The organism is Sphingomonas sp. PAMC 26621, assembly GCF_000251145.1.
Taxonomy (GTDB): Bacteria; Pseudomonadota; Alphaproteobacteria; order Sphingomonadales; family Sphingomonadaceae; genus Sphingomonas.
Map to the genome: position 1 here is coordinate 1 of NZ_AIDW01000011.1, position 57,019 is coordinate 57,019.

Sequence of the window (57,019 nt, forward strand, 5' to 3'; positions counted from 1 at the left end):
GTGCGGCCGCCCGCCGCGACCAGGCCGCCTTCGCGTATCGGAGGGCTGCCCTGACCGCGTTCCGGGAGGTCGAGGACGGCATGGCGTCGGTCGAACGGTCCGCCCAACAGGAGGACCTGTTGGCGCACCAGCAGGCCGCGCTCCTCCGGCTCCAGCGGCTTGCGTCGCGCCGCTATCGCGAGGGGTATTCTCCCTATCTCGAACAGCTCGACGCGGAGCGCAGCCTGTTATCGTCGCAGCTGTCGCTGGTCCAATCGCGGGGCGATCGTCTGCTCGCCTCGACCGCGCTTTTTCAGGCACTGGGCGGCGGTTGGCAGCCTTCGGAACAGCGGGAGAAATGATCCGTGGCCCGCATGATCCTGCTCGTCCTCTTTATCGGCCTCATCTTTTTCGGTTCGATCGCTGTGAAACGGTACAGCGAGGAGTCGTCGCCGAACCCCAGGGGGGTGGATGGCGATTCATCGGCCATCGTTGCACTCGCGGACGGCTCCACGATGGCCGTTCCCCGGGGCACGGTCGGTCGCGCGCTCGTCGACTGGCTTAGCGGACGCCAGCCGGGGCAGAAGACCTTCGAACTCGGAGGACAGGAGTTTGTCGGGGGAACTGCCGAACTCACCCCCGAATCGCGCGGCCGCATCACCCGCCTCGTCGCGATGCTCCGGGCCAACCCCGACGTGAAAGTCGTCATCGTCGGCCATGCCGCGCCCTCGGGCAACGAAGCGGCCGATCGCGCGATGTCGCAGGCGCGGGCCGACGTTGTGCTCGAGCAGCTCCGCGATGGCCGCATTGCGTCGCACCGGCTCAGCACCGAGGCCCGCGCCGCGTCGGACCCGATCGTACCGAATGACAGTCCGCGCAATCGTCAACGCAACCAACTCGTCAGCCTCATCCTGAGCCGGGCCAAGTGACGAACTTGGCCGAACGAGGTCCGATTCGGACGGCAAGGGTTCGGCTTGGCGGCAACGCCGTTGGCGGGAGCGCGCGCGATGCTGGCGCATCCGGTCACGGCACCGTCCCGCCGCCACGCCATGCCGACGGCGGCAGGGACACTAACGGTCGCTCACCTCCGGATCGTGATCAAATGGTCTCTAGACACCCTGCGCGGTGCGCGGCGCGGCGCGGCGCGGCGCGGCCGGGAGGGGCGATTCATGACGTGTACCGTCTCCACCCAGACCGACCGAGCGCGCCCGTCTGTTCGGGCGTGGCTGCGGCAAGACCGGAAGGTGCCCCCGGCGCGACATCCCGCACTGGTCAGCGGATCCGGTGCCATACAAGGAGGAGGTTCGAATGGAGTTGAGCAGTAAAGTCGCGATCGTCACCGGAGCCGCCAGCGGTATCGGCAAGGAGATTGCGCGGCAGTACATCCTGCAGGGCGCAAACGTCGCCATCGCCGATCTAAACGTCGACGCGGCGCGCGCCACGGCCGACGAACTCGATGCCAGCGGCTCGTCGGCGATGGCGGTCGAGATGGACGTCACGAACGAGGCCGAGGTCGATGCCGGCGTGCGCGCGGTCTGCGATCGGTTCGGGGGTGTCGACATCCTCGTCTCCAACGCAGGCATCCAGATCGTCTCGCCCGTCGATCGGTTCGACTTCGCCGACTGGAAAAAGATGCTCGCGATCCACCTGGATGGCGCGTTCCTCACCACGCGCGCGTGTCTCCAGCGGATGTACGCCCAGCAACGCGGCGGTGCGATCATCTACATCGGCTCGGCGCACTCCAAGGAGGCGTCAAGGCTCAAGGCGCCGTACGTCACGGCGAAACACGGGCTGATCGGTCTCGCGAAGGTCGTTGCGAAGGAAGGGGCCGACCATGGCGTCCGCGCCAACGTCATCTGCCCGGGTTTTGTCCGGACGCCGCTGGTCGAGAAGCAAATCCCGGAGCAGGCGAAGGCCCTTGGCATCACCGAAGACCAGGTCGTCAGGGACGTGATGCTCAAGGAAACGATCGACGGGCAGTTTACGACGCTCGACGACGTCGCACGGTGCGCGACGTTTCTCGCGGCATTTCCTTCAAACGCACTGACCGGCCAGTCGCTCGTGGTGAGCCACGGCTGGGCGATGCAATGATCGAGGGGGCGATGAAATGGACGGAGCATTGAATTGCGAAAACGTTGGGCGGGCCGGGCGGGTGCAGCAGACCGCGCCTTTCGATTGCATCGCGCTTGTGCTGCAGGGTGGCGGTGCCCTGGGCGCCTATCAGGCGGGTGTGTACGAAGCATTGGCGCAAGCGTCGCTTCACCCGAACTGGGTCGCGGGCATCTCGATCGGTGCCATCAACGCCGCGCTGATCGCCGGCAACGCGCCGGAGCAGCGCGTCGAGAAGTTGCGTGCGTTCTGGCAGACCGTGACGGCCGACCCATGGGCAGGCTGGTTCGCCACGCCGGGTCCCGTCGGCGGAGACCTTTTGCGCCACTGGGCAAACCATTGGCATGCCGCCGCCGCGGTGATGACCGGCGCTGCCGGTTTTTTCGCGCCGCGGCAGGTTCCCGCCTATTTCGCGCCTGCCGGCAGCGCCGATGCGATCAGCTTCTACGATACGACGGCGCTCAAGACCACGCTCGAGCGGCTTGTCGACTTCGACCGGATCAATGCCGGCGACATGCGCTTCAGCGTCGGCGCGGTGAACGTGGCGACGGCCAATCTGGTATGTTTCGACAATCGAACGCACAAGATCCGGCCCGAGCACGTCATTGCCAGCGGCGCGCTCCCGCCTGCCTTCGCGCCGGTCGAGATCGAAGGCGAGTATTACTGGGACGGCGGGGTGGTTTCGAACACGCCGCTCCAATGGGTCGTCGATAGCGCGGACCGTCAGGATACGCTCGCGTTCCAGGTCGATTTGTGGAGCGCGAGGGGTGCCATCCCCCGCACCCTGCCGGAGGTGATGATGCGCCAGAAGGAAATCCAATATTCGAGCCGGACGCGGGCGCGATCCGATCAGTTCCGAAAGGAGCAAAAGCTGCGGAGCGCCCTGACCGACCTCATTTCGAAGCTGCCCGAACATTTGCGCGACACGCCCGAATATGCGCTTCTGGCGCCGGAGTCCGATCGCAACGTCTACAACATCATCCAGCTCATCTATCAGTCGCGTCGCACGGAGGAAGGCTCGAAGGACTTCGAATTTTCGAAGCGCAGCATGGAAGATCATTGGGCCGCGGGATGGTCCGACACGATCCGGACGCTGCGGCATCCCGAAGTGCTCGAGCGACCAACCAGTGTCGACGGCATCTTCACGTTCGACATCGCCACCAACGGGAGGCTTTCATGAACAGGTCCGACGTGCGCAACCGCGCATTCGCGATGCCCCTTACGCAACCCGCGTACCCGCCAGGGCCGTACCGGTTCTACGACCGCGAGTTTCTCATCCTGACCTACCGGACCGATCCTGATAAACTGCGCGAGATCGTTCCAGAACCGCTCGAAATCGCGTCCGATCTGGTAAAATTCGAGTTCATCCGGATGCCCGACTCAACCGGCTTCGGCAACTATACCGAAGCGGGGCAAGTCATCCCCGTCCGCTTTCGGGGAGAAGCCGGGAACTACACGCTCAACATGTTCCTGAACGACCATCCGCCGATCGCGGGCGGGCGCGAGCTGTGGGGCTTTCCCAAGAAGCTTGCGGGCCCAAGCCTTCGAACCGAGACGGACACGCTCGTCGGTACGCTGGACTATGGGCCGGTTCGCGTCGCGACGGGGACCATGGGCTACAAGTACAAGGAAGGGGACGCGGACGCGACTGTACGCGCGCTCGCCGCGCCCAACTTCCTGCTCAAGATCATTCCGCACGTGGACGGCACCGCGCGCATCTGCGAGCTCGTCGAATACCATTTGGAGGACGTTGCGCTGAAGGGGGTCTGGACCGGGCCTGGGGCCTTGTCGTTGGTTCCCCATGCGCTCGCCCCGGTGGCAAACCTGCCGATACGCGAGCTCGTCTCGACGACCCATTTCGTCGCTGACCTTACGCTCGGGCTCGGCAAGGTCGTTTACGACTATCTCGACGACGCCTAGGTGCCGCCGAGGCGGGGTCTTCTGCGACGCGCGACGGCCTGGCAGAACCGGTCGTCCCGACATTCCCGTCCACGGGCGCGTGCTAAGATTCTCCCGTGGGCGGGGAGGGCGCCGACGCAGCATCGACGCTCGCCCTTTGCGTTCGGGACCATGTCTTTTCTATCAGACCATCGGGGGGGCGACGTGTCGCTGCCTCCTGATGGCATGATCTGGCCTCGCCGGCCCGCACGAATGCCTTTCGGGTTGGCGATCGCCGCTTGGGCGATACCGGCGTGCCGGGCGGTCATCGTCCAGCCCGCCGGGGCGCTGATCGATGACGGTCTTGGCGTCGGGCCTGGGCTCGCGCGGACGCTGGCTCGCTTGGGACCACGGCGTACGCACCGGGAATGCGGGTGGACTGCCGGCTACGTGCGTGGTGCCAGACAGCTGCTTGCGGCCCCCCCGCTGCGCCGGTTTCGGCGCTTGCGAAGGGGACTGCGTTGAGGGGCTGCGGTGCCGGGGTGGCTGAAAGTGCAGGCTTCTAGCCGGCGGGGCCGTCCAGCTCCGGGGCGTGCCACGGATAGGGCGCGATCGCGTTGGGCGGCTTGCCTCCCAGATCGGCTGCGAAGCCGTGGTTGACGTCGCGATGATGCGCTTCGTCGGCGCGAACCACCAGGATGACGTCGCGCAGCGTGGCATTGTCGGACAGGCCCCAATAGCGGCGTGCGATCGCCGGGGCGGGGACGTTGGCGCTCCGCCCCGCATCGATTTCCGCAAGATAATGGCTGTAGCTGATCACCGCTTCTTCCTCGAAATAGCCGACCAGCCGATGCGCGGTTTTCGGGGAAAGCAGGTAGAGGGCGAAGAAGCCGAGATAGAAGAGCCACTGCACGACCAGCACGACGAGCCGCTCGAACAGCGTCGGCTTGCACACCTCCAGGAAGGTCATCAGGTGCATGCGCTCGTTCTCGGCCTCTTCCATAAGGATGCGGATCCAGCCACGATCGGGCTTCATCTGCCGCAGGCAGCGCAAATGGGTCAGCGTGGCGCCGACCATGCCCGGCACCGCCGCCACCGTTTCCAGCACGATGGCGCGATGGCCATAGCGTTTGGCAAAGAAGGTGTCGGCGATGAACCGCAGCAGCCGCGTGGCGGCCAGCGCGAAGCGATCGGAACCGCCATGGGGCGGGTGATGGATGGAAAGATCAATTTCGGGGGCATAGTTCATGATGTCACTCCTGATGGCGCGTAAAGTCGGGCGCGGCACGCGGCCCAGCGAGTGGCCGGAAACCGCCGCGATAGGATCAACCGGCTGGGCAAGAGCGGGATGGCGGGGCACGCGACGCGCCTGACGTCGCATGGGTGGCACCCGGCACCGTGAATCTCATCGCCGAACGCGGCGGCTGTACCTGCGGCGAACGGTCCGGCGGCGTGAGGACAGGTGATGCGCGGAAGTGGCTTACTGTGAGCCGCAGGGTCTGCCGAACGTGCGACAGGGCGGCGCTACGCGGCCCCGCGCCGGACCTTCGGTCAAAGCGGCGATGCCACCGGGTCGGCCAGGCTCTCGTCGCGCCGGCACATTGACCCGTCGCCCGTCTCTAGCCGCCGTTGCTTGGACGACGATCGACGAGCCCGTTGAGCGCCATCACCGTAAGGCCCCCCGCCAAGGTTGCGACGACCCGGTCCAGGAGCAGGCTTGGGGCGACCGACCTGCCGATATCGAGCACCAGCAGGATCAGTGGCGTGCTGACGGTGGCATAAAGCAGGTAACTCCGTGCGCGTGCCAATGGCACGACCGTCGCGAGCAGGCACGCGACGATGCCGCGGGCAATCGGCGCCGAGAAGCAGACCAGGATCGTTCCCGTCAGCAGAACGCCGCCCAGGGTGCCCGCCAACCGCTGCATGATTTTCACCGGAACATGTTCGATGCGACGCTGGGTCAGCAGCGCGACCGTGAGGAGGATCCAGTAGAAATGATGGGTCGGCCATAGATGGCGCAAAACGCTGGCGATGCCGAGACCGAGCGCAAGCCGAAGCGGGTATTGCCATCCCTCGAGCGTGTGCAGCGTGCGGCGAAAGGCGGCGCGACGCTGCGCATCGGTGGGCCCTCGCCGCGTCTCAGGCACAGGGCCTTCCTGACGCCTGCGGCCACCGGCGAGGATGCCGCGCAGGGCGATGTTCCACAACGCGCCCGATCCGAAGATCAGGGCTGCAGCGCCACGATGCGCTGCTGCACCGTCGAGAAAACCGACGCTCAGCACGAGATAGATGGTGAACCGAATGGCACCCCCTGCGACCGGCCGACTATAGCCTGACAGCAAGCCCGCCGCCGCGGCGAGTGCGATTACCGCGAGGTCGGACCAGGGCCACCCTGCGACTGCGGTCGCAGCCGCAACGGCTGTCAGCGCGGGCGCGAGGGTGTGGCTCAGGCCGGGGGGTGACGTGGTCGCGCTGCCGCGGACACCCGTCGGTGCTCCGGCAAGCAGGATGGCACCGAGGCCGATCGTGAAGCCTGCCTCCGCGTGTCCGAGCATCAGACCGACGGCAACGGGGGTGCCCATGCCGAGCGCCGCGATCGCGAGGCTGCGGACGCTCACGGGTTCCCCCCGATCAATCGCCACGACATCGCGCCAGAGTCGGGAGACGTGGAGCCATGTCACGATCTGTTTCCCGCTGCACCAGCCGTGCCGATGCGGGGGAAAGCGCCGACGGCGTTGTCCAGCAGGCGACCGTCCTTGCCGGCCACTCAGTCGATTCCCCGTGCTCCTCGATCGATCGGGTTCCATCAGTCGCCGGGTCGATCAGGCGGCCGGGAACCAGCCAGTCGGGCGCCGTCCTGGCACGGTGCACTTCGGCGCCCGCTTGGTCGGTGAGCATGCAATATTCATCGAAGGCCTGATCGCGGGGGCGGCGGAAGCCGCGCCGGTTCCACCTTTGCTCTGCGGCCTTCAAGCCGGTGCACGGCAGGATGGCGATGGGTCTCGGAAGATCCGGCACGCACACGCTCCTTGTTGTCGACTAAATAATGATACGCTATGCGTACCATTATGTCGAGTGTGGACGATCGGGAGAGCGACGAGGCGCGGATCGTGCGGGCGGTGCTGCGTCTTGCGAGGAGCATGCGCGGATCGGCGCGCGCCGCCGAGCTGACGGGCGGCGCGCTTGCGCTTGTGGCGACGCTCTATCGCAAGGGACCGCTGAGTGCGGTGGCGCTCGCCCGAGCCGAGGGGCTGCAACCGCAATCGCTCAGTCGGCTCCTGGTGCGACTAGAGACCGACGGGCTGATCGAGCGGGCGATCGATCCTGAAGACCGAAGACGCTACGTCATCACGCTGACCATCCGGGGACGCAACGCGCTGCGTTCGGCGATGACCCAGCGCGGCGAATGGCTCGGCACCATGATGGCCGAGCGGCTGAACGAGGCCGAGCGCGCAAGCCTGTGCGCCGCCGCCGAAGTCATGCTCAAGATTGTCGGCCCCTTGGAGGACGATCCTCCCGAAGATGAATCAACCGACGCTTCTCATCGGACGAGCCAAAGCTGATACGCGTTTGCAGGCGCTACCTTTTGTTGGCGGAGCCCATTCCCCCATCTCCACGCCCAACGCCATCGCGCCGGATCCGGCGGAGGTTCTACGCACGCGTGCCTTTCGCGACGGCGAGCCTGCCGGCGCGGAAGCAATCCCATCCGCGCTCAAGACGGGGGGTGCCGAAGGCCAGGATCGTCAACGTTCGAAAGGACAGGATCGCGGTCGATCGGCCGTTACCCGAGCGCGTCAACATCGTGCGAAAAACGCGATACGCAAACTGAGGAGGCGAAGGGTTTCGCCGCTTGACGCAGGGCGGTGATCGAGGACGAGGTGCTGACAGAGGCGACTCTTGCCGCACCGAATGGGGGGGATGCTGCGGCTGTTGTCCGAGACGCGGTAGCCGGTTCATGCGGACCACATAACGCCCCGATATACCGCGAAGAGCCAATGCGATGATGGATGTTGGCTTTCCGGTCCTAGGCCGGAAGCTGGTGACCCCTACGAGAATCGAACTCGTGCTTACGCCGTGAGAGGGCGTCGTCCTAACCGCTAGACGAAGGGGCCGTTAGCGAAGCGGCGTCCTTACGCAGCCCGGGCCGCCGCGTCAACCCGTTGCGCCGTGCTGTCTGGTGCCCGGAACCCGAACCGTATTGCCACGTTTGTTTCGGTGTCGGACGAACTGTCGTCCGTTCCGGCGAGGGGCCGGGTTTTCAGAAGGGAAGTTTCATGCTCTGGACGATCGTAGTCATTCTGCTGGTGCTCTGGGCACTTGGTTTTGCTGTTCACATCGGCGGTGGTTTGATCCACCTCTTGCTCGTGATCGCCGCGATCGTCGTGGTTGTCCGCCTGCTGCAGGGCCGCTCGGCGGTATAGTTCGACGGGGGCGGGGGGCGGCTCAGGCCGCCGCCCGCCGCCGTTCCGCCATCTCGACGTTCAGCATTTCCGCCAGCAGGAACGCAAGCTCCAGACTTTGACCGGCGTTGAGTCGCGGATCGCAATGCGTGTGGTAGCGATCCGCCAGCGACTGTTCCGTCACGTCGACCGCACCGCCGGTGCACTCCGTGACGTTCTGCCCGGTCATCTCGGCGTGGATTCCGCCCGCGATCGACCCTTCGGCGCGATGCACCGCGAAGAACCCGCGTACTTCTGCCAGGATCCGATCGAACGGCCGGGTCTTGTACCCCGTCGCCGCCTTCACGGTATTGCCGTGCATCGGATCGCAGCTCCACACCACCGGATGCCCCTCGCGCAGAACCGCGCGCACCAGCTTGGGAAGGCCCGCCTCGATCTTGTCGTGGCCATAGCGCGTGATGAGCGTCATCCGCCCCGGGATTCGCGACGGGTTGAGCGTGTCGAGCAAGCGCAGCAGCGCGTCTGGCTCGAGGCTCGGGCCGCACTTCATCCCGATCGGATTGCCGATCCCGCGGAGATATTCGACATGCGCGCTACCCTCGAAGCGCGTGCGATCACCGATCCACAGGAAATGCGCGCTCGTGTCATACCAGTCGCCGGTCAGCGAATCCTGCCGGGTCAGCGCCTGTTCGTAGCGGAGCAGCAGCGCCTCATGGCTGGTGTAGAAGCTCGTTTGCGCGAGCTGCGGCACCGTCTCGGGGCTGATCCCGCACGCTTCCATGAAGTCGAGCGCCTCGCCGATCCGGTCGGCGACGTCGGCGAACTTCTTCGCCCACGGGCTGCGGCCCATGTAATCGTGCGTCCAGCGATGGACCTGGTGCAGGTTCGCATAGCCGCCGCCTGCGAACGCGCGCAGCAGGTTGAGCGTCGCCGCCGACTGGCTGTACGCGCGAATCATCCGCTGCGGATCGTTCGCGCGGGCGTCCGGGGTGAAGGCGATGTCGTTGACGATGTCGCCGCGGTAGGCGGGCAGGGTGACGTCGCCGATCGTTTCGGTGTCGGCCGAACGCGGCTTGGCGAACTGCCCCGCCATCCGGCCGAGCTTTACCGTCGGCAGCTTCGACGCGAAGGTGAGCACGACCGCCATCTGCAGGATCACGCGGAACGTGTCGCGGATGTTGTTCGCGCTATGCTCGGCGAAGCTCTCGGCGCAATCGCCGCCCTGGAGCAGGAACGCCTTGCCCTCGGCGACGCGCGCGAGATCGGCGGTCAGGTTGCGCGCCTCGCCCGCGAAGACGAGCGGCGGGAACGTGCTGAGCTGCGCGGTCGCGGCGTCGAGCGCGGCGGGATCCTCGTAGGTTGGCATTTGCCGCGCCTCGGCGCGGGTCCAGCTATCGGGGGCCCAGCTGCTCATGTCATTCTCCATGCGAATCTGTACATACCAGTCGGCGTGTGCCGCGATGGCGTTGGCGGCGATCTGGTTGACCACCGGGCCGCTGGCGCGCTTGCCATCCTCTTCCCAGCCCTGAACGGTCGAACCCGGCGCGTCATACCACGCCCCGAAAGCGGCGCGGGTGAGCCCACGTTCTTCACGAAAGCGTTTGATCTTGAGGCCGGCCATCGTCGTCATGCGCAGCGTATTACCCAGGCTGGGTAAAGGGTGCAACTCCGATTTTCCCTTGCTGGGTAATTGGCGGACACTTCCTTGGTCGGGGACTGGTCAGGCGGTGTTTGTGGTTGCCGACGATAATTTGATAGCATGTCTTGTCTGAGCCTCGTCGTGTGCACCCCAGGGCAGCGCGGACAAACAGCTTCGGGAAACCAATATGACCGAAGAGATCGCAACGGGACTGCTCGAAGCCAGCATCGAACGGGTCTGGAACGAGCATGACGGTGAAAAGCGGATCGCTGCGATAGCGGCGCTCTATCACCCCGAGGCGCGCATCTACGAACCCGAACGGTCGATCACGGGACATGCCGCCATTTCGGACACCGTCGCCTGTGTCCTTGCAGACATGCCGCCGGGTTTCCGGTTCGAGGTCACCGGCCCTACGCTCGGCCATCACGGTGTTGCCGTGACCCGCTGGAAAGGCGGACCTCCGGGACAGGTCATCGTGAGCGGCGCGGATACCGTGCACATCCTTGACGGCAAGATACACGAACACTGGTTCTTCTTTGATCCGCCACAGCCACGCTGAGCTTTCGATGCCGGACTGGGGACGACCGCGAGCGCCGAAAGGCGGGACATCGTCGTTTCGCCGATGAAGTGCCGTCCCTGCCATGCCATGTCGCGCGGTTTCGCATCGTTTTGCTGGCCGGCATTTGGGTGCAGATTCGTCTTGCCTGTGTCGGGTCCGCCGGAACCGTACGACCGGGCACCGCCCGTACCGTTCTGACACACGCCGTCAGACGCCGAATGTCTCTTCGCGGGAACCAGCGACGCAGTGCGTCGTTTCGATGCCCGACTGGTTAACATGCTCTTCAGGAAGCACAAAAGATGGTGCGTAAAACATTAGGCTCGGGTTCATTCCGGCGGACTTTCCAGGCTCCGAGACGCCTGAATGACGATCCGCGGGCGGGCCTTACCCCGATCGAACTCATGATGTTGGACAAGTCGCTCAAGGGCGCAAACTAAAGCGGGATCGCGGGAAGGCCGGGGCTGCGGCGGAGGTGTCGCCAATGCCGTATAGCCCCTGCCGTGCTGGATGGGCAGATACCCTTGCCTGCCAGTCCCTTCTGGCAGTTATCCGGGGCGGCGCCTTGTTCCTTTGCCTCAATATCCCGCGTCGAGATCGACGACATTCTCCATCGTCTCCCCTGCCTGGAATTTGGCGAGGTTGCGCAGGAACAGCTCCGCAGCACGAACGAACATCTTGGTCTGGCTGCGTCCCGCTAGGTGCATCGAATGGATAACGTTCGGGGTGGTCCACAAGGGATGCTCCGGCGGGAGCGGTTCGGGGTCGACCGTATCGAGGAACGCGCCTGCGATCGTCTTGCCGCCGAGCGCGGCAATCAGTGAATCCTGATCGACCATGTCGCCGCGCGCGATGTTGACGAGCCATGCGCTCGCCTTCATCGCCGCCAGTTCGGGAGCGCCGATCGCCGCCTTTGTGTCTCCGGTCGAGGGCGCGGCGAGGATCACCCAGTCATATGCGGCGAGTCGCGGTTTCCACGCATCCGGCGTCAGCGTTCCGTCGCGGCCAGAGCGCGTGACACCGGTCACCGCGACGCCGAATGCGGCGAGCCGGTCGCCGATCAGCCGCCCGATCGCGCCATAGCCGACGACGAGTGCGCGGGTTTCGAACAGTTCCTGCCGTCCGGGGGCCGAATCGGGCCATTCGCGCCGGTCGGCGATTCGCACCACGTCGTCGTACCGCTTGGCGGCGACCAGCACGCCCATCACCGCATATTCGGCGACGGCGATGGCGTTGATCCCGGCGCCGTTGGTGACGATCGTCCCCGCGTCGCGCAGCGCCACGAGATCGAGCGATTCGATTCCGGCGATCGCGGTGAACAGCCAGCGCAACCGTTTCGCGGCGGCAACCGCTTCCTGGGTCAGCCCGTGCGGGTACAGGTCGACCCAGCCGATGTCGGCGTCGACCATCGCCGCGGCCGCCTCCGCCCGTGTCGCGACCCAGCTGATGTCGAGTCCGGCGGGAAGCCGCGGTTCAAGTAACTGGCGGGCGAGCGCGGGCAGGACGACTTTCATTAACGACCTTTCGGAATGATCAAAACCAGGCGGTATGGCCCTCGACATATTTGCGCTCGAACGCCTCGTCGGGCGTGGCGAGATAGATGATGCATTCGATCAGCGCGATCACCGCGATGATCGCGGTCGGCACGCCGAACAGAATCGACCCGAATACCGCGACGCACAGCATGATGATCCCGGCCCTGACCTGCCCGAGATAGAATTTGTGGAGCCCGAGCGTGCCGAGGAAGAAGGCGAGCAGCGCGGCGACGAAGCGGTTCTTGTCGGCGGTCATCGCGCCGCCGCCCGTGACATAGATGCCGGTCGCGCGGCCATCCTGCGCCTCGAAATCGACGCGCTGGCCGCTCTGCGGGGGGCTGCGGTGGCGCCAGTCGGCGGGCGTGAAGGCGTAGCGGCGTCCGTCCTCGGCGCTGATCATGCCCTCGGCGCTATTGGTGTTGAACCCCAAGACCTTGCCCTGCATCGTCACGTCCCCCCGGTTGTGTCCGGGGGACAGCTTAGCGCGAGCGGGGCCGAAGGGAAGGGGGGTGTTCTCTCTTCGTTTCTGGTGGGGGAGGTTCCCGCCTTCGCAAGACGTCTGCAGAAAAGCCGCCGTCATGCTGAACTTGTTTCAGCATCCACCTTGCCGCAGGCATGGTCCGAATTCGCGGAGGGCTGGATCCTGAAACACGTTCAGGATGACGGACGTTTTTCAGCGGTCTCGCCGGCGCGGAAATGATGGAATGGGGGAGGGAGGCGCCATCCTACTGTGGCCTCACGATTCCCCGAGTTTCCAGTCCCAGCCCAGCGCATCGCCGTCCATCACCTCGACCCCCGCCGCGGCGAGCGAATCGCGGATCGCGTCCGATGCAGCGAAATCCTTGTCGATCCGCGCCTGCTTGCGTTCCGCGATCCGCGTCTCGATCGTCGCCGCGTCGATCGTCGCATCCACCGGTCGCAACCGCATCTCGGCCCGCGTCAGCGTCGCCAGTCGCAGCCCCAGCACCGCATCGAAATCCCCGATCGCGCCGATCCGCACCGTCGGAGACAGCTTCTTGTCCGCGATCAGCTCGTCGAGCACGGTCAGGGCGCGCGGCGTGTTGAGATCGTCCGCCACCGCTTCCTCGAGCCGCGCGAGATAGGGTTCGGCATCGCCCTTGAGCGTCCCGTCGTCGCGCGCGCGCAGGGCGTCGAGCGCGATCACCAGCCGCTTCAGCCGCGTGAAGGCGGCGGCGAGGTTCTCCCAGGTGAACTCGAGTTCGCTACGATAGTGCGCCTGCAGGCACATCAGCCGGTAGGCGAGCGGATGGAAGCCCGCGTCCACCAGCGTCTGCAGTCGCAGGAACGCGCCGGTCGACTTGGACATCTTGCCGCCGCGGTCGACCAGAAAGTTGTTGTGCATCCAGATCCGCGCGCCGGTATCCTCGCACGAACAAAATGCCTGGTTCTGCGCGATCTCGTTCGGATGGTGGATCTCGCGGTGGTCGATCCCGCCGGTGTGGATGTCGAACGGGTGTCCGAGATGCTGGAGGCTCATCACCGAGCATTCGAGATGCCAGCCCGGCGCGCCCTTGCCCCACGGCGAATCCCATTCCATCTGGCGTTGCTCGCCCGGTGGCGAGCGCCGCCAGATCGCGAAATCGGCGGCGTTGCGCTTGCCCGATACCGGGTCGATCCGGCTTTCGCCCCGGCTCTCGTCCAGATCCGTTGTCGCTCGCGCGAGCGCGCCATAATGCGGCACCTTGCTGGTGTCGAAATAGAGGCCGCCTTCGATAAGATAGCAGTCCTTTTCGATCGTCTTGGCGAAGTCGATCATCTGCGGGATGTGATCGGTCGCGACGGTCCACTCGGCGGGCGGCTCGATGTTGAGCCGTGCCACGTCGTCCTTGAACGCCGCCGTATAATGCGCGGCGATCTCCCAGATCGATTTGGCCTGCGCGGCGGCGGCCTTTTCCATCTTGTCGTCGCCCGCATCCGCGTCGCTGGTCAGGTGGCCGACGTCGGTGATGTTGATGACGTGTTTGGTCGGCCAGCCCTTCCACCGAATCACCCGCCCCAGCGTGTCCGCGAACAGGAACGCGCGCATGTTGCCGATGTGCTGATAGTTATAGACGGTCGGGCCGCAGGTGTAGATTCGCACCACGCGCGGGTCGATCGGCACGAACGGCTCTGGCGTTCGCGTCAGGCTGTTATATAGCGTAAGGGGTGTTCCGGTCATGGTGTTCGCTTAGCGAGCGCAGGGCCGGCAAGTCACGTAAAAGCTGCGCCACGGGTTGAAACTTACAACCCAGCCGTGTAGGGCGCACGCCTTGCGACGCGGACCTGATGTCCGCGGCGGCGCTTTTCTATCGATTCGGAGCTGTTCGGGTTTATGCAAATCATCGTTCGCGACAACAATGTCGACCAGGCGCTGCGCGCGCTCAAGAAGAAGCTGCAGCGCGAAGGCGTGTATCGCGAAATGAAGTTGCGCCGTCATTACGAGAAGCCGAGCGAGAAGCGCGCGCGCGAGCGTGCTGCGGCCGTTCGTCGTGCCCGCAAGCTCGAGCGCAAGCGCATGGAGCGTGACGGCGCACGGTAAGACCCGTGTCCCGGGCGGGCCGCTTCTGGCCCGCCAGTCTCTACCTTCCCTGACCCGACCGCCCATCTGGGAGCGCCCATGTCGATCACCGCTGTTCCGCTGAAGCCCGTCAAGCGGCGTGTCTTGGTGTATCTGTGGGCCGGCATCGCGGTGGCCGCGGTCGGTGCCGCCGCGCTTGCGGTGCAGACCCCGGTCGATCCGGCGGCGACCTTCCTTGCGCACAACGCGCGCAGCAAGGGCGTCAAGCAGACTCCGTCGGGCCTGCAATATCAGGTGCTCACGCCGGGCACCGGTGCCCCGCCGACCGACCAGGACGTCGCGCTCGTCAATTACGAGGGCAAGTTCGTCGACGGGACCGTGTTCGACAAGAGCCAGCGGCCGTTCCCGGTGCCGCTTGGCGAGCATGCCGTCGTTCCCGGGTTCGAGGAAGCGTTGTCGCTGATCCCCAAGGGCGGCAAGTACCGCGTTTGGATCAAGCCGAGCCTCGCGTACGGCGACACCGCGCGTCCGGGGATGCCCGCGCATTCGACGCTGGTGTTCGACATCGAGATGCTCGATTTCCTTTCCAAGGCCGCGGTCCAGCAGCTTCAACAGCAGCAGCAGATGCAGCAGCAAATGATGCAGCAGGGCGGTGGTGCTCCCGGCGGCATGCCGCCGGGCGCGATGCCGGGTGTGCCTGCGGGTGTTCCGGGCGGGGCCCCGGGTGGGGCGATTCCTCAGGGTAACTGAGCGCTTCGGCACATTGCTGGTGATACCAGAACCCCGGCCTCGGTCGGGGTTTTTGGCGTCTGGACGGGCTTCCCAACGTCGTCATTCCCGCGAAAGCGAGAGTCTTGCAAAACCGTCCGTCATCCTGAACGTGTTTCAGGATCCAGGTCTCCGCGCGTCCGGACTCTGCCTGCCGCGCAGTCGATGCTGAAACGCGTTCAGCATGACGGCAGTTTTCGGGGCGCGCGAACGATGGTCAGCATGGGAGCGGGCAACCCGACCCCGAAGCGTTAGCCGTCGTCGCCCATCCGCAACGCGGCGATGAACGCCTCCTGCGGGATGCTGACCGAGCCATACTCGCGCATCTTCGCTTTGCCCTTCTTCTGCTTTTCCAGAAGCTTCTTCTTGCGGGTCGCATCGCCGCCGTAGCACTTCGCGGTCACGTCCTTGCGCATCGCGCTGATCGTCTCGCGCGCGATGACCTTGCCGCCGATCGCGGCCTGGATCGGGATCTTGAACAGATGCCGCGGGATCAGGTCCTTCAACCGCTCGACCATCCCGCGTCCGCGCACTTCGGCGGTGCCGCGGTGAACGATCATCGACAGCGCATCGACGGGCTCCTCGTTGACGAGGATCCCCATCTTGACGAGATCGCCTTCGCGATAGCCGATCTGGTGGTAATCGAAGCTGGCATAGCCCTTCGACATCGACTTCAGCCGGTCGTAGAAATCGAACACGACTTCGTTGAGCGGCAGCTCGTAGGTCGCCTGCGCGCGGCCGCCGACATAGGTCAGGTTCTTCTGGATGCCGCGGCGATCCTGGCACAGCTTGAGCACGCTGCCGAGATATTCGTCGGGGACGTAGATCGTCGCCTCGATCCACGGCTCGCTGATCGTCGCGATCTTGTTGGGCTCGGGCATGTCGGCGGGGTTGTGCAACTCGATTTGCGTCGTGCCCGCAGGATCTGGATGCGTCAGTTCGATCTCGTACACCACCGACGGCGCGGTCGTGATCAGGTCGAGGTCGTATTCGCGCGTCAGGCGCTCCTGGATGATCTCCAGATGCAGCAGTCCGAGGAACCCGCAGCGGAAGCCGAAGCCCAGCGCCGCTGACGTCTCCATCTCGAACGAGAAACTTGCATCGTTCAGCCGCAGCTTGGAGATCGACTCGCGCAGTTTCTCGAACTCGGCGGCGTCGACCGGGAACATGCCGCAGAACACCACCGGCTGGACTTCCTTGAAGCCCGGCAGCGCCTCCAGGGCAGGCCGCTTCGCATCGGTGATCGTGTCGCCGACGCGCGTCTGCGCGACCTCCTTGATCTGCGCGGTGATGAAGCCCATCTCGCCCGTGCCGAGTTCGGTCAACTGCTCGATCTTGGGGCGGAAACACCCGACCCGGTCGACCAGATGCATCGTGCCGGTCTGCATGAACTTGATCTGCTGGCCCTTCTTCAGGACGCCGTCGATCACGCGGACGAGGATGACGACGCCGAGATACGGGTCGTACCAGCTGTCGACCAGCATCGCCTTCAGCGGTGCCTCGGGATCGCCCTTGGGCGGCGGGATCTTCGTGACGATCGCCTCGAGAATATCCTCGATGCCGATCCCGGACTTAGCCGACGCGAGCACCGCGCCGGATGCGTCGATGCCGATCACGTCCTCGATTTCCTTGCGGACCTTTTCGGGTTCGGCGGCGGGCAGATCGATCTTGTTGATGACGGGCACGATCTCGTGGTCATGCTCGATCGACTGGTAGACGTTGGCCAAGGTCTGCGCCTCGACGCCCTGCGCCGCGTCGACCACGAGCAGCGCGCCCTCGCACGCGGCGAGGCTGCGGCTGACTTCATAGGCGAAGTCGACGTGGCCGGGCGTGTCCATCAGGTTGAGGACGTAATCGAGACCGTCCTTGGCGTGATAGGCGAGGCGCACGGTCTGCGCCTTGATCGTGATCCCACGCTCTTTCTCGATGTCCATGTTGTCGAGCACCTGCTCGGACATTTCGCGCGCGGTCAGTCCGCCGGTCTGCTGGATCAGGCGGTCGGCGAGCGTCGACTTGCCGTGGTCGATATGCGCGATGATCGAAAAGTTGCGGATGCGGTCGAGCGGGGTGGTCATGCTTCCGGCGATAGCATGCACGCGGGCCAACGCAACATAAGCGATAGGGGGAGAGCGATATGGAGGGGGCGATATGGCGCTGGCGGAACAAAAGGGGGCGGGCTAGGCTTGGGCAAGGATCGTCAGGAGAATTTGCATGAAGCTCGCCCGTCCGTATGCCGCTGCCGCCCTCGCGCTCGCGGCGACCGTCGCCTTCGCCATGCCCGCCAACGCCGCGCTCAAGGTCGGGGCGAAGGCACCAGACTTCACCACGCAGGGCGCGCTCGGCGGCAAGCCGTTCACCTTCTCGCTCGCCTCGGCGCTCAAGAAGGGGCCGGTCGTCGTCTACTTCTTCCCCGCCGCCTTCACCGCGGGCTGCACGATCGAGGCGCACAAGTTCGCCGAGGCCGCGGCCGACTTCAAGAAGGCGGGTGCAACGCTGGTCGGGCTGACCGCGGGCGGGATCGACAAGATCGATGCCTTCTCCAAGGAAGAATGCCGCAGCGCCTTCCCGGTCGCCGCCGCGACGCCGCCCATGATCAGCAACTACGACGTGTCCTACGCGGCGGGTTCGAAGATCACGAGCCGCACCTCCTACGTCATCGCGCCGGGCGGCGAGGTGATCTACGAGCTGACGCAGAACAATCCGGTCGGCCATGTCGAGGGGACGCTGCAGGCGGTGCGCGACTGGCGCGCGAAGCACAAGGGCTGAGGCGCGCCCCCTAAACGCTGGTGCTTCCCCGGCGAAGGCCGGGGCCCAGTAGTGAAGGTCGAGGTAAGGTAGCGCAGCGCCAATTTGCGAAACGCACGCTACCGAGCCCCGGCCTGCGCCGGGGAAGGGTAAAAGAGAAGGAAGATATCCGGGGATCGCGCCTCGAGCCGCTCGGGCGAGGCTATCGCTGCAATGGTCGGGGCGATAGGATTCGAACCTACGACCCCTGGACCCCGAGACCAGTGCGCTACCAGACTGCGCCACGCCCCGACACATTGCAGGGGCGAGCGGTTAGCCGGGCGGGGGGCTGCGATCAAGCGAAAACTTCGCCTAGCGTCGTGCGGCGAGCATTTCCGCGATCGTCGCGAATTTCTCGCGCGGTGCCCCGGCGCGTGCGCGGGTGATTTCGGCGGCCTCGATCTTCTGCCAGTCGCGGAAGGTGACGATCTCCACCCCGCGTTCGCCGAGCAACGTATCGAGCGCGGCGCGCCCGGGCTTGCCACTGCCGCAGGAAACGTCCGCCGCGATCCGTTCGGCGATGGCGAAGCCGTCGGGGCGGTTGGTGCCGATCGTCCCCGTCGGTCCGCGCCGTGCCCAGCCGACCGCGTACAGCCCCGGCGCAATCCGGCCGTCGACATTGGCGAAGCGTCCGAGCGCGTCGTCATACGGCACCCCCGCGATCGGCGGGGTGCGATAGCCGATGCAGCTGACGACCAGCGTGGCGGGGACGGCATATTCCTCGCCGGTGTCGACGACGCGCCCGGTTTCGTCGAGCCGCGTCCGCGCGACGATCACGCGCTCGGCGTGGGTTTCGCCCTCGATTCGCAGGGGGCGGGCGAAGAAATCGAATACGATCCGCACCGTCTTGTCGTCCTGCGGCTGCGCGAAGCCGCGCAGATGCGCCACCGCCTTGCGCAGCCCCGGTTCGAGTGCGGCATCAGCCTCGAACGGGGGCAGGTCGGCCGTGTCGACGAGCGGGACCGCGCGGGTCAGATGCGCAAGCTCGCCCAACTCCTTCGGCGTCATCGCGATCTGGTGCGGCCCGCGGCGCGCGAGCAGCGTGACGGTGGCATGTTCCGCGCCCCGCAGCCGGTCGAGCGCATGGCCGACGATGTCCGACCCGCCGAACTCGGCCTCTGTCTTGGCAAGGATCCGCGCGACGTCGAGCGCGACATTGCCCGCGCCGACGACCACCGCGTCGCGCCCGTGGACGGGGGGATCGAGGTCCGCGAAATCGGGATGCCCGTTATACCAGCCGACGAACGCCGCCGAGCCGATCACGCCCGGCAGATCGTCCCCCGGCACGCCGAGGGGCTTGTCCGACGGCGCGCCGGTCGCGAGGACGACCGCATCGTACAGTTCCTGCAGCTCGAGGATCGATACGTCGTCGCCGACCGAGACGTTGCCGACGAAGCGCACCGTCTCGCTCAGCGCGACTGCCTCGTAGCGCCGCGCGACGCCCTTGATCGATTGATGGTCCGGCGCGACGCCGGTGCGGATGAGGCCATAGGGAACGGGAAGCCGGTCGATGATATCGACCCGGCATTCTGCACCGAACGCCTTCTGGCACGCCTCCGCGGTATAATAGCCTGCCGGTCCCGAACCGATGATCGCGATGTGTCGCATGCCGTTCGTTCTCCCGTCCGGCAAGCGTAGCCGGATGCGAGGAGGGGGCCAAGCGACGAAGCCGGAAGATCCGGTCCGACCCGAATGAATTCAATGTCATCTTGGCGTCGTGCTCTCGCCATGCGAAAGAACCGATGCGATTGTGTCGGATTGTTAAAGGCCAGCTGCTAGGCCGCTGGATCATTACTGGGGATGTCTCGCCGATGAGTCGTGCGCCTATTTTTTATGATGCCTCGGGGCGCAGGCGTCGGCGGTTCGCGATGGCGGTGGCGGCGTTCGTGCTGCTCATGCTGCTGTCGATCGCGGCGCTCGGCGTATCGATCGGCGCGGTCCCCGCACCGCCGCTGCTCCCGGTCGAGGCGGAGCACGCCGCTTATACCAAGCTGCCCCCGCCGCACGACCCACTGCTGCGGCGCGCCCGGCGGCAGATCGTCGATTATGCGCGGCTGATGGGCGCGGCCCCGCCGCGCGGCGTCGGCGCGGCGGTCGACCAGCCGCTTGCGATCGCATTCCACGTCCCGTGGGACGAATCGAGCGTCGCGTCGCTGCGGCGGCATATCAACGAACTCGACTGGCTGATCCCGGGCTGGGTATCGGTGACCGGCGCGAACCACCAGATCACCGTCTTCCGCGACACCGCGGGGCGCGAGATCCTCAACCGCTCGACGCATCGCCCGTTGCTGCTCCCGATGATCCAGAACGCCAAGAACGGCGACTGGGACGCCAGGGGGATGGAAGCGCTGTTGCGCGCGCCTGCGCAGCGCAAGGCGTTTCTCGACCGGCTCGAACCGTGGCTGGTGCAGAACCGGGCCGGCGGCGCGTTCTTCGATTTCGAGGAACTGAGCCCCCGCGGCCAGGCCGATTTCCGCACTTTCCTGCGCGAAGCCAAGGCGCGTTTCAACAAGCACAATTGGGTGATCGCGATCGCGGTGCCGATCGGCGCGGCGGAAGGCGAGGGCGGGTGGAACATCGCCTCCTACACCGCGATCGTCGATCGCGTCTTCCTGATGGCGTATGACGAGCATGAGACGGGCGGCGCTTCGGGGCCGATCGCATCGCAGGGCTGGTTCGAGCAATCGGTCGCGCGCGCAGTGAAGGGCGTGCCGCGCAGTAAGATCGTCGTCGCGATCGGCAGCTATGGCTATGACTGGCACGACGGCGGCGGCGAACCGCTGTCGATCGACGAGGCGTGGCAGAACGCGCGCGAATCGAGCGCGATGCCGGTATTCGACAAGGCGAGCGGCAACACCAGCTTTGCCTATATGGAGGGCAAGAGCCGCCACGTCGTCTGGCTGCTCGATGCGGCATCCGCGTATAACGAAATGCGGTTCCTCAACCGGGTCGGGCTGAACGGAGTCGCGGTCTGGCGGCTCGGCGCGGAGGACCCGAGCCTCTGGTCGATCTTTGGACGATCGCATCGCACCTTGCCCGCGCCGTCGGCGATCAACACGATTCCGGCGGGAACCGACGTCGACATCGAGGGCAGCGGCGAGATCCTCAAGATTGCAGGCGTCCCCGTGACCGGGATCCGCCAGGCGATTGCCAATGCGCGCGGCGGGATCGGCGACGTCCATTTTGTCCAGCTCCCGTCGCCCTATATCGTTGCGCGGACCGGCTATCGCCCGGGTCTGATCGCGCTGACGTTCGACGACGGCCCCGACCCGACCTGGACGCCACGCGTGCTCGACATCCTGAAGGAGAAGCACGTCCCCGGCACCTTCTTCGTGATCGCGAGAATGCGCTGACGCAGCGGCGCCTGCTCGAGCGAATGTTGCGCGAAGGGCATGAGATCGGCAGCCACACCTATACCCACCCCAACATGGCGGGCGCGTCGGCAACCGAGACGAGCTTCCAGCTCAACACCACGCAGCGGCTGTTCCAGGCGTTCACCGGCCATTCGCTACGGCTGTTCCGCGCGCCCTATTTCGGCGATGCCGAGCCGACCACCGCGGACGAAATCGACCCGGCGCTCCAGGCGCAGAACCGCGGCTATATCTCGGTTGGCCTCCACGTCGATCCGGGCGACTGGAAGCGCCCGGGAACGCAGGCGATCATCGACAATACGATCGACCAGGTGACCGACCCCGACGGGCGCTGCACGGGTGACGGCGAGCCGCAGTGCAGCCGCAACATCGTGCTGCTCCACGATGCCGGTGGCGACCGGTCGCAGACCGTCGCGGCCTTGCCGACGATCATCGACCAGTTGCGCGCCAAGGGGTATCGCTTCGTGCCGGTGTCCGAGCTTGCCGGTATCCCCCGCAACGTCGCGATGCCGCCGATCACCGAAAGCGAGCAGGTCGCGGCGCAGTTCAACCTCGCGATTTTCAGCGTGCTCGGCGGGACCGTCGTCGCGCTTGGCTGGATCTTCTTCTTCGCGATCAGCATCGGGATCGCGCGTGCGGTGATCCTGTCGGCGCTCGCGCTGGTCCAGGCGCGGCGCGAGGGGCGGATGGTGTTCCCGCCGATCGATCCGCAGACCTTCGTCACCGTGATGATCCCCGCGTTCAACGAGGAACTGGTGATCGAACGCGCGGTGCACGGCGTGCTCGCCTCGACCGACGTGCGGATCGAGGTGATCGTGATCGACGATGGTTCGTCGGATGCGACCAGCGCAGTGGTGCAGGCGGCCTTCGCGGACGATCCGCGCGTGAAACTGCTGACGCTCGAAAACGGCGGCAAGGCGCGCGCGCTCAACCGCGCGCTGGATCTCGCGACGGGCGAGATCGTGATCGCGCTCGATGCCGACACGCAATTCGAACCGACGACGATTGCGCGGCTGGCGCGCTGGTTCGTCGACCCCACGCTCGGGGCGGTCGCGGGCAATGCCAAGGTCGGCAACCGCGTCAATCTGCTCACGCGGTTCCAGGCGGTCGAATATATCACCGCGCAGAACCTCGAACGCCGCGCGCTCGCGCGGCTCGACGCGATGACGGTGGTGCCGGGCGCAGTCGGCGCATGGCGGCTGTCCGCGATCAAGCAGGTCGGCGGCTATCCCGACGATACGCTGGCGGAGGACCAGGACCTGACGATCGCGATCCAGCGCGCCGGGTGGAAGGTCACCTACGATCAATATGCCGTCGCCTGGACCGAATCGCCCGAGACGATCAAGGGCCTCGCCAAGCAGCGCTTCCGCTGGGCGTTCGGGACGCTGCAATGCCTGTGGAAGCACGGCGTCATCATGGGCACGGGCAAGCCGCGCGGGCTGGCGCGTGTGGGCTTGCCGCAGGCGATCCTGTTCCAGATCGTGTTCGCGGCGATCTCGCCGATCATCGACCTCGCGCTGATCGTCAGTTTCGTGACGACTTATCTGGCGGTGCTCGCGCATGGCTGGGCGCAGACGCAGCACGATGTCGAGAAGATGCTGATCTACTGGCTCGTTTTCACGCTGATCGACCTGCTCGCCGCGACGGTCGCCTTCGCGCTCGAGCGGCGCGAGGATTGGCGGTTGCTGTGGCTGCTGGTGCCGCAGCGCTTCGGCTATCGCCAGATCATGTATTACGTGGTTTTAAAGGCGATCACCCAGGCGCTGCGCGGGCCGCGCGTCGGGTGGGGCAAGCTGGTGCGGACCGGGCGGGTGAGCGTCTGACGGCGTTCTCCTGACCTGCGCTGTGGGATCGTAAACGTGCGTGCCAGGGTCTGGTGGGGAGCGGTCGTTGCCGGGGATCACGGTGGGAGAGCGGAGTTTTCCTCAAACCGTTCGTCATTCCCGCGGACGCTGGAGTCCATCAGCACCGTCCGGCCTGTACTGCGCCGTCAGCCAGTATGGACCCCCGCCTTCGCGGGGGTGACGGAAAGGGGGTGGCCGTGACCCCTCAAATGTCGGCCAACGGGGCATCGGGTTTAACGGCGAAAATTGGTGGGAAGCGGACGGGCGGCTTTTCAGACGCCGTCTAACAAAAGCCGCCGTCGCGAGCGGCACGCTGTGTCCTACTTAGTGACGTTCACCGTGATTGTATCCGATACAACTTGAGCATAGCGGACTGGCTTGGACGGGAAGTTGAAGAGGAATACCCGGGCTCTCACCTTGTATCGACCTGCTCCTGGGAAGATCGTTCTTGCGCTTTCGTGAGTGAGGACGCGGTAAGGCGATGTTATTGATATGGCGATCAGCTCTTTTATCTTAAGAGGAGGCGGGGGCGGCGAACCTGCCATTGGCTCAGCAGGCGCAACTGGTTGCCCGTCGTCCGAGATGACTTCAAACGCTATGCCCCGTGTGGGTTGCAGAAACGGCGATACGGCAAAGGTATTGTCCTTTGCGGTAAGGTCGACTTCGATGGGCGCTTCCCCCCGCATGGACAAGGTAGACGCATGCAAGCGAACCTCAATAGGGGGCTTTTCCCCTGCCCATGCTGCCTGAGCGGGAGGACTCCAGGTTGCCGCAGCCTAAATGCCTATGAGCCAGAGCAATGGCATACCGATATTCCTCTATCCGTCAGCACCATCATAGCGCCTATGAACGAATGACTGGTCTTCGGTATGCTGCACGACCCGTCAAGCGGCAATAATTGGGCGGAAGCTGCCGCTCGCTGTTATCGGTTCACGACCTCAATCACCCGCGTCCCCGGTGCCCCGGTGCGACGGCCTCGGCACCTTCGGACGGACCGTGGCACCGCCTGTTCCGCCGCCGGGCCCCGGCCGTCGCCGGGGCGGCGTGCGGTGCGCGCTCAGTGGCCGATCAACAGGTCGAGCCGGTCCCCCGCCGCGATATCCCCGCGCGGAACACGCAGCAGCACGCCGTCCTGATCGCGCCCGACGATCTGCGCGTCGATCCGCGCGCCCCCGACGATCGACGCATCGCCGGTCGCGACGACTCGCCCCTGATCGAGCAGCACGACATGGTCCGCGACCGCGCGCACTTCGTCCGCAGTGTGCGTGACGTAAAGCATCGGCAACGCGAAATCCGCCTTGAGCCGCGCGATATAGGCGAGAATCTCGCCCTTGCGCCCGCCATCGAGCGCGGCGAGCGGTTCATCCAGCAGCAGCAGTTCCGGCTGGCGGAGGAGCGCGCGGCCCAGCGCCACGCGCTGCCGCTCGCCGCCCGAAAGATCGTGGACACCACGCCGCAGCAGATGGGCGATGTCGAGCACCGCGACGACATGATCGAACCCGATCCGGTGCGGCCCCGGCGCGCGTTTCAGCCCGTACCGCAGGTTCGCCTCGACCCGCAGGTGCGGGAACAGCCGCGCGTCCTGGAACACCCAGCCGATCCGCCGCGCACGGGGGGGTACGTTGATCCCCGAGGCGCTGTCGAACAACACATGGTCGCCAAGCGCGATCCGGCCCGCCTCGATCGTGCCGCTCCCCGCGATCGCGGCAAGCGTGCTGCTCTTGCCCGCGCCCGATGGGCCGAACAACGCGGTCACGCCGTCGCGCGGCCCCTCGAACGCCACGTCGAGCAGGAAGTCGCCGACGCGGCGGCGGATCGCGATCGAGATCATTGCCCGCTCCGCCTGCGGCCATAGGCCAGCAGCGCCTCGGACAGCAGCAGCGCGACGATCGCGACGCCGAACGAAATCCCCGCCAGCCGCAGCGCGACCGCCTCGCCCCCCGGTTGCTGGAGCGCGGCGTAGATCGCCAGCGCGAGCGTCTGTGTTTCGCCGGGAATGTTGGCGGCAAAGGTGATGACCGCGCCGAATTCCCCCAGCGCGGCGGCAAAGCCGATCACCGCCGCCGCGATCAGCCCGGGGGCGGCGAGCGGCAGGGTAACCGACAGCGTCCGGTCCCAGAAACCTGCGCCCAGGCTGTCCGCAACCGCCTCGATCCGCGGGTCGACCGCTTCGATCGCCTGGCGGCACGCGCGCAGCATCAGCGGGAAGGCCATCACCCCTGCCGCCAGCGCCGCACCGTTCGCGGTGAAGATCAGCCGGATGCCGAACCGGGCAAGGAAGGCTCCGAACGGCCCGTCATTCCCGAACAGCAGGATCAGGACGAGGCCCACCACCACCGGCGGCAGGAACAGTGAGGAGTGAAGCACCGCATCGACCAGCGTCCGCCCGGGAAAGCGCGTGCGCGCCATCGTCCACCCCGCCAGCAGCGCGAGCGGCAATGCGCCCAGCACCGCGCGCCCAGCGATCGAGATGCTGAGCACAAGGACATCCCATTCGGCGGCGGTCAGCACGCCTCAGCCGAACGTCCGGAAGCCATAGCGCCGGAAGGTCGCCTTCGCCGCCGGGCTTTGCAGATAGGCAGCGAACCCGCGTGCGGCGGGGTTGCCGCCGCGGACGAGCGCGGCCGGATAATCGATCGGCGGATGGCTCGTTTCGGGGAAGATCCCGACGATCCGCACGCCCTTCTCGGCCCAGGCGTCGGTTTCGTAGACGATCCCGAGCGGCGCCGCGTGCCGCGCGACATAGGACAAGGCGACCCGGACGTTATCAGCGCGCGCGAGGCGGCCCTGTACGCTCGGCCATACGCCGAGCCGGGTCAGCGCGGTCTGCGCATAAATGCCGGCGGGGACATAGGCCGGATCGCCCACCGCCAGCCGCCCGGTCGCGCCGAGTGCCTGCGCAAGCGGGAAGCGCGGCGCGACCTTCAGCGATACACGCGCATCGGCAGGGGCGATCAGCGCGAGCCTGCCGCGCAACAAGGTGCGGCGGCTTCCGGCATCGATCCGCCCGGCCTTCTGCGCGTGGTCCATCCACGCCAGATCGGCGGAAACGAAGACATCCGCCTTCGCCCCCGATTCGATCTGGCGCGCGAGCAGGCTGCTGGAGGCGAAGGAGAAGCGCACCGGCACACCCGTCCGCTGCGTGTAGGTCCGGGCGACCGCCTGCATCGCATCGGTCAGCGAGGCGGCGGCGAAGACGGTGATCGGGGCAGGGGGCGCGGCGCGGGCGGTGGCCAGCGGCGCAGCCGCCAGGGCGGCGAACGAGAAAAGCAGGGTACGACGATACATGCACGAGTCCGATCGGGAGCTATATCGGCGCACATATAGCGGATCGGCGGCGACGCCTAGGGCGGAGCCTGAGGGGAGGAATGTTTGCGCGCTCCGGCATCTCTACCGCCCCCGTCATGCCGGGCGTACCCCGGCATGACGCAGAGGATATTGATCAGGCGTAGCGAACCGTCACCTTGCGGCGGCGCGCCATTGCACCGATGCCGGCAAAGCCGAACAGCATCATGCCCCAGGTCGCAGGCTCGGGCACCGCACCGCTCAGTTGCTGTGCGACGAAGCCGGGCAGGTCGGCGTCGGTGAAGCCGAACACGTAGAACTGGTTCTGCCCCGCGGTCCCCGGCACGAAATCATTGTCGTTCGCGATGAACAGCGTGTGGAGCAGCGTGCCATTGTACGTCACGTCCTGCCCGAACGAGAGCCCCTCGATCTTGGCGGGGATCTGCGCAGGCGTCAGCCCCGCCGCGGTAAGCGCTGCGACCAGGTCGAGGAACGGCGTCGCGGTCTTGGTCACGGTCGTCGCGCTGCTGGCGGCGGTGCCGGACAAGGCAGTGATATCGGCGGCGCCGTTGATGTCGATGCGAAACACCTGCTTGACCGCGGCCTTGCTGCCGTCCCCCAGGCCCTTGCCGTCGCGCTCGTCGACCAGGAACTCATGGTCGTTGATCGCGACGATGTCGCTGACGCCCGACCCGGTGGTGAGCTTGTAGCCATATTCATGCGTCGTGCCGCTGGCGACGTCGATCGTCACGATCCGCACGAACTTGGACGGATCCTGCTCGAGCGGGGCCTGCATGATCCCGACCAGCGTCTTGCCGTCGGGCGTGATCGCCAGGCCTTCCATGCCCTTGTTGGCGACGCGGCCGACCGCGTTGCCCGCGATCTCGGTGTCCCCATTGGGGGACAGGTTGGTCACCGCGAGATTGCCGGGCAGTGTGAAGGTCTTGATGAGGCTGCCGGTCGTGCGGTCGAACTGGCGGACGTATGGGCCATATTCGTCCGAGACGAAGACGCTCTTGCCGTCGTTCGAGACGCGGACCGATTCGGGGTCGAACCGCGCGTTCGCCGGATTGGTCGAGCTGCCCGCGGCGTAATTGTCCGAACGGCCGGTGAAGTAATAGGTCCCGTCGGTGTTCTGCGCAGGGGCGCCCGAGCCGAGCGGGCTGCCGTCGATCTTGGTCCCGAGCCCGGCGCCGGTGCCGTAGTTCAACCCGGTCGGGCTCGACAGCAGCGTCGTGCCGGTCAGCGCGGCGGTGACGCCGAACGGCAGGCCGCTGCCCGAGGTGTTCGCGGTCAGCGACAGCGCAAGCGTCTGGAAGCGGCTGATGTAGGACGTCGTGTCGTCCACCGCCGAGTTGTACGGCGTGGCGTTGGGGCCACGGTCGGGCGTCGCGATGAAGGTGTTGCCGCCCGCGTAGGCGAGCCCCGAGCCGATCCCGCCGAGAATATTGCCCGGCAAGCCGTTCTCGAGTTTCCCGGTCAGGCCGGAAAGGTCGACGTTCGCGCCGGCGCTGCTGCCGCTGAGCGTGCCGGTGGCGAGATACATCGGTGCGGCGGTGGCGGGAACGGAAAGCAGCGCCGCCAGCGACATCGCGGCCGGGAAACGGATCATCATACACCTGTCCTACGCGTTCATGAATGGTGAACGCGGGATTAACCGTGTACGATTACAGCAATAAGTCGGATACGAACGAAAACGGCCGGGCACGCATGGCCCGGCTGCGGGAGCGCTTACTTGCTGCGCTCGACCTGTTCGAATTCCAGTTCGACCGGGGTCGCGCGACCGAAGATCGAAACCGACACCTTGACGCGGCTGCGGTCGAAATCGAGTTCCTCGACGATGCCGTTGAAGCTCGCGAACGGGCCGTCGAGCACCTTGACCGAATCGCCGATCTCGAAGTCGACCTTGACCTTCTGCTTGGGCGCGGCCGCTGCGGCCTCGTCCTTGGTGTTCAGCATCCGCGCGGCTTCCGACTCCGGGATCGCCTGCGGCTTGCCGTTCGGCCCGAGGAAGCCGGTCACCTTCGGGGTGTTCTTGACGAGGTGATAGACGTCGTCGTTCATGTTGAGCTTGGCGAGGACATAGCCGGGCATGAACTTGCGCTCGACCGCGATCTTCTTGCCGCGGCGCGCCTCGGTCACGGTCTCGGTCGGAACCTCGATCTGCTCGACCAGCTGCTCGAGCCCCATGCGGGTCGCTTCCGCCATGATCGCGTCGCGGACCTTGCCCTCGAAACCCGAATAGGCGTGGATGATGTACCAACGTGCCATGTCGTCTGTCTGTCCGTTATTTCGCGAGGGTGAGCAGCAGGTGGACGATCGCCTCGAACGCGGTGTCGATGACGAAGAAGAAGACGCCCAGCAGCGTCGCCATGATGACGACCATCACGCCGGTCATGATCGTTTCGCGCCGGGTCGGCCAGACGACCTTCTTGGTCTCGGCCTGGACCTGTCGGATGAATTCGAGGGGAGTCGTCTTCGCCACTGTGCTGCACTCATGTTTTTCGCCGAAGGATGAGACATGGGCCCGCTGCCCGGCCCTGTGAAGGGCCGATGACGGTCATTCCCAATTTCGGAATGATACGACCCTAATCCGCGCGAGCTCGTAAATCAAGCGGCGGGCGGAACGGGAGCGAATCGGGATAGGTGGCAGGGGAGCACGGACTCGAACCGTGGGCCTTCGGTTTTGGAGACCGACGCTCTAACCAACTGAGCTACACCCCTATCGAGGGCCTCTCTATCGTGACCTTTTGCGGATCGCAAGCGGGTCGGCCGAGGAATCAGGCAGCGGCGCGCTCGCGGGCAGCGCGTTGTGCCACTGCGCGGGCTTCCTCGACCGGGAGCGGGCGACCGAAGTAATAGCCCTGGACCTTGGTACAGCCGAGGTCCTGCACCATGCGATGCTCTTCCTCGGTCTCCACCCCCTCGGCGGTCGTCGCCATGCCGAGGCTCTGCGCGAGCGCGACGACCGCGCGGACGATCGCCAGCGCCTCGCGTACGCCTTTCGATGCGCCGGTCACGAAGCTGCGATCGATCTTGATCGTCGAGAAGCGCGTCCGGCTGAGATAACCGAGCGAGGAATAGCCCGTCCCGAAATCGTCGAGGCTCAGCCGTACGCCGAGGTCGAGGATCCGTTCGAGCACCTTCACCGCCGCGGTATCGTCGCGCATGAAGACGCTCTCGGTGACTTCGAGCTCGAGCCGCCCGGCGGGGAGGCCCGAATTGCTTAGCGCCGAGGTGACGACCGCGACGAAGCCCGGGTTGTGCAACTGTTCGGGCGACACGTTGACCGCGACACGCGCCTGTCCGGGCCAGCGCGCCGCTTCCAGGCAGGCGGTCCGCAGCACCCACTCGCCGATCGGCGCGATCAGCCGCGCATCTTCCGCCAGCGGGATGAACTTGGCGGGGGAGATGACGCCGAGCTCGGGATGCGTCCAGCGCACCAGCGCCTCGAAGCCGGTCAGTTGCTCGGTCCCGGCGTCGACGACCGGCTGATAGCAGATGTGAAGTTCGTTTTGAGTCAGCGCGTTGCGTAGCGCCTGCTCGAGCACGCGGCGCTCCTCGGCGGCAATGTGAAGCTGCGGCTCATAGCAATGATAGGTCCCGCCGCCTGCATCCTTCGAGCGGTACAGCGCCAGGTCGGCCGAGCGGATCAGCATTTCCGCGGTCCGCCCGTCGCGCGGGCCGGTCGCCACGCCCACGCTCGCGCCGGTATAGAGCGTATGCTGGTCCAGCTCATAGGGGCGCGACAGCGCATCGACGATCGTCTGCGCGAGCCGCTCGACGCGCGCGGTGTCGGTCGCGTCGCGGATCACCACGGCGAATTCGTCCCCGCCGAGTCGCCCGATCGTTTCATTCTCGGTCATCAGCACGGCGAGCCGTTCCGAGACCCGGCCGAGCAGGCGGTCGCCGATCGGATGGCCGAGCGTGTCGTTGACCGCTTTGAAGCGATCGAGGTCGATCATCATGAATGCACAACGGCTGCCCCATTTCGCGGCATCCGCCATCGCGCGGGCGAGCGATTCGTTGATCAGCAGGCGGTTGGGCAGCCCGGTCAGCGTGTCGAACCGGGCCATGCGGTTGATCTTGTCAGCGGACGCGCGCTGTTCGGTCACGTCCGATCCCACCCCGCGGAACCCGATGAACGCGTCGCGCTCGTCGTAGCGCGGGTTGGCGGCGATCTCGAACCAGCGCTCGCTGTCGCCGACCGTGACGGGGAGCAACAGCCCGCGAAACGCCTCGCGGCCCTTCAGATTGTCCGCGAGCTCGCGCAGGCCGGGGGCAAAGTCGCCCACCTCCCACGCCGGTCCCGCGAGTACCTCGAGCAGCGACTTGCCGTTCACCGTCGTCGTATCGAGCCCGACCGACGCGGCAAAGCGCGGCGAGGCGCGGACCACGCGACGCTGGGCATCGGTCTCCCACAACCAGTCGGCACTATGGTCCTCCGCCTCGCGCAGCAGAAGGCTGACGGTCTCGTCGCGCTCGCTCAACGCGATCTCCCCGGCGCGGACGACGACCAGCGCCTTGGCGCGAGTGAAGCAGCCGATCATCAGCAGCGCGGTGAACAACAACACCGCCGACGACAGCACGGGGCCGCCAACCCAGAACATCATCGTCGCGGCGGAAACGCCCACGATGCCCAGGAAGCTGAGCGTCGCGAGCGGCAGCCCCGCCATCGCGACCGCCGATGCCGCCATTAATACCGACAGGACGACCCACAGGGCGAGTGCGGTTATCGAATCGGCGCGAATCCCGCACGCCAGCGGCGGGATCGACCAGACCGTTCCAAGCGCCACGCCGTCGAGCAGCGTGTCGCGGACATCGCTCAGCGTGGCGGTGTAGGCGGCGCGGTGGCGCGATGCGAGGCGGCGGACCCCGACGGCCACGCACACCGCGGCGGCGAGCGCACCCCAGCTCCACAAGGCCCATAGCGGCGCACAGTGATGCAGGATCGTCGCCACCAGCGCTGCGCCGATCACGTTCGCCCCGACCAGGAACAGCGCAAGCTGGCTCCCGGCATGGAGCTGCGCCGCCCGGATCGGACCCCAATCGGTCGTGTCCGCCGGATCGTACAGGCCTAGCAACGCGCGCGCATCGATGCGGGGCGTGGCGAATTGCGAGGAGGGGCGCGTGTTCACATCCGGACCCATACGCCAGCCAAGGTTAGCGTATGGTTAGAGATATCCCCGAGCGCGTTAAATAATCCCGATTAACCACCGGTATGCCGTATTACGCCGCCAGATCGTACGGCTTGATGTCCCCGCTGAGATACAGGTTGCGTGCCTTTGCGCGACTCAGCTTGCCCGAACTGGTCCGCGGCAGGGTGCGCGGCGGGATCAGTTCGATCACGCAGTTCATTCCCGTAACCGACCGGACGCGCTCGCGGATTTCCTCGCGTAGCCGGACGCGCTCGGCATCGTCCGAACTGCGGCACTGGACGAGGACCGCCGGGGTTTCCTCGCCGCCAGGGGTCGTGATCGCGAACGCGGCGATATCGCCCGCCTTGAACCCCGGGAGCTGCTCGACCGCCCATTCTATATCCTGCGGCCAGTGGTTGCGGCCGTTGACGATGATCATGTCCTTGGCACGGCCGACGATGTAGACATAGCCGTCCGACAGATAGCCCATGTCACCGGTGTCGAGCCAGCCATCAACGAGGCACGCATCGGTCGCGGCCTGGTCGCGGAAATAGCCGACCATCAGCGACGGGCCCGAGCACCACAATTTGCCGATCGCGCGTTCGGGGAGGGGCCTGCCGTCCTCTTCGCGGATCTCGACCTTCATGTCCTTGACCGGCTTGCCGCAATTGACGATCGCGCGGTAGCGCTGCGGACGATCCTCGCCGGCAGCGACACCCGACAATTGGGTTTCCTCGACCAGCTCTACGCGGATCCCCTCGGCCGGCGGCATGATCGATACCGCGAGCGTCGCTTCCGCCAGCCCGTAGCTCGGCAGGAAGGCGCTCGCCTTGAAGCCCGCGTCGGCGAAGACGTCGACGAAGCACTGCATCACGTCGGGGCGGATCATGTCCGCGCCATTCCCCGCCAGCCGCCAGCGCGACAGGTCGAACCGGTCGGACGCCTTGGTCTGGCTCGAGATGCGGCGCGCGCAGATGTCATAGCCGAAGGTGGGCGAATAGCTGATCGAATTGCCCGGATTGCGGCTGATCAGGTCAAGCCACGCGAGCGGACGACGCGCGAAATCCTCGGTCTTGAGGTAATCGGTCGAGACCTGGTTCGCGACCGGCGACAGGAAACAGCCGACCAGCCCCATGTCGTGATACCACGGCAGCCACGAAATGCAGCGATCCTTGGCGACCAGTTGCATGCCGTAGGCGTGCGCGGTCAGGTTGTTGAGCAGCGCATGATGCGTGATCGCGACGCCGTGCGGGAAGCGCGTCGAACCGCTCGAATATTGCAGATAGGCGATGTCGTCGCCATTGGCCCGCGGCAAGGTCAGCGCAGGGGCGGGGCGCTGCATCAGCTCGGCCCAGTCGATTCCCTCGGTTCCGGCGGCGCGCGCGGCGTCCGCGCCCATCTGCGCCAGTTCGGGCGGATAGATCAGCATCACCGGCGCGCAGCTCGACAGCTGGACGCGCAATTGCTCGACATAGGAATCGCGCCCGCCGAACGAGGTCGGGAGCGGCAACGGCACCGGCCAGGCACCGGCATAGACCGTACCGAAGAACAGCGCGGCGAATTCCGCGCTCGTCTCGGCGACGATCGCGACGCGGTCCTGCGGTTTGATCCCGGCGGCGACGAGGCGGCGGCCCATCGCCTGCGCGTCGTCGCGCAGTTCGGCAAAACGATAGGCGCGCGTCAACGTGCCACGCGCGTCGTGGAAATTAAGACCGCGTTGACCTGTCGCAGCGTAATCAAGCGCAGCGCCAAGCGTTTCGAAATCGGCGAATCGCCGCGGGAGCGAATCTTCGGTGGGCGTGGCGACCGGCTTCGGCGTTTCGGCCTCAAGGTCTCGCGTGCCCGCAACTTCGACTGTCATCTGTATCTGTGCCCTCGATCGCAGCTTCATTCAGTGGCTGCGCTTATGGTCCCTTTCGGCAAGCACCCCTGCTTTTGCCAAGCGTTCAAAATCCGGTTCGACTGTGGCACAATGATGGCGTCATGTACCAGCGCCCCAGTCACAAACCGCAAACGCGGGATAAAAAGCCAATTCCTCCGCTGGATAGCGGGGGTCTGGAACGGATCGCCTTACGCTATGTCGAACGATTTTCAACAACGCGTGCGCGTCTGGTGACGTATTTGCAGCGCAAGATCCGCGAGCGCGGGTGGGACGGTCCCGAGCGGGACCCGGTCGAAATCGCCGAAAAGTTCGCGGAACTGGGCTATATCGACGACCGTGCCTTTGGCGAGGCACGCGCTGCCGCGATGGGGCGGCGCGGGCTCGGCGAGCGGCGCGTGACGGGCGCCTTGCGCGAAGCGGGGCTGGACGAGGCCGACAGCGCGGCGATCGTGCCGGGGGTGGAGGATCGCGCGATCGAGACCGCGCTTGCCTTCGCGCGACGAAAACGGATCGGTCCCTTCGCCCTTGCACCGGTGGATCGCGCGCAACGCGAGAAACAGATTGCCGCAATGATCCGCGGCGGTCATGGCTTCGCCTTGTCGCGCAGGATCGCAAGCCTTCTTCCGGGGGAAAGTTTCGATAACCACGATTAGTCTGGCAATATTACGAGCGTTTGTAACTTTTGTAGTGGTTAAGACGAGAAAATGGGTCTTGGCACTACAGAGCTTTGGCGCATGCCTATTCCCATGCTATGGGCCTGAGCGGGGGACTTTCTAAGATGCGTATTGAACCGATTCCGGCGTTTGGGGAGCCGGAAGGTGAGGGTCGAATGAATGAGACAGAGGCCGTGGGGGAGGATTCCCGCCGCTATACAGGCGTACTCAAATGGTTCGACATGACTCGCGGCTTTGGCTTCCTTGTCGCCGATGAGGAAGGTATTGGCGACATCTTGATTCACTTCTCGGTACTTCGTCCGCACGGTCGGCGAAGCTTGCCAGAGGGCGCACGTCTGGACTGTATCGCGTCGTTGCGCGAGCGGGGCCTGCAGGCGAGCGAGATCCTGTCGATCGATCTGACCAATGCGGTCGAACCACCGCCGAAACCGCGTGCCGAACTGCAACGGCCTGATCCAGCGGCGCTGATCGAAGGGGCAGGGCCGTTCGAACCGGTGACGGTAAAGTGGTTCAACCGGTTGAAGGGCTACGGATTTCTTGTGCGCGAGGACAATTCCGGCGATATCTTCGTCCATGTCGAAACGCTGCGTCGTGCCGGGCTCGACGAGGTCGAGCCGGGACAGCCGCTGTTCGCCCGCATGGTCGCCGGCGAGAAGGGGCCGCTTGCGGTGACGGTCGAACAGAAGATCTAAGGAACGCCCATGCGCCATCACCTCGCGAACGTCGTTTGTATCGCGCTGTTGACGGCGACGGCAGGGTGCGATCGCGGCGTCCAGGCGGACGCCGCGCAGACTCTTGCGCAGGGCATGGTCGCGGTCACGATCAAGAGCGCGACCGGGGCGCATCGCTTCCAGGTCGAAAGCGCCAGAACCCAGGACGAGCAGCGCCGCGGACTGATGTTCCGCACCGACATCCCGCGCGATGGCGGCATGCTGTTCGCGCCCTATCCGCCGAGCGGGCCGCCGCAGCCGGCAAGTTTCTGGATGAAGGATACGCCGACGCCGCTCGACATCATCTTCATCCGCCCCGACCGCACGATCGCGCGGATCGCCGAGAACACCCCGCCGCAATCGGAGATTCCCGTCGCTTCGGGCGAGCCGGTCAACGCCGTGCTCGAACTGCGCGGCGGGCGCTCGCTCGAACTCGGGATCAAGGAAGGCGATCCCGTCAGCTGGAGCGCTGCGCCCACGCGTTGATCGCGGTTGAAGGCAGCCCCGTGGCGCGCTAAGCGCTGTGGCATGGGCATCAATCTCAATCCGTTCACCTGGTGGACCGGCGCAAGCTGGGGAACCGCGTTCGGCCTGCGCGGCAAGGCCCGCGTCGGCGAGGACGCGCTCGGCAACGTCTATTACGAAGGCGGGCAGGATACCGCGGGCAATCCACGCCGCTGGGTCATCTATAACGGCGTCAACGATTCGAGCCGGATCGCGCCCGAATGGTTCAGCTGGCTGCATCATCAGGTCGCGGACGTGCCGGACCGCGCGCTGCCGGCCGCGCGCGCATGGCAGTTGCCCGCCGAACCGAATCTAACCGGCACCGCGCTGGCCTATCGCCCGAGCGGCGCGATGGAAAAGGGCGGCGTGCGCGCGCAGGCCACCGGCGACTACGAAGCCTGGACGCCGGACGCGTGATTCGCCGCGCGCTGGGCGGGGCCGCGCTGGCCACGCTGCTGGCGACGACCGGGTGTGAGCGCAAGGCGGAAACGCCGGTCGCGCCCCCGACCGAAACCGCCGAGACCGCGCTCGATGCGGATACCAGCGCGCAGAACATCGTCACGGTCGACGTGGCGGGCGGTGTGGACCCCAGTCTCGGCGCAACCCCGATGGCGGAACGCGTCGCCACGCTCGGCGTCCTCAACAAGCGCAACGGCGTTTCCCGCGACGTGATGATGCGCCCCGGCCAGACGCTGCGCGTCGGCGATGTCGTCCTCCACCTCAAGGCGTGCGAACAGACCGCGCCGTGGGAGCAGGAGCAATATACCGGCGCCTTCGTCCAGGTCGATATCACCGGAGCGGACAAGCGCTGGCGGCGGGTCTTTTCGGGCTGGCTGTTCAAGGAGCGTCCGGGACTGAACGTCGTCCAGCACCCGGTCTACGATGTCTGGACCAAGAGCTGCGCGATGACCTTCCCCGAAGGCGGACCCGAGTCGACCTCCGCGGGAACGCCGTCCAACGCGAACGCGTCGCGGTCGAGCGCCAGGAAATCCCCCGATTCGGAGGCAGGAGCCGAACCGGACGAGCCCGTCACCCCGGACAGCGCGCCCGACAATTCGACGAGGTAAGCCGCGCGCGGAATCTCGACCGCGCCCAGCGACGCAAGATGTTCGGTCATGAACTGGCAGTCGAGCAACGTGAACCCGCCGACCCGCAACCGCGCGACGAGCCACGCGATCGCCACCTTGGATGCGTCGCGGGCGCGGCTCACCATGCTCTCCCCGAAAAAGGCGCGTCCAAGCGCGAGACCATAGAGCCCACCGACCAGCTCGGTCCCGTCCCACACCTCGATCGAATGCGCAAAACCGAGCCGGTGGAGCCGGTTGAACACCTCCTCGATCTGCGGATTGATCCAGGTGTCGGGGCGATTGGGGACCGCTTCCGCGCACAGTCGCATCATGTCACCGAACCGCTCGTCCGCACTCACGCGAAAGCGGTCGCGCGAGATCGTCTTGCGGAGCGAGTGTGACAGGTGGAATCCCTCGAGCGGCAAGACCGCGCGCTCCTGCGGTTCGACCCAATAGACCTCGTCCGCGTCGCGGCTGTCCGCCATTGGAAAGACCCCGACCGCATACGCCCCAAGCACGAGGTGCGGGTCGAGCCGGTTCTGTGGTTCGTCGCTGGCCGGGCGTATGGTCAAGCGACGAGACGGCGCTCGATCGCCTGCCAGAGCTGCGCGAACGCCGCCGCCCCGGCCGAGCGCGGCGCGAAGCTGCCGACCGCGGCGCGGCGGGTGGTGACCTGTTCGATCAGGCTCGCCATCGGGATCACCGGCCAGTCGGGGTGGCGCGCCACCGCGTCGGCGTGAAGCTTGCGGCGGCGATCGACCATCGAATGGACCGGCAGGATCTCGGCACGGTCGCCGAGATGCCGGACGACCTCCGCCAGCGCGCGTTCGGACAGCGGGGAGGGGATGACGGGGACGACGATCAGGTCGGCGGCGCGCATCACCTGGTCGCTCGTCTCGGTCAGCCCGGGCGGGCAATCGAGCAGGATCCGGTCATAGTCATTCCGCAGGCCGGTCAGCAGCTTCTGCAGCCGTTTCTTCTTGTCCATCTCATGGAACAACAGGTCGAGCCGCCGCAGCGACGCATCCGCTGCGATCAGGTCGAGCCGGGGCGTCGCGGTCTTTTCGATCAGTTTTTCGGGCTCGACGTCCTTCGCGAACACTGACTGCGCCTGATCGCGCAACCGCGTGCCATCGGCGCGCTGGGTCAGCAGAAAGCTGCTCGCCGCCTGCGGGTCGAGATCCCAGAGCAAGGTCCGCCGCGACGATTGCACCGCGGCGGACCAGGCCAGATTGACGGCGAGCGTCGTTTTGCCGACGCCGCCCTTGAGACTGTAGATCGCGATCGTCGACACCGGCAAAGCCCTTCGCTCAGGAATGGCCATCGTGGCGGATGCCGCCTGCCGGTGCAACAATCGCAGTCGGTCAGCGGACTGCGATCAGATGTCGCAAAGCTGCTTGGGCTTGCCTGGCTGCGACAGGTTCACCGCCTTGACGGTGCCGGTCATCTCATAGCCATCGGCCTTGAGCGGGTCGCCCGCCTTCTCGGCGGTCAGCTTGACCGGGGTGCCGGTCTCGGTTGCCTTGACCAGCGCCTGCTTGTCGCCTTCGAAGAAGGTGACGTAGACGAGGCTGTTGTCCTTGCAGCGGAAGGTCACTTCCTTCTTGATCGCGGGCGGCAGCTCGACCGGGGCGCGGTTGGCGATTTCGGCGGCCATCGGGTCGGGCGTGACCGAGCTGACCTCGGTTGGCTTGTTGTTACAGGCCGACAGCGCAAGGAGCGCTACGGCAGCGGCGGGGAGGAGTCGGTTGAGCATCCGGTTTCTTCGCGCACGCGAAACGGAGCGTCAAGACCCCTGTTTTCCCGCCGCGCGCACTTTCATGCACTGCAACAAATAGTTCATGGTAACGTAATCATTACTCATGGAATTCGTCGAGATCGGGGATCCGACCAAAGGCGATCTTTGTCCCGATCCTGTCGATCCTTCCGCCATTCTGCGGCCCAAGGCTGACTGCGTGGCGACCGAACTTTTCGTTGATCCGGTCCATCGCACGGCTCAGCGCAAGCGTCCGCGTTTCGCGCGCGAGCGGGTCGTCCGGGTCGAGCAGGCCGAACAGCGACTCCTGATCGGCCCCGACGGGTTCGATCTCGGCGAGCGTCACGCCGACCATCCGGACCTGGAAATCGCCGGGCCGGGCCTTGCCCGCCGCGCGCAGCTTGGGGAACAGCGTCTCGAGTGCGGCGAGCACGACGAAACTGTCCTGCGTCGCGGGCAGCTTGACCGAGCAACGCCAGGTCGACTTGTCATCCTCGAACCGCGCGTGGAGCACGAGCAGCCGCGCGCGATACGCCTTGCGCCGAAGCCGGCTGGTCGCCTTGAGCGCGAGCCGCCGCGCGGTCAGCCGCACCGGCACCGCGCTGCGCTTGCCGGGCGAGAGCACGTGGCTGTGCCCGATCGAGCGGCTTTGCGTCGCTTTCTCGGGCAGGTCGACGCCGTGGAGCAGATACCAGAGCCGGTCCCCGTTCGTGCCGCCCCACGCCGTCCCCGCATCGCGCGGGCGTCGTTCGCAATATTGTCGGATGTCGTTGATCCCGTCCTGCGCGAGCCGCCGCTCCATTTTCGCGCCGATCCCGCAGATGTCGCGCAACTGCAGGTCGTAAAGCCGTTGCGGCAGCGTCTCGGCGTGGAGGATCACGAGCCCGTCGGGCTTCTGCAGATCGGACGCGAGCTTGGCGAGCAACCGGTTGGGCGCGATCCCGACCGAGCTCGTCAGACAGTCGCCGACGTTCTTGCGGATCCCCGCCTTGATCCGGTGCGCGAGCGCGGTGGCGGCCTCGACGCTGTTTTCATTGTCGAGCAGTCGGCATGCCACCTCGTCGATCGAGCAGACCTTGGTGACTGGGATGTGCCGCCAGATCTCGGCGACGATCGCTTCGTGGAACTCGACATATTTGTCGTGCCGGGCGGGCGTGATGATCAGGTCGCGGCACAGGTTCTTCGCTTCCCACACCGGCGTGCCGGTCTTGATCCCGTAGCGCTTCGCCTCGATGCTCGCCGCGATCGCGACGGTGGTGTCGCTATGGATCGGCGCGACCAGCACCGGCTTGCCGCGCAGCGCCGGGTCGAGCTGCTGCTCCACGCTCGCGAAATAGCTGTTCAGATCGAGGAACAGCCAGCGCAGCGGGCGCGGCGGAAACGCCAGACTGGCGGCAAGGGACTCGGGGGTGGCGGGTGTCACGCTGGAACAATAGCAGAACACTGGCCAGGCGAACAGGATGCGCGGCACGCGATAGCGCGATCATGGCGCGGTGCGATCGCGTTTCAACCGCAGCGGGACCGGTTCGAGCAAAGCGAAGCGGGGCGCAGCCCAAGCGAAGCTTCCTTGCGGGCGTCGACCGGGACGCATAGCTAGGCAGCCATGCATACGACCCCGAACACGCTCGCCCTGATCGGCAACACCCCGCTTGTCCTGCTGAAAGGCCCGAGCGAGGCCGCCGGTGCCGAAATCTACGGCAAGTGCGAATTCGCCAACCCCGGTGCGTCGGTGAAAGACCGCGCCGCGCTCGGGATCGTCGAGGATGCCGAGGCGCGCGGGCTGATCGAGCCGGGCGGGACGTTCGTCGAGGGAACCGCGGGCAACACCGGGATCGGGCTTGCGCTGGTCGCCAACGCCAAGGGCTACAAGACGATCATCGTCATGCCCGAGACGCAGAGCCGCGAGAAGATGGATACGCTGCGCGCGCTGGGCGCCGAACTCGTCCTCGTCCCCGCCGCGCCCTATTCGAACCCCGGCCATTTCGTCCACACCTCGCGCCGGATCGCCGAGGAGACGTCCAACGCGGTATGGGCCAACCAGTTCGACAATATCGCCAACCGCCGCGCGCACATCACCGGCACCGCCGAGGAGATCTGGGCGCAGATGGAGGGGCGGGTCGACGGCTTCACCTGCGCCGCGGGAACGGGCGGGACGATCGCAGGCGTGGGCCTCGGGCTCAAGGCGCATGACGAGCGGGTGTGCATCGCGCTCAGCGATCCGCATGGCGCGGCGCTGTACGAATATTACGCGCATGGCGAATTAAAGTCGGAGGGCTCGTCGGTCGCCGAGGGGATCGGGCAGGGGCGGATCACCGCCAATCTCGAAGGCGCGCCGATCGACACGCAATTCCGCATCTCGGACGCCGAGGGGATGGAATGGGTGACCCGGCTGCTCGCGGAAGAGGGGCTTTGCCTTGGCCTGTCGTCGGGGATCAACGTCGCGGGGGCGGTGCGGCTCGCGAAGCATCTCGGGCCGGGCAGCCGGGTCGCGACCATCCTGTGCGATACCGGGTTCAGGTATCTGTCGACGCTGTATAATCGCGCGTGGCTCGAGGCCAAGGGGCTGGCCGTTCCGCCGTGGCTGGCAGTCGATTGAGGCGGGCATCGACAAGAACGTTTTAAGACGTTACATTTATGCCACAGCTTATGAAAATCATCGCACAAGACGCAGCGCAGACGACGCAGCGGTTCCGGGTCGGGATGATCGGACTCGCCGCCGTCCTGCTCCTCATCGGACTCGCCGCCGCCATTTTCTCGACCGCCAACCACGATCGCCAGGTCGTGGCGATCGGCAGCGCGCGGGCGGACGTGGTTGCCAACCTGTCGGGCGATGGGGATGCTTCGGCCGCCGCCGCCAACCGCGAACCGCTTGCCGAACTCGGGGTCGCCCCCAGCGCCGAAGCTGAGAATGCGACCGCGATCGATAACGCCATGATGCCGCAGGCTGCGCAGCAGCAGTGACGTCGCTCGCGATCGTGCTGGGGGCAGGATCGCTGGCGTCGCGAGCGCGCCATCACGGGGCGGGAATTTCGGGGAAATGACGGGAAATGCCGAACGGCGTCCTCCTTTGGCAGGGGATTCGCCCCGTAATCGCACACATGCTTCGAACACACCGGGAACGGGCTGATTTAAGCCGCCTATTTTTGCGGCCAAACGCTCCGTATTAGACCTTAGTCCCGTCCATTCCCCGGGTTTCCCCTTGTATCCCCCGGCTTCCCCGTGATACCTCTGCATCGACAGGGGCAGACCGAACTCGCCTGCACTCGCGGCGCCGGGAAAGCAGAAATGCGTTTCCCGGAACGGGGGAGGCTTGCCCGTCTAATGCGGGGTAAGCGTGGACGAACGCGGGGATTATCAGGGTGACGGTCTCGGTCTTGTCGATGACAAGGGCCGGGTCGCGATTCCTGCTTCTCTCCGCGCAACGCTGGCGGCGAACGCGCCGCGTCCCGACGGCAAGGACGGTGGGACCGTCATCGTCGGGGTCCACCCCAAGCACAAATGCCTGCGCGCCTACGATCCCGCCTATGTCCGCATCCTGCGCGCACAGCTCGATGCGCGCGAGGCGGCGCACACCAGTGCGGACGGCGAGCCCAACTACAATTTCAAGCGCCGCGGCGCGAGCGGCGAGCCCGTGCCGTTCGACGGTTCGGGCCGCTTCATCATGCCCGGCTTTCCGCGCGATTATGCGGGGATCGGCGAGCATGCCTTCTTCTGGGGCACGCTCGACTGGATCGAGATCTGGGACCCCAAGACGCTGCTCGATGCCGAGGATGTCGACCCCGTGATGCAGGCCGCGTGCCGCTATCACTGCAAGACCAAGGGAGTCGCGCTGTGAGCGACGCCCCCGCCACGTCCCCGCACGTCCCCGTCCTGCTCGACGAAGTGATCGACGCGCTCGCCATTGCCCCCGGCGAGACGCATGTCGACGCGACCTTCGGCGCCGGCGGCTATACCCGCGCGATGCTCGCAAGCGGCGCTCGCGTCTTTGCGTTCGACCGTGACCCCGATGCGATCACCGCCGGAGCAGGGCTGGTCGACGAAGCCGGTGGCGCGTTGATGCTCGTGCCTGCGACCTTTTCCGCGCTGGAAGCCGAACTCGCTGCCCGCGATGCGGTGCCGGTGCAGGGCGTCACGCTCGATATCGGCGTGTCGTCGATGCAGCTCGACCAGGCCGAGCGCGGGTTCAGCTTCCAGTCGGACGGCCCGCTCGACATGCGGATGAGCCAGGAGGGCGAGAGCGCCGCCGATTTCGTCAATACCGCCGACGAGGCCGCGATCGCCGACGTGCTCTATCAATATGGCGACGAGCCCCGCTCGCGCCGCGTCGCGCGCGCGATCGTCGCGGCGCGGCCGATCACGCGGACGGGTGAGCTGGCGCACGTCGTCCGCCGCGCGCTCGGCTACAAGGCGCACGACAAGAAGGACCCGGCGACCCGGACCTTCCAGGCGATCCGCATCCATATCAACCGTGAGCTCGGCGAACTCGCCGATGTTCTCGCCGCAGCGGAGCGCGTGCTCGCGCCCGGCGGGCGGCTCGCGGTGGTGACGTTCCACAGCCTCGAGGACCGCATGGTCAAGCGCTTCCTGCGCGAGCGCTCGGGCGGCTTGCCGTCGGGGTCGCGGCACTTGCCCGAGGTAGCGGCGAAGAACGCCCCGAGTTTCGAGCAGGTCGGGCGCGGTGTTCGCGCCAGCGAAGAAGAAATCGCGCGCAACCCGCGCGCGCGATCAGCCACATTGCGGACGGCACGACGCACGAGTGCCACCGCCTGGACGGAAGGGGCGTTGTAATGCTTGGGCTGGCTTGGAAGAGTCTGGGATGGTTCCTGGCGAGCGTCGCGGTGGCGCTCGGCTTCCTGCTCGTGCCCTTGCAGGTTGCGGCCGAGCGCAAGAAGCTCGACCGCACCGTGGTCGAGATCGCGCGCGCCGAGCGTGATATTCGCGCGCTCGAAACCGAGTTCGACACCCGCGCGAGTCTCGCGCAGCTCGACAAGTGGAACGCCGAGAAGCTCGGGCTGGTCGCGCCGTCGGCGGGGCAGTTCGTCGCGGACGAAGCCGCGCTCGCGGCGCTCGAGCCGAGCGCGCCCAACGCGCCGCAGCTCGCGTCGTTCGTGCCGCTCGCACCGTTGTCGGCGGAAGGCCAGGTCGCGCCGGTGGCCACGGCTGCGGCGACCACCAAGGCTGCGCCCGTCGCGGCTGCCCCCGTCGCCGTTGCGGCCGTCGCGACGACGGCAGTGCCGGTCGCCCGGCTCCAGACGGCTGCCGTTCCCGCGCGCGCACCCGTTTTCGCACCCGTTTCCAAGGCAAAGCCGATCGCGACCCCACGCCCCGCCGCGCCCATGACGCATACGGCGATGGCCGCGGTCGCCCCGCCCAAGCCGCGCGCGGCGGTGGCGATGCTCGATCGCGCCTTGCTGGATGACAGCATGATCGGGGACCTCCGCAGCGGCGCCCGCGCCGAAAGCCGGTCGCGCCGGTGACCACCTTCGTCGCCCGGCCAGTCCCCGCGCGACGGGGTAACGAGCAGCGCCACGCGCTGGTCGCGGTCGCGCATGTGCGGCTGATGATGCTGATGCTGCTGATCATGGCGGGGTTCCTGCTGGTGATCGGCCGGATCGCGATCCTCGGAATCCTCGGCACGCCCGCCGGGGCGGCGAATCTCGCGGTCAACCCGCAGGTGCGCGGCGACATTCTCGACCGCAACGGCCAGCCGCTCGCGCGCACGATCGATGCCTGGACGATCGGCGTTCGCCCCGCGCAATTGCTCGGTGACCGGCAGGGGCTGGCGGATTCGCTCGCGCGGATCATGCCGGGGCACGACTCTTCCTGGTATCTCCAGCGCCTGACGATGCGCGGCAAGTTCACCTATCTCGACAAGCATGCCTCGCCCGACCTGGTGAACCAGATCCACGCGCTTGGCGAACCCGGCATCGTCTTCGCGCGCGAGCCCGAGCGGCTGTACCCACAGTCGACGATGGCGGCGCACGTGCTCGGCTATATCGGCCCGACCGCGACCGACGCGCATATCGCGGGTCGCGCGGGGATCGAACGTGCGTTCGACGAACGCCTCAGCGACCCGCGCCGCCGTGGCGAACCGATTTCGCTGTCGATCGACGCGCGTGTCCAAGCCGCGATGGAGAGCGAACTCGGTCGCGCGATGACCAACTTCCGCGCCAAGGCCGCGACCGGCGTCGTGCTCGACGTCCATACCGGCGAGATCATCTCGATGGTGTCGCTCCCGGTCTACAACCCTAACAAGCTGACCGGCACCAGCAGCGACGCGTTGCGCAACAACGTCACGCAGTCGGTCTACGAACTCGGTTCGACGTTCAAGCCGATCGCGGTTGCGGCAGCGATCAACGACGGTGTCATCACCGACATGACCCGCCGGTTCGACGCGACCAAGCCGCTCAAGGTCGGCCGGTTCACGATCCACGACGATCGCGGCGATCCCAAGCGCTGGCTCAACATCCCCGAGACGCTGGTCTATTCGTCGAACGTCGCGACCGCGCAGATCGCGGACAAGATGGGCAAGGACCGGATGGCGGCGATGTTCACCGCGCTCGGCTTCGGCGAACGCCCCGCGACCGAATTACGCGAGCGCGCCGGGCCGATCTGGCCGCGCTTCTGGGGTCGGACGACGGTGATGACGACGGCCTACGGCCACGGCATCGCGGTGACGCCGCTGCATCTGGCGAATGCGTACGCAACGCTCGTCAACGGCGGGATCTATCGCCCGACGACGCTGCTCAAGATCGCGCCGGGCGCCGCCCCCAAGGGCCGCCGCGTGCTGACCGAGGCGACGAGCGCGCGGATGCGGCAGTTGCTGCGGCTGGTCGTGCTGCTCGGCACGGGCCGCAAGGGCGATGCGGTCGGCTACCGCGTCGGCGGCAAGACCGGGACCGGCGAGATCGCGGGCGCGGGCGGCTATTCGCGGAGCAAGAACGTCTCGACCTTCGCGGCGGCCTTCCCGATGGACGCGCCCCGCTATGTCGTCGTCGCAATGCTCGATTCGCCCAATGGGACGAAGGAAACCTACGGCCTGACCACCGCCGCGTGGAATGCCGCCCCAGTCGTCGGGCGCGTTATCTCGCGCACCGGCGCGCTGCTCGGCGTGACGCCCGATACATCGCGCGACATCGATGTATCCCAGCTTTTGCCTCTGGTATGGACCGGGGAGAAGAAACCGGTCCCGACCGCAGAATGAGAGAATTGCCGTGAAATTGGGTGCGCTGACCGGCGGGAACGAGAACGCCACGGTAAGCGGCTTCGCGATCGACCACCGCAAGGTCGCGCCGGGGACGGTGTTCGGTGCCTTCCAGGGCACCGCCGTCAACGGCGAGGACTATATCGCGGCGGCGGTGGCAGGCGGCGCGATTGCGGTCGTCGCGCGGCCCGAGGCGCAGGTGACGGGCGCGGTGCATATCGCCGATGCCAACCCTCGACGCGCCTTCGCGCAGCTTGCCGCGCGCTTCTTCGCGCCGTTCCCGGCGGTTGCGGTCGCGGTGACCGGGACCAACGGCAAGACCTCGACCGTCGAGATGGTCCGGCAATTGTGGCGGATGGCGGGGTATCACGCTGCCTCGATCGGGACGCTCGGCGTGACGACGGGCGACGACCGCGTCTCGACCGGGCTGACCACGCCCGATGTCGTCACTTTCCTGTCGAATGTCGCTGGCCTGGCGCGCGAGGGCGTCAGCCATGTCGCGTTCGAGGCGTCGAGCCACGGCCTGTTGCAATATCGCACCGAGGGGCTCGCGGTGCGCGCGGCGGCGTTCACCAATCTCAGCCGCGATCATCTCGATTACCACGGGACGATGGCGGCGTATCTCGAGGCGAAGCTGCGGCTGTTCTCGGAAGTGCTGGCCGAGGACGGCACGGCGGTGCTGTGGGCGGACGATGCCGCCGCGGCACAGGTTGCGGATGCCGCACGGGCGCGCGGAATCACCGTTGCGACGGTGGGGACGACCGGCACGCGGCTCAAGCTGGTGAAGCGCGTGCCGAGCCTGCTCGGCCAGGCGCTGACGATCGAGACGGGCGACGAGACGCACACGATCAACCTGCCGTTGATCGGTGCGTATCAGGCGGCGAACGCGCTGACCGCCGCCGGGCTGGTGATCGCGACCGGCGGGGCCGTGGCGGCGACGCTGGCGAATCTGACGCGGCTGCAGCCGGTGCGCGGGCGGCTGGAACGCGCGGTGATCGCGGCGAGCGGCGCGCCGGTCTATGTCGATTACGCGCACACCCCCGACGCGCTCGAGGCGGCGATTGCCGCGCTCAAGCCGCATGCGGCGGGGCGGCTGATCGTTGTGATCGGCGCGGGCGGTGATCGCGACCAGGGCAAGCGTGCCGAAATGGGCCGGGTCGCGGCGGATCAGGCGGATCACGTGATCGTGACCGACGACAATCCGCGCAGCGAAGACCCGGCGAGCATCCGCACGATGGTGCTGGAAGGCGCGCCGGGTGCGGTCGAGATCGGATCACGCCGGGAGGCGATCCGCGCGGCGATTGCGGGGGCGGGGCCGCAGGATATCGTGCTGATCGCGGGCAAGGGGCATGAGCAGGGGCAGATCGTCGGCGATCTGGTCCTGCCGTTCGACGATGTCAGCGTCGCCCGCGAAACGGTGCAGGCGTTGAGCGCATGACCGCGCCGCTCTGGACCGCCGTCGAAATCGCCACCGCGACCGGTGGCGTCGCGTCCGCCGACTTTGCCGCCAGCGGTGTTACCTTCGATTCGCGCGAGGTCGGCCCGGGCGACCTGTTCATCGCGCTGCACGGCGAATTCAGCGATGGCCACCGGTTCCTCGACGGGGCGTTCGCGCAGGGTGCGGCGGGCGCGATCGTCTCGCAAGCGACGCCGCATCCGCACGTGCTGGTCGCTGATACGACGCTAGCGCTCGACGCGCTGGCGCGCGCGGCGAGGGCGCGGACGTCTGCGAAGATCATCGGCGTGACCGGATCGGTCGGCAAGACCGGGACCAAGGAAGCACTGTTCGAGGCGCTAGACCGCGGCGTGCCCGGCGGCGCGCATCGCTCGCTCAAGAGCTACAACAACCATACCGGCGTGCCGCTGAGCCTGTCGCGGATGCCTGCCGCGACGCGCTTCGGCGTGTTCGAGATGGGGATGAACCATGCGGCGAACTCGCGCAACTGACGCAGCTTGTCCGCCCGCACGTCGCGATCGTCACGACGATCGCACCTGCGCACACCGAATTTTTCGCGAGCGAGGAAGCGATCGCGGATGCTAAGGGCGAGATCTTCGCCGGGCTCGAACCCGGCGGCGTTGCGATCGTCCCCTTTGACAGCCCGCATCGCGACCGGCTGATCGCGGCAGCAACCCCGCATGCCGCGCGGATCGTCACGTTCGGGCTCGACAAGGCCGCCGACGTCCATCCGATCGAAACGATGCGGACCGCGCGCGGGGCGACCTTCGTCACCGCGCGCGTTGGCTCGCGCGAACTCAGCTTCACGATGGCACAGCCGGGGATGCACTGGGTGTCGAACGGACTCGCGGTGCTCGCGGCGGTCGATGCGGTCGGGGGGGATCTGGCCGCCGCCGGGCTGGCGCTCGCCGAAATGGGTGGGCTTGCGGGGCGCGGCGCGCGGTTCACGGTCGCGGCAGCGGGCGGTTCGGCGCTGGTGATCGATGAGAGCTACAACGCCAACCCCGCCTCGATGCGCGCGACGCTCGCGGTGCTCGGCGCGGAGAAGGGCGTGCGGCGGATCGTCGTGCTCGGCGAAATGCGTGAGCTTGGCGACGACAGCGATTCCTATCATGCGGCGCTCGCCGCGCCGATCCTTGCGGCGGGGGTCGAAGCGGGTATTCTCGTCGGTGAACGCATTGCGCCGCTGGCGATCGCGCTTGAGGGCAAGGGCGATTTCGTCCATGTCGCGGACGCCGCCGCCGCGCGCGCCAGCCTTTCAACGATGCTGGCGGCGGGTGATGCGGTGCTCATCAAGGGATCGAACGGCGTGGGGTTGGCGGCAGTCGTCGCAAGCCTGCGGAGCGGGACACAGTAATGCTCTATTTCATCGCCGAATATCTGGGATTTCCGGGGGCGCTCAACCTCTTCCGCTATCTCTCGTTCCGCACCGGCGGGGCGGTGGCGACATCGCTGTTCCTCGGCATGCTGATCGGCCCGCGCTTCATCGGCTGGCTGCGGCTGCGGCAGGGCAAGGGGCAGCCGATTCGCCTCGATGGCCCGCAATCGCATCTGTCGAAGCGCGGCACGCCAACGATGGGCGGGCTGATGATCCTGACCAGCCTGGTGATTTCCAGCCTGTTGTGGATGGACCTGTCCAACCCGTTCGTCTGGGCGTGCACTTTCGTGACCTTGGGCTTCGGTGCGATCGGGTTCCTCGATGATTACGACAAGGTCCGCAAGGCGAGCACCGCGGGTGTCTCGAGCAAGCTGCGGTTGCTCGGCGAATTCGCGATTGCGCTCGTCGCCAGCGCGATCATCGTTCACCAGAACGGGACGCATCTGTATCTGCCGTTTTATACCGGCCCGGTGATCCAGCTCGGGTGGTTTTACATCATCTTCGCAGCGTTCACGATCGTCGCGTTCGGCAATGCGGTGAACCTGACCGACGGGCTCGATGGCCTTGCGACGATGCCGGTGATCATCGCGAGCGTCGCGTTCATGCTGATCGTGTATCTGGCGGGCAACCTCAAGTTCGCGACGTACCTGGGAATCCCGCACGTACCGCATGCGGGCGATCTCGCGATCTTCTGCGGCGGGATCGTCGGGGCGGGGCTTGCCTTCCTGTGGTTCAACGCGCCCCCTGCGGCGGTGTTCATGGGCGACACCGGGAGCCTTGCGCTCGGCGGCGCGCTCGGGGCGATTTCGGTCGTGGCGCATCACGAGATCGTGCTCGGCATCATCGGCGGGCTGTTCGTGATCGAGGCGATGAGCGTGATCATCCAGGTGTTCTTCTACAAGCGGACCGGCAAGCGCGTGTTCCGCATGGCGCCGATCCACCACCATTTCGAGCAGCTCGGGTGGAGCGAGCCGACCGTCGTGATCCGGTTCTGGATCATTGCGCTGGTGTTGGCGCTGGCGGGTCTTTCGACGTTGAAGTTGCGGTGAAGCGCGCGGTTCTTCTTTCTTCAGCCCCTCCCCTTCAGGAGTGTCAGGTGAATAGCCCCCCGGGCTATTCAGGTCAGGCTGGGAGCCTGACCGACCTGACACTGGGTTGGGGTGGGGCTGTACCGGGCGCTGATCTCGGTGAGACTTCCCCCACCCCCAACCCCTCCCCTGAAGGGGAGGGGCTTTTAGAATTTTCAGATCCCGAGACGATCGACCTCACCGATATGGATGCCCTCGTCGTTTCCCCCGGCGTGCCCCTCAAGCGCCACCCGGTTGCAGCGAAAGCGCGCGCGTCAGACGTCCCAATCCTCGGCGACATCGAACTCTTCGCTCAGGCGCGCAGCGACCTGCCGCGCCACAAGGTCGTCGGCATCACCGGGACCAACGGCAAGTCGACCACCACCGCGCTCGTTCACCACATCCTCCAGACGGCAAAGATCCCCAGCCTGATGGGCGGCAACATCGGCCTGCCGATCCTCGAGCAGCAGCCGCTGACCGAAGGCGGCGTCTATGTGCTCGAACTGTCGAGCTACCAGATCGACCTGACGCAGAGCCTCGACTGCGACGTCGCGGTGCTGCTCAACATCACGCCCGATCATCTCGACCGCTACGACGGGTTCGACGCTTACGCCGCGTCCAAGGCCCGCCTGTTCGAAATGCAGTCGCCCGAGCATGCCGCGATCATCGGGATCGGCGATACCCCCTCGGCGCTGATCGCGCGCAGCCTGTCCGCGCGCAGCGAGCAGCTCACCAAGATCGCGCCCGGCGTGTGCATGGACCAATCGCGGTGGCCGTCGCTGCAAGGCCCGCACAACGCCCAGAACGCACTCGCCGCGATCGCGGTGGCGCAGGCGCTCGGCGTCAGCGAAGCCGCGATCGACGAGGGTTTGCGCAGCTTTACCGGCCTGCCGCACCGGATGGAGCGTGTCCGCACCCACAACGGCGTCGCCTGGGTCAACGACAGCAAGGCGACCAACCCCGAATCCACCGCCCCCGCGCTTGCCGCATTCGACCGGATTCACTGGATCCTCGGCGGGGAAGCCAAGTCCGACGATCTCGACGCCTGCGCGCCCCGGTTCGGGCATATCGCGAGCGCCTATACGATCGGCGCCGCCGGCCCGCGCTTCGCCGCGATCCTCGCGGGGAAAGTGCCGGTCGAACAATGCGGCGATCTCGCCACCGCGGTGGCCGCCGCGTATCGCTCGGCTGCGCCGGGCGATACGGTGCTGCTGTCGCCGGCGTGCGCGTCGTTCGATCAGTTCCGCGATTTTGAGGATCGTGGAAACCAGTTCCGCACTCTGGTCGAGGCGCTCGCGTGAACGACATGAGCAATAGCCCGCCGAAATTGTGGAAAAGCATGAAGGGTCGCGGCGGACGCGGCGACCGGTCGCCGCTCGGCACGTGGTTCTGGGATATCGACCGGATGCTGCTGCTGCTGACGCTGCTGCTGATCGCAGTCGGGCTGGTCGCGGTCGGCGCGGCGTCGCCCGCCGCGGCGACGCGTTATTCGGACGAAAAGCATCACGTCGCGCCGTTATTCTATCTGTGGTGGCAGCTGGCGTGGGTCGGCGTGTCGCTCCCGGTATTGCTGGTCGTCTCGATGTTGCCCGTGCCGGTCGCGCGCCGGATGGCGTTGATCGGGACGGTCGCGTGCCTTGTCCTGCTGATGCTGGTTCCCGTGTTCGGGGTGGAGAAGAACGGCGCGACGCGCTGGCTCAATCTTGGCGTCTCGCTGCTCCAGCCGTCCGAATTCCTCAAGCCGTTCTTCATCGTCACCGCGGCCTGGGTGCTGTCGATGCGCGCGCAGGACGCGGCGCTTCCGGTGGTGACGATCACCGCGGGGATGACCGCGCTCGTCGCCGTGCTGCTGATGCTCCAGCCCGATTTCGGGCAGACGGTCGTCTTCTGTACGGTGTGGATGGCGTTGCTGCTGATCTCGGGGACGTCGCCCAAGATCATCGCGCTGTTCGTTGCCGCGGTCCCGGCGGGGCTGACCGCCGCCTACATGTTCTACGGGACCGCGCGCGCGCGAATCAACGCGTTCCTGTTCCCGGACCATGACGGCGTCGGCGCGGCAGACCATTACCAGACCAATGCCGCGCATGACACGATCACCGCGGGCGGCTGGCGCGGGACGGGGCCGGGCGGCGGGACGATGAAGTTCCGGCTGCCCGAGGGGCATACCGATTACATCTTCTCGGTCATCGGCGAGGAATTCGGGTTGATCGCGTGCGTCATCATCGCGCTGCTGTTCTTGGCAATCGTGGTACGCGTGTTCGTCAAGCTGCTGGACGAGCAGGACGAATTCCGGCTGTTCGCAGCCGCCGGGCTAGCGACACAGTTCGGCGTGCAGGCGCTGATCTCGATGGCGGTCAACACGGGGATCGCGCCGAGCAAGGGGATGACGCTGCCGTTCATCTCCTATGGCGGGTCCTCGCTGGTCGCACTGTCGATCGGAATGGGCTTGCTGCTGGCGTTTACCCGACGCAATCCGTTCGTCATGCGATCCAAATATATCGCGCGATGGAGCGGCGAATGAGTGTGGCGAAGCATTTCGTACTGGCCGCCGGGGGGACCGGCGGGCACATGGTTCCGGCGGCGGCGCTCGCCGCCGAGCTGATCCGGCGCGGACATTATGTCGCGCTGGTCAGCGACGAACGCGGCGTGCGCTTCCCCGGGCTGTTCGAGGGGATCCAGACGCATATCCTCCCCGCCGGGCGACCCGGCGGCGGGCCGGTCGGCTATCTCAAGGCGGCGTCGTCGATGATGAAGGGCCGCGCGATGGCGATCCAGCTCTACAAGAGCTTCCGTCCCGACGCCGTGATCGGCTTTGGCGGATATCCGGCGCTGCCGGCGTTGCTGGGGGCGTTCAACCAGAAGATCCCGACCGCGGTGCATGAGCAGAATGCGGTGCTCGGGCGGGTCAACCGGCTGGTCGCGGGCAAGGTCGATGCGATCGCCACCTCTTATGCCGAAGTCGAGCGGCTGAGCCCGCGGCTGCGCGGCAAGACGCGGCTCGTCGGCAATCCGGTGCGCGACGCGGTGCTGGCGCTTCGCGCCAAGCCGTATCCGCTGCTCGAGGAGGACGGGATCTTCCGCGTGCTCGTCACCGGCGGGAGTCAGGGCGCGAGCGTCCTGAGTCAGGTCGTCCCCGACGGCCTGTCGCTGCTCCCGCTCGCGTTCCGGCGGCGGTTGCAGGTGACGCATCAGGCGCGGATCGAGGATATCGAGGCGTGCCGCGCGAAATATGCCGAGCTGTCGATCGCGGCGGATCTCGCGACCTATCTGCCCGACCTGCCCGAGCAACTCGCATGGGCGCATGTCGTGATCGCGCGCGCGGGCGCTTCGACGCTGGCGGAGCTGACCTGTGCGGGGCGTCCGGCGATCCTTGTGCCGCTGCCGTCGGCAACCGACGATCACCAGACCGTCAACGCGCGCGAGATGACGCAAGCGGGCGGCGCGCGGACGATCGACCAGCGCAGCTTTACGCCGGTGGAACTCGCCAAGCAGATGCAGAAGCTCGGGCTCGACCCGGCGGCGTTGCAGAATGCCGCGGCGCGCGCGCGGGCGTGCGGGCGGCCCGATGCCGCGCGCGACCTCGCCGATCTGGTCGAGAGCCTCGGCAATCCCCACGGCGACATGCCGATCGGCGCGGCGCGCCCCAAACCCAGTCAGAAGGCAGCATTCGCATGAGGGGTGTGGCAACCGACATCGGCACGATCCATTTCGTCGGCATCGGCGGGATCGGCATGTCGGGCATCGCCGAGGTGATGAAGAACCTCGGTTACAGCGTTCAGGGATCGGACGTGGCGGAGGGCTATGTCATCGAGGGCCTGCGCGCGAAGGGCATTCCGGTCCTGATCGGGCATCACGCCGACAATCTCGGCGATGCGGCGGTGATCGTCACCTCCACCGCGATCAAGCGCGGCAACCCCGAGGTTGAGGCGGCGCTCGAACGGCGGATCCCGGTGGTGCGGCGCGCGGAAATGCTGGCCGAGCTGATGCGGCTCAAATCGACCGTCGCGGTCGCGGGCACGCACGGCAAGACGACGACGACCAGCATGGTTGCGGCGCTGCTCGACGCGGGCGGGGTCGATCCGACGGTCATCAACGGCGGGATCATCAACAGCTACGGCTCGAACGCACGCCTCGGCGCGAGCGACTGGATGGTGGTCGAGGCGGACGAGAGCGACGGCAGCTTCCTGCGGCTCGACGGGACGATCGCGGTCGTCACCAACATCGATCCCGAGCATCTCGATCACTACGGCAGCTTCGAGCACGCCAAGAACGCCTATGTCGAGTTCATCGAGAACGTGCCGTTCTATGGCGCGGCGTTGCTGTGCCTCGATCATCCCGAGGTGCAGAACATCATCCCCCGCGTTCGCGACCGGCGCGTCGTGACCTACGGCTTTGCCGCCCAAGCGGACGTGCGCGGGGTCAATGTGACGCCGGTGCCGGGCGGCAATCGCTTCGAGGTCATCATCCGCCACCGCGACGGGACGAGCCGCTCGATCGAAGGGATCGACTTGCCGATGGCCGGGCGGCACAACGTTCAGAACGCGCTCGCCGCGATCGGCGTGGCGCTCGAACTCGGGATCGACGATGCGACGATCCAGCAGGGGTTCAAACAGTTCGGCGGGGTCAAGCGGCGCTTTACCAACGTTGGCGAAGTCGCGGTGCCGGGCGGGGTCGTCACGGTGATCGACGATTACGGCCATCATCCGGTCGAGATCCGCGCGGTGCTCGCGGCCGCGCGCGAGGGCGTGCGCAACCGTGTGATCGCTGTCGTCCAGCCGCATCGCTATTCGCGATTGGGCGATCTGATGGAAGACTTTCAGGGTGCGTTCAACGATGCCGACATGGTGCTGGTGACGCCAGTCTATGCCGCGGGCGAGCAGCCGGTCGAGGGCGTCGACTCGGATGCGCTGGTCGACGGGATCAAGCGGCGCGGGCATCGCTCCGCCGCGACGATCGCGGATGCGGCAACGCTTGCGACGACGCTCGCGGGTGTGGTGCAGGCGGGGGACATGGTCGTGTGCCTTGGCGCTGGCGATATCACGAAATGGGCGGCGGGGCTGGCGGGGGCCATCGAAGGAGCACGGACATGACCGACTGGTTCACGGCCTCGATCAAGCTGCAGCAACAGATGCTCGACGCGCAGAAGGCGTCGCTGTCTGCAGGCCAGCAGGCGCTCGGCGCGGGCGATGCGTTCGTCAAGATGCAGGAAGCGGGTCGCAAGGCGGCGGAGGCGAACATCGCGGCGATGAACGCGTGGGCGCGCATGTGGGGTCTCGGCTAAACATGGCCTCTGCGCCGTCCTTTTCAGCGTCGCTGCCGGAGGTTGCCGGTCGCCTGACGCCGCGCGCGCCGCTTGCGCCGCTGGTCTGGTTCAAGACCGGTGGTGCTGCGGAGTGGCTGTTCGAGCCGCGCGACGCGGAGGATCTGTCGCGGTTTCTGGCGGCGCTCGATCCGTCCGTGCCGGTGATGCCGCTTGGATTGGGGTCGAACCTGATCGTGCGCGATGGCGGCGTGCCTGGCGTGGTCGTCCGGCTGGGGAAGCCGTTCGCCAAGGTTGCCGCGCTTGATGCGACGACGCTGGTGTGTGGCGGCGGGGCGAGCGGGATCCTCGTGTCGTCGTCGGCACGCGATGCCGGGATCGGCGGCGTGGAGTTCCTGCGCTCGATCCCCGGTACGGTCGGCGGGTTCGTGCGGATGAACGGCGGCGCTTACGGACGCGAGACGAAGGATGTGCTGGTCGAATGCGAGATCGTGTTGCGTTCGGGCGAGCGGCGGGTGCTGCCGGTCGCAGCGGTCGGTTACAGCTATCGCCATTCGGATCTGCCCAACGGCTGCGTCGTCGTCAGCGCGACGTTCCGCGGGCATCCGGAGGCACCCGGCGTGGTCCAGGCCGAGATGGACCGCATCGCCGCGGAGCGCGAAGCGTCGCAGCCGCTCCGCTCGCGGACGGGCGGGTCGACGTTCAAGAACCCCGAGGGCCACAAGGCCTGGGCGCTGATCGACGCCGCCGGATGTCGCGGGCTGACGCGCGGCGATGCGCAGGTCAGCGAGAAACATTGCAATTTCCTGCTCAACCTCGGAGCGGCGTCCAGCGCCGAGATCGAGGCGCTGGGGGAAGAGGTGCGGGATCGCGTGAAGGCACAATCGGGGATTGAATTGACGTGGGAAATCCAGCGGGTCGGGGTGACGGTATGAACATCACGCGTCAGTTCCTCCCCGGAACGGGGAGGGGGACCATTCGCGTTCTTCACGCGAATGGTGGAGGGGTTGCGCCGCGCGCGCTCCGCCTGTTGCCCGGCCCCTCCACCATTTTGCCGGAAGGGGCAAAATGGTCCCCCTCCCCGTGCCGGGGAGGAGTGCGATGACCCTCCATGTCGCCGTCCTGATGGGTGGCCCGTCCGCCGAACGCGAAGTGTCGCTCAAGTCGGGCACCGGCGTGGCCGACGCGCTCGAATCGCTCGGGCACCGCGTCACGCGGATCGACCTGGGCAAGGACGTCGCGGCCCGTCTCGCGGAGGCGAACCCCGACGTCGTCTTCAACGCGCTCCACGGTACGCCGGGGGAGGATGGCACCGTCCAGGGCCTGCTCGACCTGATGGGTTTGACCTATACCCATAGCGGCCTCGCCACTTCGGTCATCGCGATCGACAAGCAGTTGACCAAGCTGCTGCTCGTCCCCGGCGGCATCCCGATGCCCGGCGGGCGGATCGTTAAGTCGGAATCGCTGTATGATGGCGACCCGCTGCCGCGACCCTATGTCCTAAAGCCGGTCAACGAAGGTTCGTCGGTCGGGGTCGCGATCGTCACCGACGAGGGCAATTACGGCAACCCAATCGCATGCGGCGTGGCGGGGCCGTGGAACGAATTCGAGGAATTGCTCGCCGAACCCTATATCCGTGGCCGCGAACTGACCACCGCGGTGCTCGGCGACAGGGCGCTCGGCGTCACCGAGCTCAAGCCCAAGAACGGCTGGTACGATTTCGACGCCAAATACACCGATGGGCTGACCGAACACGTCTTCCCCGCCGACATTCCCGACGAGATCGCGCAAGCGTGCAAGCGGATCGCGCTCGACGCGCACCGGTTGCTCGGCTGCAAGGGTACGTCGCGCTCGGATTTCCGCTGGGACGACCAGTTGGGCGTCGACGGGCTGTTCCTGCTCGAGGTCAATACCCAGCCGGGGATGACCGCGCTCAGCCTCGTCCCCGAACAGGCCAAGCATTGCGGGATCGACTACCCGCAGCTCGTCCAGATCATCATCGATGAGGCGCTCAAGGACAAAGCGGCGAAGGCGGGTTCGCCATGAGCGGCACGATCAAGCGCGGCACCGTCCGTCGTCCGGTCCAGCCCAAGCGGAAGCAGGCGGCCAAGCCCTCGGTCATCGACCGTGCGATCACCGCGCTGCCGGTGAGCGAGGCGACGCTGCGCAAGGCCGCGACCTGGACGATCACCGGGGTCGTCGGCACGGGGCTGATCGCGCTCGCGTCGTTCTTCGGGATTCCGGCGGCGATCGGGAC

At 66.6% G+C, this 57,019-nt stretch carries 51 protein-coding genes, 3 tRNA genes and 3 pseudogenes (1 of these 57 cut by a window edge); 34 read left to right on the forward strand and 23 right to left on the reverse strand.

All coding sequences use genetic code 11. The annotated features are described in order from the left end of the window. From RI03_RS04830 to RI03_RS04850, 5 genes are all read left to right on the forward strand, one after another. Positions 1–341: TolC family protein (locus tag RI03_RS04830; protein ID WP_010215619.1), on the forward strand; the 341-nt coding region annotated here is incomplete at its 5' end. Between the two features lie 12 nt (positions 342–353). Next, positions 354–908 (forward strand): OmpA family protein, encoded by a 555-nt coding sequence (locus RI03_RS04835; RefSeq protein WP_010215622.1) that lies wholly within the window; start codon positions 354–356, stop codon positions 906–908. A 379-nt stretch (positions 909–1,287) separates the two neighbouring features. Next, positions 1,288–2,070, forward strand: coding sequence for a 3-hydroxybutyrate dehydrogenase (locus RI03_RS04840; RefSeq protein WP_010162648.1), 783 nt, complete (start codon positions 1,288–1,290; stop codon positions 2,068–2,070). Positions 2,071–2,086: 16 nt separating this feature from the next. Next, on the forward strand, positions 2,087–3,268 hold the full coding sequence (locus RI03_RS04845; RefSeq protein WP_010215624.1) for a DUF3734 domain-containing protein: 1,182 nt from the start codon (positions 2,087–2,089) through the stop codon (positions 3,266–3,268). Next, entirely contained in the window at positions 3,265–4,008 is a 744-nt protein-coding gene (locus RI03_RS04850) for an acetoacetate decarboxylase (protein ID WP_010215625.1), read from the forward strand. The genes RI03_RS04845 and RI03_RS04850 overlap by 4 nt, the downstream gene beginning before the upstream one ends. 520 nt (positions 4,009–4,528) lie before the next feature. Here the strand turns inward: RI03_RS04850 and RI03_RS04855 are convergent. Beyond that, positions 4,529–5,215 (reverse strand): alternative oxidase, encoded by a 687-nt coding sequence (locus RI03_RS04855; protein ID WP_010215627.1) that lies wholly within the window; start codon positions 5,213–5,215, stop codon positions 4,529–4,531. Between the two features lie 370 nt (positions 5,216–5,585). Next, complete coding sequence (locus RI03_RS04860) at positions 5,586–6,584, reverse strand: FUSC family protein (protein WP_010215629.1); 999 nt, start codon at positions 6,582–6,584, stop codon at positions 5,586–5,588. A 438-nt stretch (positions 6,585–7,022) separates the two neighbouring features. On the opposite strand from RI03_RS04860, the gene RI03_RS04865 reads away from it, so the two are divergent. Then, positions 7,023–7,529: a MarR family winged helix-turn-helix transcriptional regulator gene (locus RI03_RS04865; protein WP_238542279.1), complete on the forward strand. Its 507-nt coding sequence runs from the start codon at positions 7,023–7,025 to the stop codon at positions 7,527–7,529. A 474-nt stretch (positions 7,530–8,003) separates the two neighbouring features. Here RI03_RS04865 and RI03_RS04870 read toward each other — a convergent pair. Continuing rightward, a tRNA-Glu gene (locus RI03_RS04870) sits at positions 8,004–8,078 on the reverse strand. A gap of 162 nt (positions 8,079–8,240) precedes the next feature. Between RI03_RS04870 and RI03_RS23450 the strand changes: the two genes are divergently transcribed. Then, positions 8,241–8,387, forward strand: coding sequence for a lmo0937 family membrane protein (locus tag RI03_RS23450; RefSeq protein ID WP_010162657.1), 147 nt, complete (start codon positions 8,241–8,243; stop codon positions 8,385–8,387). A gap of 22 nt (positions 8,388–8,409) precedes the next feature. On the opposite strand, the gene RI03_RS04875 is transcribed toward RI03_RS23450, so the two are convergent. Then, entirely contained in the window at positions 8,410–9,780 is a 1,371-nt protein-coding gene (locus RI03_RS04875; protein WP_442852553.1) for a class II 3-deoxy-7-phosphoheptulonate synthase, read from the reverse strand. Between the two features lie 412 nt (positions 9,781–10,192). Between RI03_RS04875 and RI03_RS04880 the strand changes: the two genes are divergently transcribed. Then, entirely contained in the window at positions 10,193–10,564 is a 372-nt protein-coding gene (locus RI03_RS04880; protein ID WP_010215633.1) for a nuclear transport factor 2 family protein, read from the forward strand. A gap of 575 nt (positions 10,565–11,139) precedes the next feature. Here RI03_RS04880 and RI03_RS04885 read toward each other — a convergent pair. The 3 genes from RI03_RS04885 to cysS form a co-directional block, all read right to left on the reverse strand. Continuing rightward, positions 11,140–12,075 carry an NAD(P)-dependent oxidoreductase gene (locus RI03_RS04885; RefSeq protein ID WP_010215636.1) on the reverse strand — a complete coding sequence of 312 codons (936 nt, stop codon included), beginning with the start codon at positions 12,073–12,075 and terminating at the stop codon, positions 11,140–11,142. Between the two features lie 19 nt (positions 12,076–12,094). Further along, a complete protein-coding gene (locus RI03_RS04890) occupies positions 12,095–12,541 on the reverse strand; it encodes a TM2 domain-containing protein (RefSeq protein ID WP_010215638.1) in 447 nt (148 codons plus the stop codon). Positions 12,542–12,832: 291 nt separating this feature from the next. After that, entirely contained in the window at positions 12,833–14,275 is a 1,443-nt protein-coding gene (cysS, locus tag RI03_RS04895; RefSeq protein ID WP_026046459.1) for a cysteine--tRNA ligase, read from the reverse strand. A gap of 153 nt (positions 14,276–14,428) precedes the next feature. On the opposite strand from cysS, the gene rpsU reads away from it, so the two are divergent. Continuing rightward, on the forward strand, positions 14,429–14,635 hold the full coding sequence (rpsU, locus tag RI03_RS04900) for a 30S ribosomal protein S21 (RefSeq protein WP_010162663.1): 207 nt from the start codon (positions 14,429–14,431) through the stop codon (positions 14,633–14,635). A 78-nt stretch (positions 14,636–14,713) separates the two neighbouring features. After that, positions 14,714–15,364 (forward strand): FKBP-type peptidyl-prolyl cis-trans isomerase, encoded by a 651-nt coding sequence (locus RI03_RS04905; RefSeq protein ID WP_010215641.1) that lies wholly within the window; start codon positions 14,714–14,716, stop codon positions 15,362–15,364. A 269-nt stretch (positions 15,365–15,633) separates the two neighbouring features. Here the strand turns inward: RI03_RS04905 and lepA are convergent, their stop codons facing one another. Further along, positions 15,634–17,457, reverse strand: coding sequence for a translation elongation factor 4 (lepA, locus tag RI03_RS04910; protein WP_010215643.1), 1,824 nt, complete (start codon positions 17,455–17,457; stop codon positions 15,634–15,636). 136 nt (positions 17,458–17,593) lie between these two features. Here lepA and RI03_RS04915 point away from each other — a divergent pair, with 136 nt between their 5' ends. Beyond that, the gene (locus RI03_RS04915) at positions 17,594–18,148 is read left to right on the forward strand and encodes a peroxiredoxin (protein WP_010162666.1); all 555 of its coding nucleotides are present in this window, start codon (positions 17,594–17,596) and stop codon (positions 18,146–18,148) included. Positions 18,149–18,341: 193 nt separating this feature from the next. On the opposite strand, the gene RI03_RS04920 is transcribed toward RI03_RS04915, so the two are convergent. After that, positions 18,342–18,418: transfer RNA gene (locus RI03_RS04920), tRNA-Pro, on the reverse strand. 60 nt (positions 18,419–18,478) lie between these two features. After that, a complete protein-coding gene (locus RI03_RS04925; RefSeq protein WP_010215645.1) occupies positions 18,479–19,774 on the reverse strand; it encodes an FAD-dependent oxidoreductase in 1,296 nt (431 codons plus the stop codon). Between the two features lie 203 nt (positions 19,775–19,977). Between RI03_RS04925 and RI03_RS25070 the strand changes: the two are divergent. Next, a pseudogene (locus tag RI03_RS25070) lies at positions 19,978–23,360 on the forward strand (polysaccharide deacetylase family protein). A 1,078-nt stretch (positions 23,361–24,438) separates the two neighbouring features. On the opposite strand, the gene modC reads toward RI03_RS25070, so the two are convergent. From modC to RI03_RS04975, 9 genes are all read right to left on the reverse strand, one after another. Next, positions 24,439–25,212 carry a molybdenum ABC transporter ATP-binding protein gene (modC, locus tag RI03_RS04935; protein WP_010215647.1) on the reverse strand — a complete coding sequence of 258 codons (774 nt, stop codon included), beginning with the start codon at positions 25,210–25,212 and terminating at the stop codon, positions 24,439–24,441. After that, complete coding sequence (gene modB, locus RI03_RS04940) at positions 25,209–25,892, reverse strand: molybdate ABC transporter permease subunit (RefSeq protein ID WP_010215649.1); 684 nt, start codon at positions 25,890–25,892, stop codon at positions 25,209–25,211. Before modB ends, modC begins: the two co-directional genes overlap by 4 nt. 3 nt (positions 25,893–25,895) lie before the next feature. Next, the gene (gene modA / locus RI03_RS04945) at positions 25,896–26,669 is read right to left on the reverse strand and encodes a molybdate ABC transporter substrate-binding protein (protein ID WP_010215651.1); all 774 of its coding nucleotides are present in this window, start codon (positions 26,667–26,669) and stop codon (positions 25,896–25,898) included. A gap of 154 nt (positions 26,670–26,823) precedes the next feature. Further along, positions 26,824–28,281: an esterase-like activity of phytase family protein gene (locus RI03_RS04950; RefSeq protein ID WP_010215654.1), complete on the reverse strand. Its 1,458-nt coding sequence runs from the start codon at positions 28,279–28,281 to the stop codon at positions 26,824–26,826. 116 nt (positions 28,282–28,397) lie between these two features. After that, positions 28,398–28,937, reverse strand: coding sequence for a transcription termination/antitermination protein NusG (nusG, locus tag RI03_RS04955; protein WP_010162674.1), 540 nt, complete (start codon positions 28,935–28,937; stop codon positions 28,398–28,400). 16 nt (positions 28,938–28,953) lie between these two features. Further along, on the reverse strand, positions 28,954–29,151 hold the full coding sequence (secE, locus tag RI03_RS04960) for a preprotein translocase subunit SecE (protein WP_010162675.1): 198 nt from the start codon (positions 29,149–29,151) through the stop codon (positions 28,954–28,956). 162 nt (positions 29,152–29,313) lie between these two features. Further along, positions 29,314–29,390, reverse strand: a tRNA-Trp gene (locus RI03_RS04965). A gap of 56 nt (positions 29,391–29,446) precedes the next feature. Next, on the reverse strand, positions 29,447–31,816 hold the full coding sequence (locus RI03_RS04970; protein ID WP_010215656.1) for a putative bifunctional diguanylate cyclase/phosphodiesterase: 2,370 nt from the start codon (positions 31,814–31,816) through the stop codon (positions 29,447–29,449). Between the two features lie 79 nt (positions 31,817–31,895). Further along, on the reverse strand, positions 31,896–33,665 hold the full coding sequence (locus RI03_RS04975; protein WP_010215658.1) for a fatty acyl-AMP ligase: 1,770 nt from the start codon (positions 33,663–33,665) through the stop codon (positions 31,896–31,898). Between the two features lie 251 nt (positions 33,666–33,916). Here RI03_RS04975 and RI03_RS04980 point away from each other — a divergent pair, with 251 nt between their 5' ends. From RI03_RS04980 to RI03_RS24530, 5 genes and pseudogenes are all read left to right on the forward strand, one after another. Continuing rightward, positions 33,917–34,339 (forward strand): RecX family transcriptional regulator, encoded by a 423-nt coding sequence (locus tag RI03_RS04980; RefSeq protein ID WP_010162679.1) that lies wholly within the window; start codon positions 33,917–33,919, stop codon positions 34,337–34,339. A 125-nt stretch (positions 34,340–34,464) separates the two neighbouring features. Then, positions 34,465–35,052, forward strand: a complete 588-nt coding sequence (locus tag RI03_RS22610) for a cold-shock protein (RefSeq protein ID WP_443208545.1) — start codon at positions 34,465–34,467, stop codon at positions 35,050–35,052. 9 nt (positions 35,053–35,061) lie between these two features. After that, entirely contained in the window at positions 35,062–35,556 is a 495-nt protein-coding gene (locus RI03_RS04990; protein WP_010215662.1) for a DUF192 domain-containing protein, read from the forward strand. A 42-nt stretch (positions 35,557–35,598) separates the two neighbouring features. Further along, positions 35,599–35,991 (forward strand): NADH:ubiquinone oxidoreductase subunit NDUFA12, encoded by a 393-nt coding sequence (locus RI03_RS04995; RefSeq protein ID WP_010215664.1) that lies wholly within the window; start codon positions 35,599–35,601, stop codon positions 35,989–35,991. Between the two features lie 257 nt (positions 35,992–36,248). Next, positions 36,249–36,416, forward strand: a pseudogene (locus tag RI03_RS24530) (DUF2155 domain-containing protein); the annotation flags it as partial. Positions 36,417–36,451: 35 nt separating this feature from the next. Here RI03_RS24530 and aat read toward each other — a convergent pair. From aat to RI03_RS05020, 4 genes are all read right to left on the reverse strand, one after another. Continuing rightward, on the reverse strand, positions 36,452–37,213 hold the full coding sequence (aat, locus tag RI03_RS05005; RefSeq protein ID WP_010215666.1) for a leucyl/phenylalanyl-tRNA--protein transferase: 762 nt from the start codon (positions 37,211–37,213) through the stop codon (positions 36,452–36,454). Continuing rightward, positions 37,210–37,935, reverse strand: a complete 726-nt coding sequence (locus RI03_RS05010; RefSeq protein WP_026046462.1) for a ParA family protein — start codon at positions 37,933–37,935, stop codon at positions 37,210–37,212. The genes aat and RI03_RS05010 overlap by 4 nt, the downstream gene beginning before the upstream one ends. Positions 37,936–38,019: 84 nt before the next feature. Continuing rightward, positions 38,020–38,397 carry a hypothetical protein gene (locus tag RI03_RS05015; RefSeq protein WP_010162686.1) on the reverse strand — a complete coding sequence of 126 codons (378 nt, stop codon included), beginning with the start codon at positions 38,395–38,397 and terminating at the stop codon, positions 38,020–38,022. A 100-nt stretch (positions 38,398–38,497) separates the two neighbouring features. Further along, positions 38,498–39,868, reverse strand: coding sequence for a Y-family DNA polymerase (locus RI03_RS05020; RefSeq protein ID WP_010215668.1), 1,371 nt, complete (start codon positions 39,866–39,868; stop codon positions 38,498–38,500). A 132-nt stretch (positions 39,869–40,000) separates the two neighbouring features. Here RI03_RS05020 and RI03_RS05025 point away from each other — a divergent pair, with 132 nt between their 5' ends. From RI03_RS05025 to RI03_RS05105, 17 genes and pseudogenes are all read left to right on the forward strand, one after another. Next, entirely contained in the window at positions 40,001–40,993 is a 993-nt protein-coding gene (locus RI03_RS05025; protein WP_010215670.1) for a cysteine synthase A, read from the forward strand. 50 nt (positions 40,994–41,043) lie between these two features. Beyond that, on the forward strand, positions 41,044–41,358 hold the full coding sequence (locus RI03_RS05030; protein ID WP_010162689.1) for a hypothetical protein: 315 nt from the start codon (positions 41,044–41,046) through the stop codon (positions 41,356–41,358). Between the two features lie 373 nt (positions 41,359–41,731). After that, positions 41,732–42,232: a division/cell wall cluster transcriptional repressor MraZ gene (locus RI03_RS05035; protein WP_010215671.1), complete on the forward strand. Its 501-nt coding sequence runs from the start codon at positions 41,732–41,734 to the stop codon at positions 42,230–42,232. Further along, positions 42,229–43,185 carry a 16S rRNA (cytosine(1402)-N(4))-methyltransferase RsmH gene (rsmH, locus tag RI03_RS05040; protein ID WP_010215672.1) on the forward strand — a complete coding sequence of 319 codons (957 nt, stop codon included), beginning with the start codon at positions 42,229–42,231 and terminating at the stop codon, positions 43,183–43,185. Before RI03_RS05035 ends, rsmH begins: the two co-directional genes overlap by 4 nt. Next, positions 43,185–43,874, forward strand: a complete 690-nt coding sequence (locus RI03_RS05045; protein WP_010215675.1) for a hypothetical protein — start codon at positions 43,185–43,187, stop codon at positions 43,872–43,874. The genes rsmH and RI03_RS05045 overlap by 1 nt, the downstream gene beginning before the upstream one ends. Then, positions 43,871–45,601: a peptidoglycan D,D-transpeptidase FtsI family protein gene (locus tag RI03_RS05050; RefSeq protein ID WP_010215676.1), complete on the forward strand. Its 1,731-nt coding sequence runs from the start codon at positions 43,871–43,873 to the stop codon at positions 45,599–45,601. The genes RI03_RS05045 and RI03_RS05050 overlap by 4 nt, the downstream gene beginning before the upstream one ends. A 10-nt stretch (positions 45,602–45,611) precedes the next feature. Beyond that, positions 45,612–47,039: a UDP-N-acetylmuramoyl-L-alanyl-D-glutamate--2,6-diaminopimelate ligase gene (locus tag RI03_RS05055; protein WP_010215678.1), complete on the forward strand. Its 1,428-nt coding sequence runs from the start codon at positions 45,612–45,614 to the stop codon at positions 47,037–47,039. After that, a pseudogene (locus RI03_RS05060) lies at positions 47,036–48,414 on the forward strand (UDP-N-acetylmuramoyl-tripeptide--D-alanyl-D-alanine ligase). Before RI03_RS05055 ends, RI03_RS05060 begins: the two are co-directional and overlap by 4 nt. Continuing rightward, on the forward strand, positions 48,414–49,484 hold the full coding sequence (gene mraY, locus RI03_RS05065) for a phospho-N-acetylmuramoyl-pentapeptide-transferase (protein ID WP_010215679.1): 1,071 nt from the start codon (positions 48,414–48,416) through the stop codon (positions 49,482–49,484). The pseudogene RI03_RS05060 and the gene mraY overlap by 1 nt, the downstream one beginning before the upstream one ends. A gap of 224 nt (positions 49,485–49,708) precedes the next feature. Next, positions 49,709–50,803 (forward strand): UDP-N-acetylmuramoyl-L-alanine--D-glutamate ligase, encoded by a 1,095-nt coding sequence (gene murD / locus RI03_RS05070; protein WP_010215680.1) that lies wholly within the window; start codon positions 49,709–49,711, stop codon positions 50,801–50,803. A 5-nt stretch (positions 50,804–50,808) separates the two neighbouring features. Further along, positions 50,809–52,023, forward strand: coding sequence for an FtsW/RodA/SpoVE family cell cycle protein (locus tag RI03_RS05075; protein ID WP_026046464.1), 1,215 nt, complete (start codon positions 50,809–50,811; stop codon positions 52,021–52,023). Further along, a complete protein-coding gene (gene murG, locus RI03_RS05080) occupies positions 52,020–53,177 on the forward strand; it encodes an undecaprenyldiphospho-muramoylpentapeptide beta-N-acetylglucosaminyltransferase (RefSeq protein ID WP_010215683.1) in 1,158 nt (385 codons plus the stop codon). The genes RI03_RS05075 and murG overlap by 4 nt, the downstream gene beginning before the upstream one ends. Continuing rightward, positions 53,174–54,592: a UDP-N-acetylmuramate--L-alanine ligase gene (murC, locus tag RI03_RS05085; RefSeq protein WP_026046465.1), complete on the forward strand. Its 1,419-nt coding sequence runs from the start codon at positions 53,174–53,176 to the stop codon at positions 54,590–54,592. Before murG ends, murC begins: the two co-directional genes overlap by 4 nt. Next, positions 54,589–54,783, forward strand: a complete 195-nt coding sequence (locus RI03_RS05090) for a hypothetical protein (protein WP_010162702.1) — start codon at positions 54,589–54,591, stop codon at positions 54,781–54,783. Before murC ends, RI03_RS05090 begins: the two co-directional genes overlap by 4 nt. Before the next feature lie 2 nt (positions 54,784–54,785). Further along, on the forward strand, positions 54,786–55,697 hold the full coding sequence (gene murB / locus RI03_RS05095) for a UDP-N-acetylmuramate dehydrogenase (protein WP_010215686.1): 912 nt from the start codon (positions 54,786–54,788) through the stop codon (positions 55,695–55,697). A 166-nt stretch (positions 55,698–55,863) separates the two neighbouring features. Next, positions 55,864–56,808 (forward strand): D-alanine--D-alanine ligase, encoded by a 945-nt coding sequence (locus RI03_RS05100; protein ID WP_010215687.1) that lies wholly within the window; start codon positions 55,864–55,866, stop codon positions 56,806–56,808. Next, positions 56,805–57,019, forward strand: partial view of a cell division protein FtsQ/DivIB gene (locus RI03_RS05105; protein WP_010215688.1) — the beginning only. The gene runs 790 nt beyond the window's last position; only the first 215 of its 1,005 coding nucleotides appear in the window; its start codon is at positions 56,805–56,807; its stop codon lies off the right edge, out of view. The genes RI03_RS05100 and RI03_RS05105 overlap by 4 nt, the downstream gene beginning before the upstream one ends.

What these genes read in the sequence shown, in the direction of transcription:
- RI03_RS04835 (WP_010215622.1), top strand. Translation starts at nt 354, where the DNA reads ATGATCCTGCTCGTCCTCTTTATCGGCCTCATCTTTTTCGGTTCGATC.
- RI03_RS04840 (WP_010162648.1), top strand. Translation starts at nt 1,288, where the DNA reads ATGGAGTTGAGCAGTAAAGTCGCGATCGTCACCGGAGCCGCCAGCGGT.
- RI03_RS04845 (WP_010215624.1), top strand. Translation starts at nt 2,087, where the DNA reads ATGGACGGAGCATTGAATTGCGAAAACGTTGGGCGGGCCGGGCGGGTG.
- RI03_RS04850 (WP_010215625.1), top strand. Translation starts at nt 3,265, where the DNA reads ATGAACAGGTCCGACGTGCGCAACCGCGCATTCGCGATGCCCCTTACG.
- RI03_RS04855 (WP_010215627.1), bottom strand. Translation starts at nt 5,215, where the DNA reads ATGAACTATGCCCCCGAAATTGATCTTTCCATCCATCACCCGCCCCAT.
- RI03_RS04865 (WP_238542279.1), top strand. Translation starts at nt 7,023, where the DNA reads ATGCGTACCATTATGTCGAGTGTGGACGATCGGGAGAGCGACGAGGCG.
- RI03_RS23450 (WP_010162657.1), top strand. Translation starts at nt 8,241, where the DNA reads ATGCTCTGGACGATCGTAGTCATTCTGCTGGTGCTCTGGGCACTTGGT.
- RI03_RS04875 (WP_442852553.1), bottom strand. Translation starts at nt 9,780, where the DNA reads ATGAGCAGCTGGGCCCCCGATAGCTGGACCCGCGCCGAGGCGCGGCAA.
- RI03_RS04880 (WP_010215633.1), top strand. Translation starts at nt 10,193, where the DNA reads ATGACCGAAGAGATCGCAACGGGACTGCTCGAAGCCAGCATCGAACGG.
- RI03_RS04885 (WP_010215636.1), bottom strand. Translation starts at nt 12,075, where the DNA reads ATGAAAGTCGTCCTGCCCGCGCTCGCCCGCCAGTTACTTGAACCGCGG.
- RI03_RS04890 (WP_010215638.1), bottom strand. Translation starts at nt 12,541, where the DNA reads ATGCAGGGCAAGGTCTTGGGGTTCAACACCAATAGCGCCGAGGGCATG.
- cysS (WP_026046459.1), bottom strand. Translation starts at nt 14,275, where the DNA reads ATGACCGGAACACCCCTTACGCTATATAACAGCCTGACGCGAACGCCA.
- rpsU (WP_010162663.1), top strand. Translation starts at nt 14,429, where the DNA reads ATGCAAATCATCGTTCGCGACAACAATGTCGACCAGGCGCTGCGCGCG.
- RI03_RS04905 (WP_010215641.1), top strand. Translation starts at nt 14,714, where the DNA reads ATGTCGATCACCGCTGTTCCGCTGAAGCCCGTCAAGCGGCGTGTCTTG.
- lepA (WP_010215643.1), bottom strand. Translation starts at nt 17,457, where the DNA reads ATGACCACCCCGCTCGACCGCATCCGCAACTTTTCGATCATCGCGCAT.
- RI03_RS04915 (WP_010162666.1), top strand. Translation starts at nt 17,594, where the DNA reads ATGAAGCTCGCCCGTCCGTATGCCGCTGCCGCCCTCGCGCTCGCGGCG.
- RI03_RS04925 (WP_010215645.1), bottom strand. Translation starts at nt 19,774, where the DNA reads ATGCGACACATCGCGATCATCGGTTCGGGACCGGCAGGCTATTATACC.
- modC (WP_010215647.1), bottom strand. Translation starts at nt 25,212, where the DNA reads ATGATCTCGATCGCGATCCGCCGCCGCGTCGGCGACTTCCTGCTCGAC.
- modA (WP_010215651.1), bottom strand. Translation starts at nt 26,669, where the DNA reads ATGTATCGTCGTACCCTGCTTTTCTCGTTCGCCGCCCTGGCGGCTGCG.
- RI03_RS04950 (WP_010215654.1), bottom strand. Translation starts at nt 28,281, where the DNA reads ATGATGATCCGTTTCCCGGCCGCGATGTCGCTGGCGGCGCTGCTTTCC.
- nusG (WP_010162674.1), bottom strand. Translation starts at nt 28,937, where the DNA reads ATGGCACGTTGGTACATCATCCACGCCTATTCGGGTTTCGAGGGCAAG.
- RI03_RS04970 (WP_010215656.1), bottom strand. Translation starts at nt 31,816, where the DNA reads ATGGGTCCGGATGTGAACACGCGCCCCTCCTCGCAATTCGCCACGCCC.
- RI03_RS04975 (WP_010215658.1), bottom strand. Translation starts at nt 33,665, where the DNA reads ATGACAGTCGAAGTTGCGGGCACGCGAGACCTTGAGGCCGAAACGCCG.
- RI03_RS22610 (WP_443208545.1), top strand. Translation starts at nt 34,465, where the DNA reads ATGCGTATTGAACCGATTCCGGCGTTTGGGGAGCCGGAAGGTGAGGGT.
- RI03_RS04990 (WP_010215662.1), top strand. Translation starts at nt 35,062, where the DNA reads ATGCGCCATCACCTCGCGAACGTCGTTTGTATCGCGCTGTTGACGGCG.
- RI03_RS04995 (WP_010215664.1), top strand. Translation starts at nt 35,599, where the DNA reads ATGGGCATCAATCTCAATCCGTTCACCTGGTGGACCGGCGCAAGCTGG.
- RI03_RS05015 (WP_010162686.1), bottom strand. Translation starts at nt 38,397, where the DNA reads ATGCTCAACCGACTCCTCCCCGCCGCTGCCGTAGCGCTCCTTGCGCTG.
- RI03_RS05025 (WP_010215670.1), top strand. Translation starts at nt 40,001, where the DNA reads ATGCATACGACCCCGAACACGCTCGCCCTGATCGGCAACACCCCGCTT.
- RI03_RS05030 (WP_010162689.1), top strand. Translation starts at nt 41,044, where the DNA reads ATGAAAATCATCGCACAAGACGCAGCGCAGACGACGCAGCGGTTCCGG.
- RI03_RS05045 (WP_010215675.1), top strand. Translation starts at nt 43,185, where the DNA reads ATGCTTGGGCTGGCTTGGAAGAGTCTGGGATGGTTCCTGGCGAGCGTC.
- mraY (WP_010215679.1), top strand. Translation starts at nt 48,414, where the DNA reads ATGCTCTATTTCATCGCCGAATATCTGGGATTTCCGGGGGCGCTCAAC.
- murD (WP_010215680.1), top strand. Translation starts at nt 49,709, where the DNA reads ATGGATGCCCTCGTCGTTTCCCCCGGCGTGCCCCTCAAGCGCCACCCG.
- RI03_RS05075 (WP_026046464.1), top strand. Translation starts at nt 50,809, where the DNA reads ATGAGCAATAGCCCGCCGAAATTGTGGAAAAGCATGAAGGGTCGCGGC.
- murG (WP_010215683.1), top strand. Translation starts at nt 52,020, where the DNA reads ATGAGTGTGGCGAAGCATTTCGTACTGGCCGCCGGGGGGACCGGCGGG.
- murC (WP_026046465.1), top strand. Translation starts at nt 53,174, where the DNA reads ATGAGGGGTGTGGCAACCGACATCGGCACGATCCATTTCGTCGGCATC.
- RI03_RS05090 (WP_010162702.1), top strand. Translation starts at nt 54,589, where the DNA reads ATGACCGACTGGTTCACGGCCTCGATCAAGCTGCAGCAACAGATGCTC.
- murB (WP_010215686.1), top strand. Translation starts at nt 54,786, where the DNA reads ATGGCCTCTGCGCCGTCCTTTTCAGCGTCGCTGCCGGAGGTTGCCGGT.
- RI03_RS05100 (WP_010215687.1), top strand. Translation starts at nt 55,864, where the DNA reads ATGACCCTCCATGTCGCCGTCCTGATGGGTGGCCCGTCCGCCGAACGC.